Annotated in this window: 18 protein-coding genes and 1 pseudogene (1 of these 19 running past the window's edge); 15 read left to right on the top strand and 4 right to left on the bottom strand. The window is 38.8% G+C overall.

Annotated features, from left to right (window positions below; translation table 11 throughout):
- The 11 genes from AC559H_RS16795 to AC559H_RS16745 form a co-directional block, all read left to right on the top strand.
- On the top strand, positions 1–2,606 hold the 3' end of the coding sequence (locus AC559H_RS16795; protein ID WP_026795533.1) for a type I polyketide synthase. Its footprint begins 9,124 nt before the window's first position; the window shows 2,606 of its 11,730 coding nt (coding positions 9,125–11,730); its start codon lies beyond the left edge, outside the window; its stop codon occupies positions 2,604–2,606.
- 57 nt (positions 2,607–2,663) lie between these two features.
- Positions 2,664–13,127 (top strand): hybrid non-ribosomal peptide synthetase/type I polyketide synthase, encoded by a 10,464-nt coding sequence (locus AC559H_RS16790; protein WP_026795534.1) that lies wholly within the window; start codon positions 2,664–2,666, stop codon positions 13,125–13,127.
- 127 nt (positions 13,128–13,254) lie between these two features.
- Positions 13,255–21,180: a type I polyketide synthase gene (locus tag AC559H_RS16785; protein WP_026795535.1), complete on the top strand. Its 7,926-nt coding sequence runs from the start codon at positions 13,255–13,257 to the stop codon at positions 21,178–21,180.
- Between the two features lie 100 nt (positions 21,181–21,280).
- Positions 21,281–23,035: an ABC transporter ATP-binding protein/permease gene (locus tag AC559H_RS16780; protein WP_026787624.1), complete on the top strand. Its 1,755-nt coding sequence runs from the start codon at positions 21,281–21,283 to the stop codon at positions 23,033–23,035.
- A 52-nt stretch (positions 23,036–23,087) separates the two neighbouring features.
- A complete protein-coding gene (locus AC559H_RS16775; RefSeq protein ID WP_036832336.1) occupies positions 23,088–31,538 on the top strand; it encodes a non-ribosomal peptide synthetase in 8,451 nt (2,816 codons plus the stop codon).
- Positions 31,539–31,551: 13 nt separating this feature from the next.
- Positions 31,552–37,986, top strand: coding sequence for a non-ribosomal peptide synthetase (locus AC559H_RS16770; protein ID WP_026795537.1), 6,435 nt, complete (start codon positions 31,552–31,554; stop codon positions 37,984–37,986).
- Between the two features lie 74 nt (positions 37,987–38,060).
- Positions 38,061–41,957: a non-ribosomal peptide synthetase gene (locus AC559H_RS16765; RefSeq protein WP_026795538.1), complete on the top strand. Its 3,897-nt coding sequence runs from the start codon at positions 38,061–38,063 to the stop codon at positions 41,955–41,957.
- Between the two features lie 95 nt (positions 41,958–42,052).
- A complete protein-coding gene (locus AC559H_RS16760) occupies positions 42,053–42,982 on the top strand; it encodes a class I SAM-dependent methyltransferase (protein ID WP_026795539.1) in 930 nt (309 codons plus the stop codon).
- A 278-nt stretch (positions 42,983–43,260) separates the two neighbouring features.
- The gene (locus AC559H_RS16755) at positions 43,261–45,681 is read left to right on the top strand and encodes an ATP-binding protein (protein ID WP_071782599.1); all 2,421 of its coding nucleotides are present in this window, start codon (positions 43,261–43,263) and stop codon (positions 45,679–45,681) included.
- Complete coding sequence (locus AC559H_RS16750) at positions 45,671–47,089, top strand: diguanylate cyclase domain-containing protein (protein WP_051319589.1); 1,419 nt, start codon at positions 45,671–45,673, stop codon at positions 47,087–47,089. Before AC559H_RS16755 ends, AC559H_RS16750 begins: the two co-directional genes overlap by 11 nt.
- Before the next feature lie 72 nt (positions 47,090–47,161).
- Positions 47,162–47,392 carry an AbrB/MazE/SpoVT family DNA-binding domain-containing protein gene (locus AC559H_RS16745; protein WP_026795541.1) on the top strand — a complete coding sequence of 77 codons (231 nt, stop codon included), beginning with the start codon at positions 47,162–47,164 and terminating at the stop codon, positions 47,390–47,392.
- A gap of 18 nt (positions 47,393–47,410) precedes the next feature.
- On the opposite strand, the gene AC559H_RS16740 is transcribed toward AC559H_RS16745, so the two are convergent.
- A complete protein-coding gene (locus AC559H_RS16740) occupies positions 47,411–50,704 on the bottom strand; it encodes a tetratricopeptide repeat protein (RefSeq protein WP_026798551.1) in 3,294 nt (1,097 codons plus the stop codon).
- A gap of 153 nt (positions 50,705–50,857) precedes the next feature.
- Between AC559H_RS16740 and rpiA the strand changes: the two genes are divergently transcribed.
- The 4 genes and pseudogenes from rpiA (at position 50,858) to AC559H_RS16720 (ending at position 53,783) form a co-directional block, all read left to right on the top strand.
- Positions 50,858–51,568, top strand: coding sequence for a ribose-5-phosphate isomerase RpiA (gene rpiA, locus AC559H_RS16735; RefSeq protein ID WP_026787616.1), 711 nt, complete (start codon positions 50,858–50,860; stop codon positions 51,566–51,568).
- Positions 51,569–51,928: 360 nt separating this feature from the next.
- Entirely contained in the window at positions 51,929–52,423 is a 495-nt protein-coding gene (locus AC559H_RS16730) for a hypothetical protein (RefSeq protein ID WP_026798550.1), read from the top strand.
- Positions 52,424–52,461: 38 nt separating this feature from the next.
- Positions 52,462–52,722 carry a hypothetical protein gene (locus tag AC559H_RS16725; RefSeq protein ID WP_026795543.1) on the top strand — a complete coding sequence of 87 codons (261 nt, stop codon included), beginning with the start codon at positions 52,462–52,464 and terminating at the stop codon, positions 52,720–52,722.
- Positions 52,723–53,062: 340 nt separating this feature from the next.
- Positions 53,063–53,783, top strand: a pseudogene (locus AC559H_RS16720) (ISAs1 family transposase).
- 262 nt (positions 53,784–54,045) lie between these two features.
- On the opposite strand, the gene lptC reads toward AC559H_RS16720, so the two are convergent.
- From lptC to metG, 3 genes are all read right to left on the bottom strand, one after another.
- Positions 54,046–55,173 (bottom strand): LPS export ABC transporter periplasmic protein LptC, encoded by a 1,128-nt coding sequence (lptC, locus tag AC559H_RS16715; protein WP_052331112.1) that lies wholly within the window; start codon positions 55,171–55,173, stop codon positions 54,046–54,048.
- Positions 55,174–55,259: 86 nt separating this feature from the next.
- Positions 55,260–55,877, bottom strand: coding sequence for a LabA-like NYN domain-containing protein (locus tag AC559H_RS16710; RefSeq protein WP_026795546.1), 618 nt, complete (start codon positions 55,875–55,877; stop codon positions 55,260–55,262).
- A gap of 108 nt (positions 55,878–55,985) precedes the next feature.
- Entirely contained in the window at positions 55,986–57,593 is a 1,608-nt protein-coding gene (metG, locus tag AC559H_RS16705) for a methionine--tRNA ligase (RefSeq protein ID WP_026798549.1), read from the bottom strand.
- Positions 57,594–57,671: the final 78 nt, after the last annotated feature.

Raw genomic sequence — 57,671 nt, 5'->3', positions numbered from 1 at the left:
TAGAAGCAATTTTAGCAGCTAGTCAGAAAATATTTCCTGATAATTTCATCATCCTTCAAAATGTCTCAATTCATCAAGGATTATTATTATCGGAAACTCCAATAATATTACAAATGATTTTTAAACCCCAAAAATTATCTAAACAAAGCTATAGTTTTGAAATATTTAGTCATAATTCTACAGTAGATCAATGGATTCTTCATGTTACTGGTGAGGTTGAATCTAATAATTTAAAAGGAGTTGTTGAATCAGAATTTCAAAAGGATGCAACAGAAGAAGGGGAAGCGGTTTCTATTTCTCGATTCTATGAACTTTATCAGCAAATGGGAATCAGCTATGGAAAAGGATTTCAAGGGATTCAAGAATTATTTTCTTTAAAAAATGGTTCTCAGGCTAAGATTAGTATTGACCACAGTTTAGCAGACCAGCGTTATTGTTTTCATCCTGTCCTTTTAGATGCTTGCTTGCAAAGTATTGGTGCCGCTTTTTCGGAAATTCATGGTCAAGAATTGCATTTACCCTATGGGTTTTCTTCATTAGAATTATTCCGAGATCCTGGTGATCAAGTTTGGACACAGGTTGATGTTAAATCTGATTCTCAGGGTGAAATGTGCGTAGATGTAGATATTTATAATCAGCAAAAACAGCTTTGCGCTCGCTTTACAAACTTAAAAGCACGGCGGACTAAACCAGAAATTTTACAGCGTTTATGGCAAGAAACTGAGAAAAATTGTTTTTATCAAATTCAATGGAAAAAACTGGATTTACTACCAACTGTTACTAACAATTTTAACAATTCTTGGTTAATATTTGTGCATCCTAAAACAGCATTAAATCCCTTAATCAATTTATTAAAAAAAGCGGGAGAAAAAGTTATAATAGTAGAAATTGGTAACAACTATCAATGCTACTCTCAAGATTATTTTGTGATCAATTCTGCTGAAAATACTGATTTTCAGCGTCTATATCAACAAGCATATCCGTCGGGAGAATTGCCCACAGGCATAATTTTTTCTTGGGAAACAGTATCATTTGCAGAAGATACAGAGAGCTTTTATACAAGTTGTCAGGCGGCATTGAACTTAATTCAAACTCTAACTAATAACTGGCAAAAATTACCTGATTTATGGTTAATTACTCGTGGTGCTAATCAAGTATTAGAAGATCCTTCCTTAGAACCTCAACAATCTTATTTATGGGGATTAGGAGCAGTTATTAATCAAGAATATCCCCAAATGCGTTGTGTATGTTTAGATTTATCGACGACTGAGGAAGCAGAGGAAGCTGAGTTATTATTTAATCAATTGCATACTTCAAATAATGAATTACGTCTGGCTTTACGTCAGGGAAACTGTTATGGAGCTAGGTTAGTTTCTGCCCCCCCCAAGCCTGCCGTACACGGGGAGTTTGGGGGGGCTATTCCCGCAGCGCAAAAACAGCAATTTGTCAGCAAAGAAGGAGCTTATTTAATCACTGGAGGTTTGGGAAAACTGGGATTATTAGTCGCTGAATGGTTATCGAAAATGGGGGCGAGTCACTTAGTTTTATGCAGTCGGAATATTAAATCTAAATCCGAATTAATTGCCTCATTTGCCGAAAAAGGAACAGAGATTACAATTATCAGTATTGATATTAGTTCTCCCGTAGAGATGGAACAATTATTCTCTCGTTTTGGCACCGATTTGCCATGTTTACGAGGGGTTATTCATGCTGCTGCTGTCTTAGATGATGGACTTTTAGTTAATCAAAATTGGCAAAAATATCAAAACGTTATGCGTCCTAAAGTAGAAGGAACTTTATTATTAGATCACTATACTCGCCCCCTATCTTTAGACTTTTTTATTAGCTTTTCTTCTGCTGCTGTGATTCTGGGTTCACCTGGTCAAAGTAATTATGCTGCTGCTAATGCTTTTATGGATGCTTTAATGCAGCAACGACAAAGTTTAGGATTACCAGGAATTAGTATTAATTGGGGAGCTTGGAATACAGGGAATGAAATTGAACAACAACGTTTTGCTAATTGGGGGATTCAAAGTCTGTCTACTGATACTGCTTTTAAATATCTCAATTCGTTAATTCTAGGTAACGTTTTCCAAGGAGTAATTATTGATATTGATTGGTCTATTTTTAACCAATCTTTTAATATTAAGCAACCCTTCTTTGCCGAAGTATTAACCCCAAAAGCACAAAAACCAGAGAATTTGGCAAAATTATTACAGAGGTTAAAATCTATCTCCATAGATGAGCGAACTACCAGTTTATCTCAAGGAATTGAACAGATATTACGCGAAGTTACTGGGTTAAAAGCTAATCAAGTCATTCCTCAACAAACATCATTTTTAGACTTAGGCTTAAACTCTCTAATGGTAATAGAATTTAAAAATCGCCTAGAAAATGATTTAGGTTGCACCTTGTCCGCCTCAATTATTTTTGATTATCCTAATATCCTAAGTTTAAGTGCCTACCTGCGAGCAGAAATATTAGCGGGTGATCTCGATTTTGAGATCAAAACGGATGCACCAACCGAGTCTCTAAATCCCTATGATAGTCTTAGTGAGGAGGAACTTGCTATATTACTTAATCAAAAGTTAATCGAGCTTGACTAATCAAGCAAAATCTGATATATTGACAAAATTAGAGATAAACAAACACCAGAAGCCTGCATGGTTCAAAATACAGATTATAAAAAATTAATCGCAACAACTTTAACAAAAATGGAGGTAATGCAGGCTCGTATTACCGAATTAGAAACTGGACAAAGGGAGCCCATTGCTGTTGTTGGGATGGGATGTCGTTTTCCTGGTGGGATTACATCTCCCGAAGAATATTGGAATTATTGTCAAGCTGGACTTGACGCGATCACAGAAGTTCCTAAAAGTCGTTGGGATAGCTCAAAATTTTATGCAAAAGAACCTACACCGGGAAAAATAAACACTGCTTATTGTGGATTTCTTCAACAGGATATTACAGAATTTGATGCCCGTTTCTTTTCTATTTCTTCCCGCGAAGCCACCTCAATGGACCCTCAACAAAGGTTACTATTAGAAGTAACTTGGGAAGCATTAGAAAATGCCAATTTACCACCGAATAATTTAGCAAATAACACCGTCGGAGTATTTGTTGGAATCACCAGTGTTGATAATGCCATTACGGTTTATAATAGTAGTTATGATCAAATTGACTCTTTTTTTGGCACAGGAAATGCCCTGAGTGCAGCCGCAGGCAGACTATCTTATTTCTTCAATTTAAGGGGGCCTTGTCTGTCTATTGATGCGGCATGTGCGTCTTCTTTGGTAGCAGTTCATCAAGCAATTCGTAGCCTCAGAAATCGTGAATGTGAACTGGCTTTAGTTGCAGGGGTCAACCTAATTTTAAATCCCGCAATTACGATTAATCTTTCCCAGTCGGGAATGTTGTCCCCCGATGGTCGCTGCAAAACTTTTGATGCTTCTGCTAATGGCTATGGGCGTGGAGAAGGGTGTGGGGTTTTAGTCTTAAAAACTTTATCAGAGGCACAGAAAAAAGGCGATCGCATTCTTGCCATTCTGCGGGGGTCGGCGGTCAATCATAACGGGGCCGCCGCCGGGTTGACCGTTCCCAGTGGCCCGGCTCAACAAGAACTGCTCCGTCAAGCCATTGCTGATGCTAGAATTACCCCCGAAGACGTTGGATATATAGAAGCTCATGGCACGGGAACTTCTTTAGGAGACCCGATAGAAATGAATGCGATCGCTTCTGTTTATGGAAAACGATCACAACCTCTTTATGTGGGTTCCGTGAAAACCAATATTGGACACCTCGAAGCCGCTGCCGGGATGGCGGGAATTATCAAGACAATTCTGGTACTTCAAAAGGGTGAAATACCTGCCCATCTTCACTTTCAAACCCCTAATCCTCTGATTAATTGGCAGGACAATTCTATCAAGATTCCGACCCAAACTATTCCTTGGCCTAATAGCAACAAAATTCCTATGGCTGGGGTGAGTTCCTTCGGTTTTTCGGGAACAAATGCCCATGTAATTGTTGAAAAAGCACCCGATATAAAAATAACAGAAATTAAGCAACCCCTTCCTAGTCATCTATTAACAATTTCTGCTCATAACAAAACCGCTTTACAAGAATTAGCCCGACGTTTTTCTACCCGCTTAGAATCCGATCCAGAAATAGGAGATATTTGTTATAGTGCTGCGGTGGGGAGAGCAAAGTTATCTGAACGTTTAGCAATTGTTGCTAATACTTTGCCCGAATTACAACAAAGATTAGTCGCTTTTGCTGATCAAACTACCCTTGATAATTTGACTTTTTATCAACGCTTTACCGAAGAAAAACAGCCTAAAGTTGTCTTTATGTTTACGGGTCAAGGTGCTTGTTATCCGGGGATGGGTGATCAACTATACCAAACTGAACCCACATTTCGTCAATATATTGATCAATGTGCAGAAATTTTAGCGAGTTATTTAGAGTATCCGTTACCGGAAATATTATTTGGTAAACACACCGATTTACTGAATCAAACCGCCTACGCTCAACCCGCCATATTTGCCCTAGAATATGCCGTTGCCATGCTTTGGAAATCTTGGGGAATTACACCCAGTTTACTGATTGGACATAGCGTTGGGGAATATGTAGCCGCTTGTATCGCCGGAGTATTTAGCTTAGAAGCAGGACTAGCATTAATTGTGAAACGGGGTCAATTAATGCAAACCACAAAAACAGGAAAAATGGCTTCGATTTTCGCCGATGAAGCTACGGTAATTTCTCTAATTCAAAACTATAGTAATACCGTTGCCATTGCTGCTATTAATCATCCTCAACAAATTGTTATTTCTGGAGAAAGTGCTAGTATTGAGGAAATTATTATTAACTGTAAACAGCAAAAAATTTCGGCTCAATATCTCTCCGTTACTCAAGCTTTTCATTCTCCATTAATGGAGTCAATTTTAAATGAATTTGAACAGGAAGCTGGTCAAATTTCTTACCATCGCCCCCAAATTCTGTTACTTTCAGGAATTGACGGAAAAATTTTAGAAAATGCCCCGGATGCGAGTTATTGGAGACAGCAATGCCGTCAACCTGTACAATTTTTAGCAAGTTTAAACACGGCATTAAATAAAGGGTATAATCTGTTTTTAGAAGTTGGTTCAAGACCAATACTCGCAGAACAGGGGCGTCGTTATCAGGATGAAGCTATCTGGCTGAGTTCACTGAATCGAGGTTTAGATAACTGGCAGACAATGCTCTCGGCACTGGGTCAACTGTACCTCAATGGAGTCTATTTTAACCCGGAAAAATTTAATCAAAATTATGGATATAAACAAGTAAGATTACCTAATTATCCCTTTCAAAGAAAACGGTTTCAATTTCAACCTAATATTGTGGAGGAAACTACCCAAATTACAGAAATATATCCCGAACCAGAAACGAATAAAATCACTGAACTAAAGGTACAAAATATGCAAAAACATCAACTCGAAATCCGCCAGCAATTAAAGTCTATTCTTGCCCTCCTGCTCAAAGAAAATCAAAATGATATTCGGGATGATGAAACCCTATTAAATCTAGGGGCAGACTCTATTATTTTAACAGATTTTTCTCGCAAAGTTGAAGAAAAGTTTAAAGTAAAAGTCAAAATAGATCAGTTATTCACTGACTTACAAACTATTGCCGATATCGCTGAATATATCTATAATTCTATTGAACAAAAAAACTTAGAAACTTCTTCAGAAAAGACCAAATTAAATCAAGCTGAAATTATCAATTTTGATCCAGAAATAAATAATTATATAGAAGTCATTTCTCAATTACAACCTATTGCAACTGCTTATATTATTAAAGCATTAGAAACTTTAGGAAAAAAACTAAATCCTGGAGAAACCTGGACAACAGAAAGCATCAAGCAAACCTTACCCATTGCCCCAAAATATCAGGTTTTAGTTACTCGTTATTTACAGGATTTAGAGCAAGCTAATATTATTCAAAATCAAGGTAATATCTGGACAGTTAAAAACTTACCTGCATCTTTTTCCTTACCAGAAGCTATAGAAAATCTGCAAAAAACTTGTCCATCGGCAAAACCGGAATTAGAAATGCTGCAACGCTGCGGAGAAAATTTAGCAGAAGTTCTCAAAGGAAATATAGACCCTTTAACGTTAATTTTCCCAGAAGGTTCAGTTACTCATGCCGAAAGTATCTACGGAAATTCTCCTGTCTCTCGTTTGATGAATCAACGGGTAGCTGAGGCAATTAACCTAACTTTAAATAATTTTTCTCCCAGTATTAACCCTTATAAAATTATTGAAATCGGAGGGGGAACTGGAGCCACTTCTGAAACAATTCTTAATAACTTAAATCTCAATCGGGTCAGCTATTCTTTTAGCGAATTATCTCCATTTTTACTTAATCAAGCGCGTCAAAAATTTCAGAGCAAATATAACCTCAACTTTCATCAATTAGACATTGAAAAATCACCAGTTTCTCAAGGAATATCCTCCCATTCTTATCACATAGTCGTTGCAGCTAATGTTCTTCATGCTACCCAAAATATTACAGAAACCCTGACTAATATTAGAGAGCTACTGCTCCCCGGTGGTTACTTAATTCTACTCGAAACCGTCGAAAATAATTCCTGGCTTAATTTAACCTTTGGATTGACCCCTGGATGGTGGCGTTTCCAAGACAAAGAATTACGTTCAGATACGCCTTTATTGAGTGGAGAAAGTTGGTGTTCTGTTTTAAAACGCTGCGGTTTTGCCACTGCCAATAGTTTTTCTAAACAAAATAATATTAGTATTTATAATGGCCAAGAATTAATTATTGCTTGTGCTGCTGCTGAAATATTACCGATTCCCCAAACGCCTAAAGCAAGCCAATTCCAAGCCGTAACCTCTGGTAAAGAAGCCTTGATGATGGCTCAATTGCAATCTTTAAAAGACCTAAAAGATCTCCATGAAAAAACCATTATCAAGCAATTAGAAATCCTTCAATCCGTAGAGATTACACCCAATATTATCACCGAAAAACCAATAATTCAAACAGAAATTATTCTATCTCAAAATTATCAAATAGAAACAGTATCTCTTCCTCAACGAGAGCAAACTAAATTACCTCAAAAACCAAGTTCTTCCAGTTTAAATCCCCTAGCATTAAAGCTAAATGAGAGTAAATCTTTAACCGAAAAACAGCAGGATTTTATTAACAATCTCCAGACTATTTATAACCAAAAAACTGCAAAATCAAAAGCCTATTCCCAAAATAGCCGTCAAACAATGGTTGATGTCAAACCCACCATTGACTTTCGGATGACATTAAAAGAATTTCAGTATCCCATTGTCTCAGAATCAGCCCAAGGAGCCTGTTTTCGTGACATTGATGGCAATGATTATATTGACTTAGCTATGGGATTTGGGGTTAACTTTTTTGGGCATAGTCCTGATTTTGTCATAGCAGCAGTTCAGGAACAAATGCAGCAAGGAATCGGATTAGGAATGCAGTCTAATCTGGCCGCAGAAACGGCAGCTTTAATTAGTGAAATGGCCGGGGTAGAAAGGGTGGCTTTTAGTAATACTGGAACCGAAGCAATTATGGCGGCCGTTCGGATTGCTCGTTCTCGCACAAAACGCCCAAAAATTGTTATATTTTCCGGCTCCTATCATGGCACTTTTGACGGCATTCTAGCGCGAGTGGGAGAGGATTCAACCAGCATTCCCGTAAGTCTGGGTACACCATCAGGAATGGTTGAAGATGTAATTGTTTTGAGTTATGGAGTCGAAGAAAGTTTAGAAATTATTGCGGCTCATAGTGATGATTTAGCAGCAGTATTAGTAGAACCTGTTCAAAGTCGTAAACCCGATTTACAACCTCAAGAATTTCTGCAAAAGTTAAGAAAATTAACTCAGGAAAAAGGGATTGCACTGATTTTTGATGAAATTATTACGGGATTTCGGATTGCCCCTGGAGGGGCGCAACAATGGTTTAATATTGAGGCAGATATCGTTATTTACGGTAAAGCAATTGGTGGGGGTTTACCTATCAGTATGATTTGCGGAAAAGCAGATTTCTTAGATACCGTTGATGGTGGTTTCTGGAAATACGGTGATGACTCCCATCCTCAAACAGAATTAACCGCTTTTGGAGGAACTTTCTGTCGTCATCCTTTGGCACTGGCAGCTTGTCGCGCTGTGCTTTTATATCTTAAAGAACAAAGTCCAACCATTCAGGAACAGGTAAATCAATTAACCCAACGATTAGCGACTGAGGTAAATCAGTTCTTTCAAGAAATAGGAATTCCCATTCGCATTGTTAATTTTGGTTCTTTGTTTCGCTTTGAACCTTTTGGAGCCTATAGTCTTTTCCTACAACCTATTGAATTACCTTTGTTTTATTACTTGTTAAATCTTAAAGGTATTTATACATGGGAAAAACGAGTTTGTTTCCTTTCTACCTGCCATACAAATGAAGATATAGATAAAGTTATAGCTGCGGTAAAATCAGCAATTATTGAATTACAGCAAGGGGGTTTTTTTGAAAATGCCAAACTTCCAAAAGTAAAGAAGCAAGATAAAAATGTTGAGCGCGAAGATGAAGATGGGAGGGAAAATTTAAACCCAATAAATCAGCAATTTCCTACCAGTGAAGCCCAGCGTCAGCTTTGGTTATTAGCAGAATTAGATAGAAATGCTTCCGCCTCCTATAATGTCACGGCTTCTTTAGAGTTAAGGGGTTCTTTAGATATTTCAGCTTTACAAGAAGCGATTAATCAAGTTATTAATCGTCACGAAGCTTTGCGAACCCAAATATTAGAACAAGGGGAAGTACAAGAAGTTATTAATAGCGTCAAAATTCAGTTAACCTTAATTAATTTGAACGATGAACAGAATCCTCAAGCAATGGCTTTAGGATTAAGATCTCAGTTTTCTAAAAAGCCTTTTGACTTGTCTATAGCTCCCTTATTTGCTGTTATCTTAATCCGCTTAAACTCTGACCATTACCTGTTATCTTTAAAAACCCATCATATCGTTGTAGATGGTTGGTCACTAGGGTTAATTTTGAATGAAATTGGTCAACTTTATTCCACCCAAATTGGTGCTACTACAGACCCTTTAGAACTCCCAATGCAGTTTCGCCAGTATTTAGCTTTACGAGAGCAAGAAGCGCAAAGTCCACAGATGTTAGAGCATCGTGATTTTTGGTTAAAAACCTATCAGGGAGAAATTCCCGCCTTTGAGCTTCCTACCGACTTTCCCCGTCCAGCAGTTAAAACTTACACTGGAGGTCAAGAAAGTAAAATTGTTACACCTGAACTTTGGCAAAATTTACAAACTGTAGGACGCCAAAATCAAGCAACATTATTTATGACAATGTTCGCCGCCTACACAGCTTTTTTAAGCCGAATTTCTGGCCATAATGATTTAGTAATTGGGATTCCCATTTCGGGACGACAAATAGAAGGTAGTGACCAATTAGTTGGTTTTTGTTCACAATTTTTACCGATTCGGATTAAAGTAGATATCACCCATTCTTTTGTTGAACATTTGCAACGGACTAAACAGACACTCATCGCTGCTTTTAGACATCAAAGTTACACTTTAGAAGATTTGTTAGCCGCCTTACAATTACAACGGGATTTTTCCCGTTCTCCTCTAATTTCAGTATCTTTTAATATAGACCCTAGTTTAACTCTACCTGAGTTTGAGGGATTAAAAGTATCCCTGCCACCAGAACCAATTGGTTACACTCCTTTCGACGTCGGATTTAACTTTATTGAAGTCAATAATAACCTGATTATTTACTGCAATTACAATACAGAACTGTTTAAACAAGAGACAATTAAACAGTTTCTCGAAAGTTTTGAAATTTTGTTAGATGGGGTAATTCATAATGCCAATAGTTGGCTCCATCAGTTACCTTTATTAACCAAATTACAACGGGAAAATTTACTAGCTGAGTTAATCGGAGAAACCAGAGAATTACCTGAAAATGCTACCATCATTGATGATTTTGTTTCTCAAGTTAACTCGACTCCCAATGCCCCCGCCTTAGTTTGTGGAGAAACCACTCTTACCTATCAAGAATTGAATCAAAAAGTTAATCGTTTAACCCATTATCTACAACATCAATATCAGCTAGGTGCAGGCAAAATAATGGGGCTAATGATGGGACGGAATCAAAACCTAATTATTAGTATCCTGGCAATTTTTAAAACCGGGGCAACCTATGTTCCCATAGATGCCGAATATCCGAATAATCGCATAGATTTTATTATCAAAGATAGTGGTTGTCATGTTTGTCTAACTGAGAGTAATTTGATCTCCAAATTACCTCAAGAAATAGAGACAATTTGCTTAGATAAAATTGATAATATTTTAGCAAAATATGGCAATCAAGAGCCTAATATTCCACCGGATTCTAGCCAAATTGCTTATATTTTCTATACTTCTGGTTCCACAGGAAATCCTAAAGGAGTCATGGGTCGTCATCTCTCTATTTTGAATGTAATTCAGAGTTTACGACTCACCTTTAATTTAGATAAATATCCTGAATGGCGCTATATTTTTACGGCTGCTGTGACTCACGACCCATCTATTCGTAATATTTTTCTACCTTTAACAATAGGCGCTCCTTTATATATTTACGAAGTCAAATATATCGGACATTTAGTTTCTTTTTTACAGGAAAATCAAATTAACGCGCTCCACACAACACCATCTATTTATCGAGAAATTTTAGCTTTACTCGAACCAGGAGAAACTATCTCTAGCTTAAAATATATTTCCGTAGGGGGAGAGAAATTAGATCGAGAAACAGCACTAGCTTTACGCCAACTTTTTCCAGGAGAAATTGTTAGTAATGTTTATGGCTCAACAGAAACTTGTGTCGGAGTATCTCAATACAAAATCAACGAAAATTTAGATATAGACGTACCCCTAGGTCAAGTTTTCCATAATAATCGGCTATTTCTCCTTGATGAATTTAATAATCCAGTTCCTCTGCATATAGTTGGGGAAATTTGTGTCGAAGGTGCAGCCTTAGCATCGGGTTATCACAATCTTCCTCAAATCACAAAAGAAAAATTTAAACCTGGCTTTTTTAATCAGAAAACAACGATGTTTAGAACCGGGGATTTAGGGAAACAAACTGCTCCCGGTGTGATTGAATTTATGGGCAGAAAAGACAATCAAGTTAAGGTAAATGGCTATCGTATCGACCCCGAAGAAATTGAATATCAACTTAATCGTTATCCTCAGATTGAGAGAGCTATTATTCTACCGATATCAGTCAATAATCAAACTCAATTATCAGCCTATTGTCAAACCGATAAACAGATAGAAATTTCTGAAATCAGAGAATTTCTAGCTAATTTTCTGCCAGTTTACATGATTCCTAGTTACTTTATTTTCTTAAAGCAATTCCCCCTAACTAAACACGGCAAACTTGACTTAAACTCACTGATTGCACTCAATGAAACCGGGAAATCTACCCAGGTAAATTATGTTGCACCGCGTAATAATTTAGAGTCAAACCTAGTTAGAATCTGGGAAAAGATTCTGACCAAACATCCCATCGGTATTTTTGATAACTTCTTTGAAATTGGCGGACATTCTCTGATGCTTTCGAGAATCGTAACCCACGTTCATAAAGAATTAAATGTATCGGTAAAATTGGCTGACTTCTTTAAAGTTCCTACCATTGCCGGATTAGCCGTTTTAGTCTCTAAAACTGAATATGATTATCAAGAACCCATTCCCACAATTCCTCTGCAAAAATCCTATCCGATGTCCCATGGGCAACGTCGTCTTTGGGCATTAGAATTTCTTGATCAAAATCATAATGCCTATGGAATGCCCAGTGTTTATCAATTTAACGGCAATCTGAATATTGCGGCTTTTGAAAATGCTTTTCAACAGTTAATTCAACGCCACGAAATTTTGCGAACTACCTTTAGCTTAATAGATAATCAACCGCGCCAAGTTGTACACAATCAAATGAATTTTGGTATTAAACAAATAGACTTAACAAATTATTTAGAAACAGAACAAGCTAAACTGATTGCTGAAGCGATTTCCCATAATGCCAAAACTACTTTTGATTTAGAAGTAGGGCCGTTACTCCGAGTTAACTTACTCAAACTAAGTCAAGAGAATTATATCGTTTTATTTAATATGCACCATATCATTTCTGATGGTTGGTCAGCCGGGGTTTTAATTAAAGATTTCCTAGGGCATTATCATACATATCAACAACAAAATTCAGAGTTACTGCCCCTTCTAAAAATTCACTATAAAGATTATACTGACTGGCAAGAAAATCAGCTAAAAACGTCGAAACTTCAAGCTCAACGTGATTACTGGTTAACTAAGTTAACTCCGGCTCCTCAACATCTTAACTTGCCTTTTGATTATCCTCGACCCGCCGTTCAAAGTTTTCAAGGAAAGACGGTGATCTGGAAACCAAATTCAGAACTAATCGAGCATTTTCAGATATTAATTAAAGATAAAGAAGCTAGTTTATTTATGGGGTTGCTGACTTTAGTTAAGAGTTTTTTGTTTCGTTATACCGAACAAAATGAGATTACAGTAGGTTCTCCCATTGCGGGCAGAAATCATCCCGATTTAGAATCACAAATTGGTTTTTATGTCAATACTTTAGTCCTGCGGGATCAAATTAGAGCAGATGACAGTTTTTTGAATGTTTTAACCACAGTAAAAACCACCACATTAGAGGCTTATGAAAATCAAGAATATCCTTTTGATAAAATAGTTTCAGATCTAAATTTACCGCGTGATCCTAGTAGAAATACCCTCTTTGATGTGGCGGTTGCCCTCCAAAATAATCAAAATGTAGACCTCGCACTAGAAGGAATTACAGTTAATTCCATTGACCCAGAGATGACTACAGCTAAATTTGATTTAGAATTCATTTTTGTTGAGGAAGGAGAATTATACTTGAAGCTAATCTACAATATGGATATATTTATTAATGAGCGAATTTTATTGATGATCAACTTATTAGAAAATTTGATGGAGCAAGTGATAAAATACCCTGATAAATCATTGATCAAGCTATCTTTAGAATCAAGCAATTTTAGCCAAGAATATAGCGACTTATTCGCTGAAGATTTTAATTTCTAGGCAAGGGATGGAATATTACCGTCGAATTTATCAAATAAATTTATGAATTAAAATCAAGTCCGTTCCTCTGTACGGCAGGGTGATACTATGGTAAACTCAATTTTATGGAAAAACATAGGAAGGAAAAATGTTTAAGCATTCAATCAGTTCTGGAGGGCAATTAAAAGATAATTGGCGGACACTTTCAGCAGTCTTAGCCAATGCTGCTAAATATGAAAATCAGGGAATTACCTATATTGGAAATGATGTAACCGAATATTTTCAGACTTATCAAGATTTATATAATGATGCTCTCAATATTTTAGATGGGCTTGATCAGCGTGGGATCAAGTTGGGAGATAAAGTTATCTTACAAATTGCTAAAAATAAAGATTTTATTCCCGCACTCTGGGCTTGTTTTTTAGGAGGAATTATTCCGGTACCTCTGACCGTTGCCCCTCATTATGAGCTAGAAAACTCGGCAGTTAAAAAACTGGAAAATGTCTGGAAAATTTTAGAACAACCATTAATTTTATCCGATAATGAATTAATTACTGAAATCCAAAAATTAGAAACTCAATCTCATCTGAAAGGATTGCAAGTAGTCTCAATTGATTATCTAAGATCTATAGAATCTCAATCAAATTCCCAACCCGATAAAACACCTAAAAAATGTTATTTATTACCTGATCTTACCCCAGAAAATCAAGCCTTATTACTATTTACTTCTGGCAGTACAGGGATGCCAAAAGGGGTGATGTTAACTCATAATAATCTGTTATCCATGTCTGCTGGAACAGTGGCAATGAATAACTTTAGCCAACAAGAAGTTACCCTGAATTGGATGCCCTTAGACCATGCAGGAGCCATCGTCTTTTTAGGAATTATGGCGGTGGATTTAGCTTGTGATCAAATCCATGTTCCGATGGAATTAATTTTACGTCAACCCCTGAAATGGTTAGAGCTAATTCAAAACCATCAAGCGACTATTTCTTGGGCTCCTAACTTTGCATTTTCCTTAATTAATCAACAGTCTGAACAACTTAATCAATCTTCTTATAATCTCTCCTCCATGAAATTTTTAGTCAATGCTGGAGAGCAAGTTTCTATTAAAACTATCCGCCTATTTTTAGAAATTCTCGAAAAACATCAATTACCAGATAGAGCCATTAAACCAGCATTTGGGATGACAGAATCCTGTTCTGGAATTACTTGGTCTGTTGGTTTAAGCCAAGATAAACTAACAGAAGAAAACATTATTATTTCTCTGGGAAAGCCAATTCCAGGGGCTACTATTCGCATTGTCGATCAAGAGAATAATGTTTTACCAGAAGCCAAGATTGGACGACTTCAAATTAAAGGAAAATCTGTCACTAAAGAATATTATCACAATCCCGAACTGAATCAAGAAGTTTTTCAGGATGAAGGTTGGTTTACCACAGGAGATTTAGCCTATTTATTGGATGGAGAACTCTTTATCACAGGGAGAGAAAAACAAGAAATTATTATTAATGGAATTAATTACTTTGCCCATGAAATTGAAACATTAATAGAAGAATTAGAGGGAGTAAATGTTTCCTATACGGCAGTATTCGCCCTCTTTGATCAAATCCAAGAGACTGACTTATTAATTATTATTTTTAGTCCAGAATCAGAACATTTTGAGCAATGGGTAAAAGTCGTTAGAAAAATTCGCAGTCATTTAACTCAAAAAGTCGGAATTGCTCCAGCTTATGTGATTCCTTTAGAGACTAATTTAGTTCCCAAAACCTCTATTGGTAAAGTCCAAAAATCAAAATTAAAAAAAGATTTTGAACAGGGATTATTTGCTAGTCGGATTCAAGAAATTAATCAATATTTAGAGAGCGATCGCCAGAAAAACCGCAGCTTACCCCAATCGGAAAATGAACGCCAAATAGCAACAGTTTGGTGTGAAGTTTTACAATTAACTTCCGTGGGTTTAAACGATAACTTTTTTGAACTAGGGGGACATTCTCTACACTTAATTCGAGTACATAACCAACTAGAAAAACTTTTTAATCGTCAGTTACCTATAGCTGAAATGTTTAAAAATTCCACCGTTGCCACCTTAGCCCGTTTCTTAAGTAAAGAATCAAATTCCACCCCAGCAACGCAACAAAAAAGCCGTCAACGGGCCGAAGATCGCTCCCGTAGTCAACAGGAAACCCATGATATTGCAATTATTGGCATGGCTGGACGATTTCCTGGCGCCAACAATCTCACAACTTTCTGGGAAAATCTGCAAAATGGAGTCGAAACCATCTCTTTCTTTACTGAGGAGGAGCTATTAGAATCGGGGGTTTCTCCTGAACTATTTAATCAGCCTAATTATATTAGAGCCAGACCAATTATCGACCAAGTTGAATATTTTGATAGCGAATTTTTTGGCTATACAAACCGAGAAGCAGAATTGCTTGATCCTCAACAACGTTTACTCCTACAATCGAGTTGGGAATGTTTAGAAAACGCGGGTTATAATCCTAACTCCTATCAAGGAGCAATTGGCATATTTGCCGGGGCAAGTATGAACACATATTTAATTAATAATTGCTATCCAAATCGCGGCCAATTAGATAGTAATGATGAATTACAACCCTTCACATTAGATTCAATGGGAGGGTTTCAAACAATGGTAGCTAATGACAAAGATTATTTAACCACAAGAATTTCTTATAAACTAAACTTACGCGGGCCAAGTATTAATATTCAAACAGCTTGTTCTACAGGATTAGTCGTAGTCCATCTGGCTTGTCAGAGTCTAATTAATGGAGAAAGTGACATGGCTTTAGCGGGAGCCGCTTCAATTAACTCGCCACAAAAAATTGGTTATTTATATCAAGAAGGTTTAATTCTTTCCAACGATGGGCATTGTCGTGCCTTTGATTCTCAAGCCCAAGGAACTATTTTTGGAAGTGGAGTCGGGGTGGTTTTACTAAAAAGATTACCAGATGCTTTAGCCGATAATGATCAAATTTATGCCGTTATTAAAGGCTCTGCTATTAATAATGATGGGGGGACAAAATTGGGATTCACTGCCCCCGGAGGAGAAGGTCAAATTTCAGTGGCAGCCGAAGCCTTAGCCTTTGCTGGTGTTGATGCAAATACGATTAGTTTTATCGAAGCTCATGGTACAGGAACAACCCTGGGAGACCCCATCGAAGTTGATGCTTTAGCTAAAGCTTATGGTGCGGCAAATCAGGGAGAATGTGCTTTAGGTTCGGTCAAAACAAATATCGGACATATGCAAATTGCCTCCGGTATTGTGGGTTTAATTAAAGCAACTTTAGCCCTCAAACATCAAATTATTCCCCCGACATTACATTTCCAAAATCCCAATCCTCAAATTGATTTTTCTAAGACTCCTTTTTATATTAATACTGAAGCCATACCTTGGAAAACTAAACAACAAAATGGACAAGAATTGCCTCGACGGGCGGGGGTTAATTCCCTAGGAATTGGAGGGGTTAATGCTCATATTATCCTAGAAGAAGCTCCTACGATTATTCCCCAACAAAATCAAACTAAACAGCCGATTCATTTACTCACAATTTCTGCTAGAACCCCACAGGCTTTAAAAGATTTAGCCAATAGCTATGTAGAATTTTGGGAAAATCACCCCGAAACTGATATTTCTGATGTCGTTTTTACCGCTAATACGGGTCGAGTTCACTTCTCAAATCGTTTAGCAGTAATAGGCTCCGAAAACAGCGATTTTATCACGAAATTACGTCAGTTTGGACAACTAGATCAAGGGTTAATTATTCAGGGTCAAGTTGATGAAAAGCAACCGCCAAAAATTGCCTTTTTGTTCACAGGACAAGGTTCTCAATATGCGGGAATGGCGCATCAACTTTATCAAACTCAACCTACTTTTCGGCAAACCTTAGAGCAAGGGGAAAGCATCTATCAAAAACTAACAGGTAAATCCTTACTAGAAATTATATTTGCTAATTCCGATGAAATCTTAACTCAAACCTCCTATACCCAGCCCGCTTTATTTATAATTGAAGTTGCTTTAGCTCAATTATGGCAGTCTTGGGGAATTGAACCGATCGCTATTTTAGGACACAGTTTAGGAGAATATGCTGCTGCTTGTTTTGCTGGGGTTTTTGATCTTGAAAGTGGCTTAAAACTGGTGATCAATCGAGGTCGTCTTATCGGTCAATTTCCTGATAATCAAGGAGCAATGGCCGCTATTTTCCTAGATCAAAAATCAGTTCTTGAACAGTGCCAAAATCAGGGAATAAAAATTGCGATCGCTGCCATTAATACCGATCAACATACCGTTATTTCAGGGGATAAAAAATCAATTCAACAACTTTGTGAACACTTTAATAATATAGGAATTAAAGTTCGCCAACTCAAAGTTTCCCATGCCTTTCACTCCCCCTTAATAGAGCCAATTTGTGAACAATTCAAAACTATTCTACAGGAAATTACTTTTGCTCAACCCCAAATTCCCCTAATCTCTAACCTAACGGGAGAAATTGCCGATGATAGTATTATTACTTCCGAATATTGGCTGCAACACCTATTAGATACCGTACAATTTCATCAAGGAGTTTTGTCTCTCCAATCCCTAGGATGTGATACTTTTATTGAAATCGGCCCCCAACCCATTCTTTTAGGTATTATTCAATCATCAATATCTTCATCTAACCCCCTAATATTACCAAGTTTGCGCTCAGGATTTTCTGATTGGGAAGTCCTATTAGAAAGTCTGGGTAAACTTTATGTTCGTGGTTCAAATATTGATTGGTTTGGCTTTCACAAAGATTATCATTGTAGCCGATGTTCTTTACCAACTTATCCTTTTCAACAAAGCCGCCATTGGATTCCCTTAAAAACTCAATTACCAACGGTTACTCAAGAATCTAGTTTGGTCAAGATGTTATCTAATAAAAATACTAAGAGCTTGATGCAAACCCTTTTAGAAACAGGGAATTATTCCGAAACAGAAAAACAAACGGTATCGGCTATTGTTCAACAATTAATTCAACTTCATCACCAACAGACAAATAATTTTGATTTTGAAAACCTACTCTATCAGGTAAAATGGTTCCCCGATAATTTAGTAACTCAAAAATTAGAAAATCTCGCAACAATTCAAGCGGATTTAGATGTTTATGTAGAAAAACAAATACAATTCGCATCATTAACAGGAGTTTCTTTAGCTTTTGCTGAAATGGAAAAACTCAGTGTAGATTTTATTATTAAAGCCTTAAAAGATTTAGAACTCTTTCAACCTAATACACTTCTTTCCCCCGACGAAAGTTTTAGTCAAGCTGGGATTAAAGCAGAATATAAATTACTCTGGAGTCATTGTTTCAAAATCTTAGCAGAAACAGGCATTTTAGAGGAACATGATTCTGGCTGGAAAATCATCAATAAACCGCAACAATCCCATCCAGATTTAACAGTAGAAAACTTAATTAATCAATATCCAAATGCTCTAATAGAACTCACCCTATTTCAGCGAGTTGCTTCTAATTTAGCCGCCATCCTGACAGGAAAAATTGCGCCTTTATCTATCTTATTTTCTCAAAATGAAAAAATCGGAGCCGCCGAATTTTATAAAAACACATCCTGGGCAAAAGTTCTCAACCTGAGTATCTCTAAAGCTGTTGAACTTTTATTATCCAACTATTCACCCTCCGAACCCCTCCGTATTCTCGAAATTGGCGCCGGAACCGGAGCAACTACCCATCAAGTTCTTAACGCTTGTAAGTCCGATCAAATTAACTATACATTTACCGATGTTTCACCATTCTTTCTGGAGACTGCTAGAGAGAATTTTACTCAATTTCCTAACATCAACTACCAAGTTCTCGACATAGAAAAAGACCCGAAATCCCAAGGATTTTCCCTCAATTCCTATGATTTAATTATTGCGGCTAATGTCTTGCATTCTACGCGAGATTTACAAGCAGAAACCTTACCTCATATTCAAAGTTTACTGCGTCCCGGCGGTCAATTACTATTACTAGAACTGACTCATCAGTCTAAATGGATTGATTTGATTTTCGGTATTACCCAAGGTTGGTGGCGTTTTAGCGATGATCATTTACGCTCCCATCATCCCATTATTAGCGCATCTACTTGGCAATCTATTCTGCTTAAATCTGGATTTGCTCAAGCGGAATTTGTATCTCCCGATCAAAAAATTGGCAGTGCTTTATTCCAGCAAAGTATTATTATTGCTCAAAATCCTAGACAAGCCAGTAATATTTCAGAAAATTGGTTAATTTTTACCGATAGTCACCCCGAAAAAGATCATCTTCCCCGTTTCATTCAAGCGCAACTAAGCAAAAATTATGGCTCCTGTACGATAATTTATCAAGGACAAAACAAGATTAAATTATCACAATTCGAGTATAGTTTAAATGCCCATCAACCAGAACAAATAAAGGCATGGTTTGCGGAAAATCCATCGCCCCATAGAATTATTTATCTTTTGAATGATAATCATCAAGATCAACCTGAATCTATTTTATTAAATCGCTGTCACTATTTGTTAAATCTTCTCCAAGCTATTCAAAAAATCCCTAATTCTCCCAAATTATTTGTTGTTACCCAAGGAGGTCAACCCTTTGAACTCAAACAGCCCACTTTTATTACCCAGTCTCCACTTTGGGCCTTGGGGCGGGTTATTTCCTTAGAAAACCCAGAATTATGGGGAGGAATGATCGATCTTGACCCCAGCGCCGATATTACTCAAAATATTGCTGATTTACTATTAGGATTGACCCATTCCATCAGCGAAGATCATCTGCTATTCCGCAATGGCCAAGCCTATCTGGGGCGTCTAGTCCCATCGACATCTCCACCGACAAAACCATTGACTATTCAAGCTGAAGCGACCTATTTGATTACCGGAGGTATTGGTCATCTCGGTTTGGCCCTGGCTGGTCATTTGGTTGATTTAGGGGCAAAACATCTGATTTTGACCACCCGCCGCCCCTTTCCCCCGGGTTCGGAAATATCCACAGAATTTGCCGAAATCATGGAAAATCTCAGGATTTTAGAGCAAAAAGGAGTATCTGTCGAAGTTTGTCAAGCTGACGTCGGGGATTTTGAGCAGATGCAAGCAATATGGGCCAAAATCGAAAAAACAGCCTATCCCCTACGCGGGGTTTTTCATCTGGCTGGAGTTTCAGGACGCCAAGCGCAATTAAGCGAATGTACATTTGCTGATCTCGAAATAGTTTTTCAAGCAAAAGTTCGAGGTTCTTGGAATTTACATCGGTTATCTTTAGCAACTAAATTAGACTATTTTGTGCTATTTTCTTCGGCGGGTGCAATTTGGGGAGCCAAAGCACAAGGTTTATATGATGCAGTTAGTAATTCAATGGATTCTTTAGCTCTTATGCGTCATCTTCAAGGATTACCTGCTACTACTTTAAATTGGGCATTATTAGCAGGAAATGGGATTGTTTCCCCAGACTATGAAGATTGGCTTAAACAGATTGGTATGAAGGAAATTGACCTAGATAGGGCGTTTTCTGTAATGGATGCTATTATTGAGTCTAATCAAACACAAATTTTAGTTGCTGATGTAGATTGGGTTCGCTTCAAAAATATCTATGAATTTCAAGGCGATAAACCCCTTCTGAAAAAATTAGGACAATCTCAAAATATAATTAAATCTGTTCAAGATTCAAGTTCTACACGCCGTCTTTTAGAAGATATAGCACCAGGAGAACGTCGAGAACATTTATTTCAATATATTGGCAAACAAGTGGGGATGATTTTAGGAATTAAACAAATGCCTGACCCGGAACAAGGATTCTCAGAAATGGGGATTGATTCTTTGTTGTCTATCGAATTAAAAAATCGTTTAGAAAAAGGATTAGAAGTGACTTTACCTGCTTCTTTAGTTTTTGATTTTCCCAATATTAGACGATTAGTTGATTATCTGATTCAGCAGGTTTTAGGTTGGCAAGTTCAGACAATAGTGCAGACCACTGTTGATTCTACAGAAGTTCAGCAGGATGTCGATGCAGATTTAATTTTGCGAGAACTTTCTGAATTGGAGGACTTTTTAAGTGATTAAATCAGCCAAATTGTAATATGCTGGAAATTGTCAACCACTTTCAAGATATTGAATTAAAACTACTCCGCTCCCACCGAGACAACTACTCTATCTGTAAAATATGCAAACTCAAGTTTCGAGCCAACAACCCTTAGCTAATTTTAATAAATTTTGGGATGCTTTAAAAGTTATTTCTGGATCTTATTGGTATCCAACAGACCCCAAAGGACGAAGTTTTTCAGAAGTAATCCGTTCCTGGGGAATGCTGATTCTTCTGGTATTATTAATTATTGGACTTGTGGCTGCCAATGCAGCTAATAGCTTTGTTAATCGCTATTTAGTCGATGTTATTATTCAGGATAAAGATACTTCTAAATTTTTTACGCTTGTATCACTTTACGGTTTGGGGCTGTTGTTAATTACCTTATTTATAGCATTTTCTAAATTTGTCAAAAAAAGAATTGCTCTTAATTGGTATGAATGGCTTAATCAGCAGATTTTAGAAAAATATCTGAGTAATCGCGCCTATTATAAAATCAATTTTAGATCGGATGTTGATAACCCGGATCAACGTCTGGCTCAAGAAATCGAACCCATTGCCAGAAATGCTCTCAATTTTGCCACTACCTTGTTAGAAAAAGTCCTAGAAATGACGACTTTTTTAATTATTCTTTTGTCGATTTCTAAACTAGCCGCAGCTATTTTGCTGGCCTATACAATCATCGGTAATTTAATTGCCCTAAATTTAAGTAAAGAATTAGATAGGATTACTCAAGAGGAACTTGAATCTAAAGCTAACTATGCTTACGGCTTAACTCATGTTCGGAATCATGCTGAATCTATTGCTTTTTTTCAAGGTGAAAATCAAGAATTAAACATTATTTATCGCCGATTTAATAATTTGTTAAAAAGTTCTCTAAGCAAAACTGATTGGGAGAGAAATCAAGACCTTTTTAGCAGAGGCTATCGGTCTATTATCCAAATATTTCCATTTATCGTCTTCGCTCCCGCCTATATTCGCGGGGAAATTGATTTCGGACAAGTTAACCAAGCTATTATCGCTTGCAGTATGTTTGCTAATGGTTTTAGTGAATTAATCAATGAATTTGGGTCTTCTGGACGGTTTTCTAGTTATGTTGACCGTTTATCTGAATTTTCGCAAGCCTTAGAAGTTGTTACTCAACAACCAACCGATGTTAGTACCATAAAAACTATCGAAAAAAACCATATTACTTTTGAGGATGTTACCCTACAAACACCCGATTATGAAAAGGTAATTGTCAAAAATTTATCATTATCTATTGCACCAGGAGAAGGTTTATTAATTGTTGGCCCCAGTGGTCGGGGTAAAAGTTCTTTATTAAGGGCAATTGCTGGTTTGTGGAATGCTGGAACTGGTCGATTAATTCGGCCTTCCTTAGAACAATTTCTGTTTTTACCACAACGTCCTTATATAATTTTAGGAACCTTACGAGAACAGTTACTTTATCCTAAAAATAATCGTCAAATGAGTGATTCCGAACTGGAAGGGATTTTACAACAAGTTAATCTTCAAAATGTGGTGACAAAAGTTGATAGCTTTGATGCGGAAGTGCCTTGGGAAAATATATTATCATTAGGAGAACAACAACGCCTAGCTTTTGCCCGATTGTTAGTTACCCATCCCAGCTATGTTATTTTAGATGAAGCCACCAGTGCTTTGGACTTGAAAAATGAAGAACTTTTGTATCAACAGTTGCAACAAACCCAAACAACGTTTATCAGTGTAGGACATCGAGAAAGTTTGTTTAACTATCATCAATGGGTTTTAGAACTTTCAGAAGATTCTAGTTGGCGACTTGCTTCTATCTCTGATTATCAAACTCTCAAACATTAAGGTTTGATCTCGCCTTTTTGAATTTCACCCTCTTAAACCAAAAATACTATTTATGGAAAAGTTTAGAGAAGTTACGGAAACCCATCTTGTTGCCACAGATTACCAAATTCGGCAACTTCGAGAAATCCAGCCAGTCACACCTTTATTTAATAGTATAAGTCAAAATAAAACCGAACATAAAGACAAAATAATTGCTCCTATATCTATCAATTTACGCGACCAGATATACAATTTAACTGCCAAAAATTTGGTTAACAAGTTAGCTTTATACCTAGCAGCTATTCAATTTTTAATCTTAAAATACACGGCCCAAGAAGAATTTGTTTTAGCAACGGGAGCCTTAAATATAGAAACATCTGATAGCTTAATTTTTTGCCGATTCAATCAACAAAACTTGAAATCATTTAAGGATTTACTTAAAATCACTCGCAGTCATCTTCAAGAGGGATACCGCCATCAAAATTATGATCTAAATAGTCTAATAGAAACGTTTTTGGCCAGAGGCGGAAATCTCGAAACCATTTTTGATATTGTAGTGATTCAAGGGGGATTTTCTAGCCACAGTTCTTTATTGAACAAATTTCAATTAGTTTTTGAAATTGAGGCAACCGATAGTTCCGTTTCTGTTACTTTTTCCCCAGATACTTTTCAGGAAGATTTTGTTCAAAGGATGCTAGGACATTTTCTACAAATTCTGGAAATTGTAACGATTAATCCCGATGTGGAGTTGAGAGAAATAGATATCCTTACCCCTGGTGAACGGGAGCAATTATTGATAAAATGGAATAATACCCAAACTGAATATCCAGCCGATAAATGTATTCATCAGTTATTTGAAGAACAAGCAAAACGCACTCCCAATGCCATCGCAGTAGTCTATGAAAATGAATCCCTAACTTACCAGGAATTGAATAATCGTGGCAACCAATTAGCCCATAATCTCCAAAAATTAGGAGTTAAACCAGATACTTTAGTGGGTATTTGCTTGGAGCGTTCCCTAGAATTAGTCGTAGGGTTATTAGCCATTTTAAAAGCGGGGGGAGCCTACGTCCCGATTGATCCCCATTATCCCCAGGAACGCCTCACCTATCTATTAGCAGATACCCAAGTCAAAATATTACTCACAAGTCAATCTCTTACATCCTTGTTACCGGCTAATCTAGCTAAAATTATCTGCTTAGATAGTGATTGGGATCTCATTGCAAAGGAAAATCCAGACAATTTTGAGAGTGGGGTTACGGTAGAGAATTTAGCCTATGTTATCTATACATCGGGTTCAACGGGACAACCCAAAGGCGCGATGAATTGCCATCGAGGCGTTGTCAATCGTTTGCTGTGGATGCAGGATACCTATCCATTAACCCAGGGCGATCGCATTCTTCAAAAAACCCCCTTTAGTTTTGATGTTTCGGTCTGGGAATTCTTTTGGCCGTTATTAACAGGGGCGAGACTGGTGGTAGCCAAACCCGAAGGTCATAAGGACAGTGTTTATTTAATTAAACTCATTCAAGATCAACAAATTACAACCCTACATTTTGTCCCCTCAATGCTGCGGGTACTGTTACAAGAAGCGGATCTAGAAAAGTGTCAGAGTTTAAAACGGGTGATTTGTAGTGGCGAGGCTTTACCTAATGATCTAAGCCAACGTTTTTTTGAACGTTTCAACTGTGAACTTCATAATCTTTATGGCCCAACGGAAGCGGCTATTGATGTCACCTATTGGGCTTGCTCACCGAATTGGAAAAGAGAGGTCGTTCCCATTGGTCGCCCTGTCGCCAATACCCAAATTTATCTTCTTAATGCCGATCTCCAGCCCGTTCCCATCGGCGTGGTGGGGGAGTTACACATTGGCGGTGTGCAATTGGCCCGGGGTTATTTCAATCGTCCTGAATTGACGGCGGAAAAGTTTATTGCCAATCCATTTTATCCTTCCCTTCAAAAAGAGCAAGGTTCGACCATCTCGCCCCGACTTTATAAAACGGGAGATTTAGCCCGGTATCTCCCCGATGGCAATATTGAATTTTTGGGACGGTTGGATCATCAGGTTAAAATTCGGGGTTTTCGGATTGAATTGGGCGAAATTGAAACTATTCTTGGTCAACATCCCGATGTCTGCCAATCCGTTGTGTTGGCCCATCAGACGGAAACGGGTAGCCAAACCCTGATTGCCTATGTGGTTAGTCAATCTCAAACTAGGCAACACCTGTCCCCAGAACAGGAACCCCATTTCTTTGATGAACAAATCGGGCAGTGGCAAACCCTTTATAACCAGACCTATCGCCAAAGTGTTGAGGACTCAAATCCCCTATTTAATACCGTCGGTTGGAACAGTAGTTATACAGGAGAACCCATTCCCGCTGCCGAAATGGATGAATGGCTTAAGGATAAAACAGCAACGATTCTGGCCCACCGACCGCAACGGGTTTTGGAAATTGGTTGTGGAACGGGACTGATCCTATTTCAAGTGGCTCCCCACTGCGATCGCTATTGGGGAACCGATATTTCTGTGGTGGGACTCGATTTGATTCGGCATCACTTAGGGGAATCGAAGTTAGATTTAGCCGAGCAGGTTAACTTATTGCAACGCCCTGCGGACGATTTTGAAGGCTTAGAAGCCGAAGCCTTTGACACAATTATTCTTAATTCCGTCGTCCAGTATTTTCCCCATATTGACTATCTTGTTAAAGTTCTCGAAAAGGCGATCGCGGCGATCGCACCTGGGGGTCGTATTTTTCTCGGAGATGTCCGCAACCTAAAACTCTTAGCAGCCTTCCATGCTTCAGTGGAACTGACCAAAGCTGACCCAGATATCTCCGTCGATCAATGGCAAAAACGAGTAGAGCGACAGATTGCTCAGGAACAGGAACTGCTCATTGATCCCGCCTTCTTTACAGCACTGCAACAGCGTTTTCCCCAAATTACCCAGGTGGACATTCAATTACCCCGCAGTCAGTACGAGAATGAGTTAACCCAATTCCGCTATAACGTCGTTCTTCAGATCAACACCAAAGCAGAAGTCGAGCAATCAGAAACATGGTTAGCCCAAGAAGCTTTCACCATCCCTGAATTGTCCCATTTACTAGAGAAAACTCAACCCCCAGTCGTTGGCATTAAAGGGCTGACTAATCTTAAATTGGTGGCTCCTTTAACCATCCTAGAATTTTTCAAACATCCCCAGGACGTTCAAACCGTCGAAACTTTGCAGTCAAGTTTGCAAAAGCTTGTCCTTCCTAACCCAGAAACCGAGCTTGACCAACTGGCCGAAACCTTTGGCTACTCTCTGCTCCTGACCTATGCTGATAGTCAAACGTTAAACCACTACGACGCGATTTTTGTGAAGGAGCAAAGACGAAAGCCTCATCGGGCAAAGCTTACTAACTTATCAAAGACTCACCAAGACTGGCAACAATACGCCAACCATCCGCTCCAACCTCAATTAAACCGTCAACTCATCCCCCAACTTCGTAGTTACCTGGAAACTCGCCTACCAGAGTACATGATACCCAATGCCTTTGTGCTGTTAGCAGAAATTCCCCTAACGCCTAATGGCAAACTGGATCGTCGAGCCTTACCGTCTCCTGAACAAATTCGCCTGGAACTAACCGATACTTTTGTTGCTCCCTGTACTCCAATTGAAGAAATGTTGGCTTTAATTTGGGCTGAAATTTTGGGGTTAGAACAGATCGGCATTCACGATAACTTCTTTGAATTAGGCGGTGATTCCATTCGAGGCATTCAGGTCATTGCTAAGGCTCGAACAATGGGTTTTGAGTTTTCTTTACCTGAATTATTACAACATCAAACGATTCAGGAATTAGCCCATTTAGTCAGTCGTGAATTAAATCCCGTAACGTCCCAAAAAACAGAAGTTTTTAGTCTAATTTCTGCGGCCCAACGTCTCAGTTTACCTCCAGATATTGAAGATGCTTATCCCCTAACGGCCCTACAATTAGGCATGATCTTCCACAGTGAATATCAAGGAAATGTGCCTGTTTACCACGACGTTTTTACCTACCATATTCGCACTGTTTTTAATTATACAGTTTTACACCAGACTATCCAAGAAATTGCTGCTCGTCATGGCATTTTACGAACAAGTTTTGCCCTCACCGACTATGCCGAACCTCTCCAGCTAGTCCACCAACAAGTAGAGATTCCCTTAGCCTTAGCGGATCTGAGTTCCCTCACTAGCCTAGAACAAGAAGCCGCCCTAGATGACTGGATTGAAAGGGAAAAAAGCCATCCCTTTGATTGGCAAGTTCCGCCTTTACTACGTTTTCATATCCATCTTCGCAGTACAGAAACCTTTAATTTAACGTTGAGTTTTCACCACTCTATTTTAGATGGTTGGAGTGTGGCTTCTTTGCTGACAGAATTGTTGCAACAATATTTGTATCGGTTGGGTCAAAATATTTTACCGTTAGCGGCTCCGCCAACGATTAATTTTCGGGATTTTGTGGCTCTAGAGCAAACCATTTTAAAATCCCAACCCTGTCAAGACTATTGGCAAAAGCAATTAGAAGACCTCACTATTACTCCCTTACCTGAATGGCCAGATGCTAGTCAAAAAAACAAAAATTGGGATTGGTTAGTGCCGATTCCAACGGAGGTTTCCCAGGGCTTAAAACGGTTAGGAAAAAAAGCGGGGGTTCCCCTCAAAAGTGTTTTATTGGCGGCTCATTTGCGGGTCTTAAGCTTACTCAATAATCAAACAGATGTACTGACAGGTTTAGTGTCTAATGGCCGATTGGAAGAAACTGATGGGGAAAGGGTTTTAGGGCTTTTTCTCAATACTTTGCCTCTGCGGTTACAGCTAACGGGTGGAACCTGGTTAGACTTAGTACGACAAGTTTTTGCAACGGAACGGGATAGTCTGGCCTGGCGACGTTATCCCTTAGCGGAGTTACAAAAAAGATTGGGTGGTCAACCGTTATTTGATACGGCTTTTAATTTTGTTCATTTTCACATTTACCAAGCCATTATCGGGGTGCAGGACTTGGAAGTGTTAGATGGTAAGTTTTTTAATCAAACCAATTTCACTCTACTGACGAATTTTAGTCTGCATCCGCTATCGGGGGAGGTGGAGTTAACGCTCAAGTATGACGGCGATCGCCTGGGACAAGCACAAATGGAGCGAATGGCGGGGTACTACCAAAAAGTGCTAACCGCGATCGCCCAAAACCCTTCCCAATCCTTTCAAGACCTTTGTTTATTGTCCGACGAAGAACAAGCACAAATTTTGTGGGACTGGAATCGTACTCAAACCGACTTACCGCCCCAACAATGCGTTCATCAATTATTTGAAATCCAAGTTGAACGCAGTCCCGATGCTGTCGCTATTGTTTGGAATCAGGAACGCTTAACCTATCGCCAGTTAAATGAACAGGCCAATCAAGTCGCCCACTATCTGCAAAACCAGGGAGTGGAATCGGAAAGTTTAGTGGGAATTTGTCTGGAGCGGTCTTTATCTCTGGTGGTGGGACTTCTAGGCATTTTAAAAGCAGGAGGAGCCTATGTTCCCCTCGATCCCCACTATCCGACGGAACGACTAGAACTGATTTTGACAGACTCCCAAGTTCCTGTGTTGCTGACCCAACAGACTTTACTGAGCCACCTATCCCACTACTCAGGCGATCGGGTGGTGTTGGACAGAGACGCGGCGATTATTGCCCAACAGCCTAAAACCAATCCTAAGAGTCCAGTCAGTTCCTCTAACTCGGTATATGTAATTTATACTTCTGGTTCAACTGGTAAACCCAAGGGAGTCGTCATTGAACATCGCAGTACCGTCACCCTACTGGATTGGGCGCGAACCGTGTTTAGCTTTGAGGAATTGGCAGGGGTTTTAGCCTCCACTTCGGTTTGTTTTGACCTCTCGGTATTTGAGTTATTTTTACCCTTGACCGTCGGGGGTGCAGTGATTTTGGCCGACAATGCCCTTGCTTTACCCAACCTCGCGGCGGCGACCGAAGTGACCTTAATTAATACTGTACCCACAGCGATCGCCCAACTTTTAGCCCTAGAAGCGATTCCCCAGAGTGTGCGAACAGTCAATTTAGCAGGGGAACCCCTATCCAACTTACTTGTACAAAAACTTTATCAACTCCCCCAGATTGAACGGGTTTATAACCTCTACGGCCCCTCAGAAGACACAACCTATTCCACCTTCAGTTGCATAGAAAAAGGCGCGACGACCCAACCCAGTATCGGTCGTCCCATTGCCCATAGTCAGGTCTATCTGCTGAACGAGGCGCATCAGCCCGTTCCCCTGGGAACTATCGGTGAACTCTATCTGGGGGGTGCGGGTCTAGCGCGGGGCTACCTCCATCGTCCCGAATTAACAGCCGAAAAATTCATTGCCAATCCGTTTCATTCTCCCCTTCAAAAGCATCAAGGTCTAAGTCCTTCGCCCAAGCTTTATAAAACAGGAGATTTGGCCCGTTACCGTCCCGATGGCAATTTAGAATTTCTCGGTCGCAGTGATTATCAAATCAAACTGCGCGGTTTCCGTATCGAGTTGGGAGAAATTGAGGTGGTTTTAGAAAATTGCCCTGGGGTAAAACAGGCGGTGGTATTGCGACGGGAAGATCTAGTGGGGGGGGCAAAATTAGTGGCTTACGTTGTCAGCGAAAACTCCACTCTCACGACCCAAGATTTACGCCGTTTCCTAGAACAGCAATTGCCTGATTATATGATTCCTGGGTTTTTTGTGCCTTTAGAAAGTTTCCCCTTAACCCCCAATGGCAAAGTTAATCGCCCTGCATTACCCCGACCTGAAATGGAGTTAATTCCTAATGGGGATTTTGCGGCTCCCCAAACGGCCCAGGAGCAGATTTTGGCGACCATTTGGCAGAACGTTCTAGGCATTCAACAAGTAGGTCGCGGCGATCGCTTTTTTGAATTGGGAGGGGATTCGATTCTCAGTCTGCAAGTCGTGGCCCAAGCCCGTCAAGCTGGCCTCAAAATCACACCGCGACAGATTTTTCGATATCCCAGCCTGGCGGAACTAGCAGCCTGTTGTGACATAGATTCTATCGGGGATACACCTAACTTCTCTAGGACTTTAACCCACCAGGGTTTAGTCACGGGTGAAGTACCTTTAACACCGATTCAAAAGTGGTTTTTTGAGCAAAATCGATCTGATTCTCACCACTTTAATCAATCGGTTTTGTTAAACGTTCCTGCCCAGACTCAACCCACTTTACTCTCCCAAGCCCTCAGTCACCTACTCCAACACCATGACGCGCTTCGGTTACGGTTTAACTTAAAGCAAGGACAATGGCAACAAGATCACGGAGAAATTACCGAGACCGTTCCTTTGGCTGTGATTGATCTCTCAAGCATTGCTCCTGACCAACAGTTCCAACGCCTAGAGGCGATCGCGACGGAGCAGCAGGCCAGTTTCAATCTGGCAGAGGGAAAGCTAATGAGGGTTGTTCTCTTTCAATTAGGCGGCCAGCAGGGAAATCGCTTACTGATCATTCATCATCATCTCGTCGTAGATGGGGTTTCCTGGAGAGTTTTACTGGAAGACTTATGGACGGCTTACCAACAATTAGAAAATCAAAAAACAGTTCAACTACCACCCAAAACCCTAGCCTTCCGCGATTGGGCTCTCCTATTAACGACCTCTGCCCAGGAGCAGACTTTGCAAAAGGAATTGTCCTATTGGCTAAACCAGCCCTGGTCAACCGTAATGCCGTTACCTCTCATTCATCCGCCAGAAAAACGCTCCCATCCCGTCGCCGAGGTGGCAGAGATCACGGTAACACTCAATGTAGAAAAAACCCGCGCCCTTTTACAACAAGTCCCCTCGGTCTTTAATACCCAAATTAACGATGTATTGTTAACGGCTCTGGCGCAAACTTTGACAGCCTGGACGGGCAATTCTACCATCCTGCTGGATTTAGAAGGTCATGGACGGGAAGAGGGATTGGCAGAAGTGGATGTTTCTCGCACGGTGGGTTGGTTTACCAGTCTTTTTCCCGTGATTCTCCAACTGCCTGACAGCAATCACCCTGGAGAAAGCCTTAAATCCATCAAAGAACAGTTAAGAATGATTCCTAATCACGGTATTGGCTATGGCATTTTGCGTTATCTCAGCCCCGATGCCAATGTTCGCACTCAGATGGCGGCATTGCCAAAACGCGATATTATTTTCAACTATCTCGGACAGTTTGATGGGGGACAATCCCAGGCAACCCCTTGGCAATTAGCCCCCGAATCCAAAGGAGCCAATCATGGTTCAGCCGACGCTCCCAGTCATTGGTTGGAAATTAATGCCAGGGTGATAGGGGGTCAATTAGAGATAATCTGGAGTTATGCTCGTCACATCCATGACAAAGCAACAGTGGTCGGATTAGCTGATAATTATCTGTCGGCCTTGTTAAAGTTGATTGATTATTGTTTATCGCCTGTAGTGGGCGGTTTTACCCCTTCTGATTTTCCCGTTGCCAACTTAAATCAACAGGAATTAGACGAAATTTTAGCAGAACTTGATTAGGGAAATTTTATAGATGGTAGCCGAACAATCTAAAGCGAGTCATAAAAATGTCGCCGCTATTTACCCCCTTTCTCCCATGCAGGAGGGGATGCTCTTTCATAGTCTCTATGCCCCCGACTCAGGCACTTACTGTAGCCAAACCCTAATCACCCTTAACGGAGAACTTAACCTTGGGGCTTTTAAACAGGCCTGGGAAAAGGTAGTAGAACGACACGCCGTACTCAGAACTCTCTTTCTTTGGGAGAAACGTCAAAAAACGCTACAGATTGTTCGTAAACAGGTAGATTTACCCTGGAATTATTCTGATTGGCAACCTCTATCGCCCAGGGAACAACAGCAGCAACTAGACGCATTGCTCAAAGATGAACGTCAAAGGGGGTTTGCTCTCAACCAAGCTCCTTTGATGCGTTGCCATTTAATACAGCTATCGCAACAAAGCTATCATTTTCTCTGGAATCGTCATCATATTTTGTTGGATGGTTGGAGCGGAGCCATTATTTATGGGGAAGTTTTACAAATTTATCAAGCTCTCTGCCAGGAGCAAAACCCCTATCTTTCCCCTGCTCGTCCCTACGAAGACTATATTGTTTGGCTACAACAACAAGACCAGTCCCTTGCAGAAAACTTTTGGCGGCGATCGCTGAAGAATTTTACTACACCGACAAACTTAGGCATTACTCGTTCTATTTTAGTAGAACCTCAAAGCAAGCCCGTCTATCAATCCGTAGATTTATCCCTATCCCCTGGGTTAACCGAGAAACTTCAAACCCTGGCACAGCAACAAAATCTAACCCTCTCCACCCTAATACAAGCCGCCTGGGCCATCCTTCTCAGTCGCTATAGTGGTGAATCTGAAGTCCTCTTTGGCATTACCGTTTCGGGTCGTCCTGCCAGCTTGTCGGGCATTGAAAAAATGGTGGGGTTATTTATTAATACCCTACCCCTGCGGGTGACTGTTCCAGAATCAGAGACTATTTTGCCTTGGTTAGAAGAATTACAGCAAAAACAAGCAGAAATTCAGGACTACGCCTATAGTTCCCTGGCAGAAATCCAAAGGCTGAGTGATGTTCTCCCAGGGCTACCTTTGTTTGAAAGTTTAGTTATCTTTGAAAATTATCCCAGGGAGGAGCGGCTGACCGACTCCCCGCAACAGCTATCGGTGAGCGGGGTCATAGATTTTGAAGAAACGAATTATCCCCTAACCGTCGCGGTTATTCCCAAACAAGCCTTACAATTCCAATTTAGTTACGATGTCAGCCATTTTACCCATGAAAGTATAATCCGCCTAACTGGTCATTTAGAAACCCTATTAACCGCGATCGCCCAGAATCCTCAGCAATCTTTAGGACAACTTCCCCTATTAACAGCAGCCGAACGCCATCAATTATTAGTTGAATGGAATGATACGGCGGTTGATTATCCCCAACATCAGTGTTTACATCACCTCGTTGAAGAACAAGTTCTTAAAACTCCAGAGGCGATCGCTGTCATTTTTGAAGGGCAAGAATTAACCTACCAAGCCTTAAACGAACGAGCCAATCAATTAGCTCATTATTTGCAAGAAAAAGGGGTTAAACCTGAAGTCTTAGTCGGAATTTATTTTGAGCGTTCCCTTGAGGCAATTATTGGGATTCTCGCCATCTTAAAAGCTGGGGGAGCCTATGTTCCTTTAGACCCTACTTATCCCCGCGATCGCCTTGATTATATGCTGACAGATTCAGCAGTTTCGATTTTGCTGACCCAGCAATCTTTAGTTACCAATTTGAGGGAAGATTTAGACACCTTGAAGATAGAATCATTCTGTTTAGATAGCGATTGGTTGATCTTAGAAAATTACAGCAGAGAAAATCCAAGCAGTTCTGTCCAATCAGAAAATTTAGCCTATCTGATCTATACATCAGGTTCCACTGGCAAACCCAAAGGGGTGATGAATCTTCATCAGGGTATTTGCAATAATATCCTACGCGCTAAAGACAGCTATCCTACGACAAACCGCGATCGGCTTTTACAAATTTCTTCTCTAGCTTTTGACGCTTCAGTGTTGGATATATTCTGGTCATTAAGCAGTGGCATGGCTCTGATCATTCCTAAACCAGAAGGGACTAAAGACCTCGCTTACTTAATCCAGTTAATGATAGAAAAAAAAGTCAGTCAAGTCTTTTTTGTTCCTTCTCTGCTGCGACTTTTACTACAACAACCCAATCTAGAAAATTGCCGTTATCTCAAGCGAGTTTTTTGTGGAGGTGAAGCTCTTTCCTCTGAATTAATGCAGCAGTTTTTTCAGCATTTTAACTGTGAACTACATAACCTTTATGGGCCCACAGAAACCTCCGTTGATGCGACCTGCTGGCAATGTCCACCGCGAACCGATGATCCCGCTATTGCGATTGGTCGTCCCATTGCTAATACCCAAATATACATTCTTGATCGTCATTTACAACCTGTTCCTGTTGGCATTGTGGGCGAATTACATATTGGCGGCATACCGTTAGCGAGGGGTTATCTTAATCAGCTTGAGTTAACGGCTGAAAAATTTATTCCTAATCCTTTTGGTCAAGGTAAATTGTATAAAACAGGTGACTTAGTCCGCTATCTTGCCGATGGCAATATTGAGTATCTGGGACGGATTGATAATCAAGTTAAGCTACGAGGATTACGCATTGAATTAGGAGAAATTCAGACAATTCTAGACAGCCATCCCCAAATTAATCAAAGTGTGGTAATTATACAAACAGATAGCGAAGACAATCAGCGTTTAGTGGCTTATGTTGATAGTCAAAATCAAGCATTAACACCTAAAGAATTGCGACAGTTTCTCCAGCCAAAATTACCCGCCTATATGATTCCGTCGGCTTTCGTAATTTTGCCAGAGTTTCCTTTAAATGCCAATGGCAAAGTTGATCTGAAAAAATTACCCCAGCCCAATGAAACAGCTTTGGTAGAATCTGTCTATGTTGCTCCTCGTAATCCAACTGAAACAATTTTAGTCAATATCTGGCAAGAAGTTTTATCCTTAGCCAAAATAGGCATTAATGATAACTTTTTTGAATTGGGGGGTCACAGTCTGAAAGCCATTACCTTAGTGAGTAAAATTCAGGAAAAAATGGGCATTGCCTTTGCTATTAAACAAGTCTTTTCCCACCCCACGATCGCAGAACAAGCCAGTTTATTAACGGAAACAAAAAACGAGGAAAATTTGGCAATATTGCCCATTCCTCACATTCCTGACCAGGTAAAAGTTGCCACATCCCACGCCCAAAAACGGTTCTTTGTTTTACAACAAATGGACTTAAATAATGTAGCCTATCATATTACCTCTATCCTAAAATTAACAGGAGAATTTGCCCCAGATAAGTTTAAACAAGCGATGCAATTATTGATAGATCGCCATGAATCCCTACGAACCGCTTTTGTCTTGACTGATGGGGAACCTCAGCAAAAAGTTTTGCTCCATCGTCCTTTTTCTTTGGTATTTGAAGATTGGACAGAGGAATTTAATGCCGAAAGTCGTATCTTAGAGATTCTTCAAGAGCAAAGAAAACCCTTTGACTTAGAAAAAGACCCTTTATTACGATCTTCTCTTTATCAATTATCACCTCAGAGCTATATTTTATTTCTGGAAATTCATCATATTATTTGTGATGGCTGGTCAATGAATTTATTGGCTAAGGAATGTTTAGGATATTACCAAGCTCTTAGACAGGAATTAGAGCCAACCGTAGAGCCATTACCCATTCAATATAGGGACTATGCGGCTTGGCAAAATAACCAGTTAAAACAAAAAGATCAAAACAAAAATTTAGATTATTGGCGACAAAAATTAGATAACGGACAAATTCCCCGCGTTCATTTACCGACGGATTTTTTGCGATCGCCCCTTAAAAGTTATAACGGTTCCCATCTGAGTTGGATATTGCCAACAGAGATTAATCTGCAACTACGCAAAGTTTGTCAAGACAGTAAAAGCACTTTGTTTATGGCTCTAGTTGCCGCCGTCAAAGTCCTGCTTTATCGCTATAGTGGTCAGCAAGATATTAGTATTGGTACAGAAATTGCTACTCGCAATCATCCTCAGTTACAAGAATTAATTGGTTTATTTTTGAATACTTTAATCCTCCGCGATCGCCTTGATCCAGACCAAGGTTATCAGGATTGTCTGAGTAAGATACGTCAAACTGTCAGCGAGGCTCTAGCCCACAGTGACTATCCCTTTGATCGGTTATTAGAAGACCTGAATATCTCGCGTGAAATCAACCGAACTCCCCTCTTTGATGTTCTAGTTTTATTACAAAACTTTGATCAAACTCCAACCATAGAAACTCTCAATATTCAATCTTTAGATTCCCTCACTCCCACCAGCAAATTTGATTTATCCTTTGTTTTTAGTGAAAATCAAGAAAATATCAGATTAGATTTAATTTATAATACCGACCTTTTCCAAAAAGAACGAATGGAAAAATGTCTGCTTCATTTTGATAAATTGTTGACAGCAATGTTAGCCAATCCAGAGCAACCCATCGGCAAAATTTCTCTTCTTTCGGATTCAGAAACCGCTTTCATAGAAGACTTTATTCGTCCTATCCCTCGCCTTGAAATTCGTACTGTTCTTGATGATTTTGCCGATCAAGTCCGAATCCAGAGTCATCTCCCTGCTCTTGTTTATACAGAAGACGGATTAACTAAACAATTAAGCTATCAAGAATTGGATCAATTAACAGATATTTGGGCAAATAACTTAAACAATTTAGGCATTGAGAAAGAGAGCATTTGTGGCGTTAGTTTAGAAGGAGATTACCGTCAGGTAATAGCAATGCTGGCGGTATTTAAAGCGGGAGGAATTTATTTACCTCTGCGTTTAGATGAACCAGAAGAACGTTGGCAACGCATGATTATTAAAACTTCCCCCGCCATAATCCTGATAGCCGCAGAAAATTTAGAGATAATTAAACCTCGATTATTAGTATTAGCAAAACCGCCTAATTTATTGGTTGTTAATCATCAAGAAATCCAGCAGTATTATGAATGGGATGGAACAAAATATCAAGAGTTTCCTATCGTAGAAAATAACCATAGAAAAGCTTTATTAATGCCCGATGCTGATGATGCTAACTATATTATATTTACTTCCGGTTCAACGGGTGAACCTAAAGCCATCTTAGGAAGTCATGGTAGCTTACGTCACTTCATAAATTGGGAAAAAATTGAATTTGGAATTAATCATAACTGGCGTTGTTTGCAGATAGCTCAAATTAACTTTGATCCTTATCTGAGGGAAACTCTGGTTACTTTATGTTCAGGAGGAACTCTTTATATTCCTGATAGTATAGACAGGGAAGATTTGGAGCGTTTGCTACTACGGTTGGGAGAATGGCAGATTAACTTACTGCATACCGTACCATCGGTAATGCGTCTATTTTTAAATATTGGTCGTAATTTACCTAATGCTAATCAATTACTCAAAAATTTACAGGTATTAGTGTTAGGAGGAGAACCATTATTTGTCAAAGAATTGTGTGCATGGCATGAAGTTTTTGGCAATCAGACAGAATTTGTCAATATTTATGGAGCCAGTGAAACAACTTTTATTAAACATTTTTATCGAATACCAAAACCTAATAATATTTCCTATGCGCGAGTACCTGGGGGAAAAACATTGCCCGATGCTGCATTCGCAGTTATTGACGAAAATCGTCCCTGTGCCATAGGAGAAGTTGGAGAAATTTTTGTTAAATCGCCTTATTTAACCAAAGGTTATTATCAAGATGAAATCTTAACAAATTCAGTTTTTGTTCCCAATCCTTTGAATAATGGGAATGATTTAGTTTATCGTACCGGAGACTTGGGACGATTGCTCCCCGACCTAACTTTAGAGGTAATAGGACGACGTAGTGATAACCAAATAAAATTGAATGGGGTAAGGATTGAGTTAGGAGAAATTGAAGATGCCGTTGCCGCCATTGATGGTGTCCAAAAAGCACTGGTAATCGCGGATAAAAAAGAAGAATTAGTAACAGTAATTGCCTATTATCAAGGCAATAATACTGTAAATCGTGAACAAATCAGCCAAAAACTAAAACAAGTGTTACCGACTTATATGCAGCCAACTTTTTTAATTCAATTAGAATCTTTTCCGTTGTTACCTAATGGCAAAATTCATCGCCTAGCCTTACCAAAACCCGAAGGAAATATTACCCAATCAATTAGTCAACCAACTGGGTTTAATCAACAAGAGGCTTTATTAGCCTTGGTTTGGGGTGAATTATTAGAAATAGAAGTAAGTGACAATAATCAGTCATTTTTTGAACTCGGAGGAAATAGTTTAAAAGCCATGCGATTAGTGTCCCAAATCCGTAATCAATTTGGAGTTTCACTACGATTACGCGAAATTTTCACTCATAATATATTAAAAGAACAAGCGATTTTAATTCAATCACGACAAACAAAATGAGCAATTTATCAGACACTATTAACTAATTTTTTTAATAAAAAGCAAATTTTAACAATTCAATCAGAACAAACAAAATGAGCAACTTACAACAATCTAACTCGATTAACCCCCTAGCAAAGCAACAATATTATGACGTATCCCACGGCCAGCGACGGCTGTGGATTTTGCACCATATCAATGAATATTCCAGTGCCTATAATATTAGACTAGCTATCAGAATACAGGGCAACTTAAATGTTGCGATATTGACAAAATCTTTTCAAGAAATTGTTAATCGCCACGAAATTTTGCGGACTACTTTTGCCAGTATAGCTGGAAATATTCAGCAAATTGTCCATGAAAATATTACTAAGGAACAATTAGTCATTTTTAGGGATTTAAGAGGACAAAAAGATGCTGAAATCCTAGCTGATACTTTGATTCAGGAATCAGCTAATTCACGGTTTGATTTAGATAAATTACCGCTAATGCGAGTTTTATTAGTCCAGATTAAATCGGAGGAATTTCTGTTTGGTTTAACAATACATCATATTATTGGTGATGCGACATCACTTGATATTATATTTAAAGAGTTCGTGACTTTATACTTTGCTGATATTCAACAAAAAAATGCCTTATTACCTCCGCTAGAATTACAGTATAAAGATTACACCGCATGGCAAAATCAGTGGTTAGAAAGTGAAGAAGTTAGAGAACAACATAATTATTGGTGCGATGTTTTTGCGGAACATCCCCCCATCCTGAACTTACCCACCGACTTCCCTAGACCTCAATTAAAATCTTCTCAAGCAGCTTCATATACTTATAATTTTAGTCAGAGTTTGAGTGAACAATTACGCAGTTTTGCAGCCAAAAATCAGACAACTCTATTTATTACCTTGCTAACCTTATTTAAAATATTACTCTACCGTTACACAGGACAGCGTGATTTAGTTATTGGTATCCCTATTTCTGGAAGAAATCATCCAGATTTAGAAAACCAAATAGGATTTTATGTTAATACCTTAGCTTTAAGAACTTTACTCCCAGAATCGGGAACTTTTAAACAAGTATTGACGGAAGTAACTAATACCTGCATTGATGCTTATGAATATAGTGATTATCCTTTTGATAAATTAGTATCCGCTCTCAATTTAGAACGGGATTTATTACGAAATCCGTTGTTTGATGTCATGTTTTCACTGCTGAGTAAAGAAAGCAAAACAGTGATGGAAATTCCTGGAATTGAACATCAAGAATATCCCCTAAAACCACGAACTGCCCAATTTGATTTGACTTGGAGTTTCTTTGAAGATGGCAATAATCTCAGATTAGCCATAGAATACGAACCCGATTTATTTCGACCTGAAACAATCGCTAGAATGGGCGGTCACTTTTTACAAATCATTCAAACAGTAATTGAAAATCCTAATATTCAATTATCACAAATTAATTTACTAACTCCTGAAGAACGTGATCAATTACTAATAGATTGGAATAATACTCAGGCTGAATATCCTCAAGATAAATGTTTGCATCAACTATTTGAAGAACAAGTAAAACTTAACCCCGACGCCATAGCAGTAATCTTTGAAGACCAAAAATTGACCTACCAACAGTTAAATAAGCAGGCGAACCAATTAGCCCATTATCTACAAGAAAAAGGGGTAAATAAAGAAGTATTGGTGGGAATTTTTATTGAACGTTCTCTGGAAATGATCATCGGAATATTGGGAATTTTAAAAGCTGGGGGAGCTTATATACCTTTAGATCCTAATTATCCAGCAGAACGTTTAACTTATATGATATCTGATTCGCGCTGTTCCATCTTATTAACCCAGCAGTCTTTAGTACAATTTTTACCACCAAATCAAGCCGAGTTACTATGTTTAGATAGGGATTGGCAAAGCATAGCAAACTATAGCCAAGAAAATCCAATCAATGCAGTAACCTCGGACAATTTAGCTTATGTTATTTATACTTCTGGTTCGACCGGAAAACCCAAGGGTGTGATGAATCTTCATCGGAGTATTTGTAATAATTTATGGCGAATGATTGATGCTTACCCACTCACACGAGAAGATCGAATCCTACAATTAACTCCTTTTAGTTTTGATCCTTCAATCTGGGAAATATTCTGGTCTTTAATATCTGGTACTACCCTAGTGGTGGCTAAACCTGAAGGTCATAAAGATATAGCTTACTTAATTAATTTGATTGTCAGCGAACAAGTCACCCACATCTGTTTTGTCCCTTCAATGTTGCGAGTTTTTTTACAACAACCAAACTTAGAAAGTTGTCGTTGTTTAAAGCGAATATTTTGTGGTGGAGAAGCCCTATCTTATGAACTAAATCAACTATTTTTTGAAAGATTAAACTGTGAATTACATAATCTTTATGGGCCAACGGAAACAGCAGTTGATGCTACTTACTTTCAGTGTAAACCTCAGTCTAATTATCAAATAATTCCCATTGGTCGCCCCATTGCCAATACCCAAATTTATATCCTCGATAAATATTTACAACCAGTTCCCATTGGCGTTGCTGGAGAACTACATATTGGGGGTGTGCCTTTAGCTAGAGGTTATCTTAACCAACCAGAATTAACTGCCAAAAATTTCATTTCTAACCCTTTTGGTAATGGTAAATTGTATAAAACTGGAGATTTAGCACGTTATCTACCTGATGGGAATATTGAATTTCTGGGTCGGATTGATAATCAAGTCAAACTGCGAGGTTTACGGATTGAATTAGGAGAAATTGAATCACTTTTAGCAACCCATCCCCAAGTCGAACAAACAGTTGTTATTCTGCAAACAGATCCGGCTGAAAACCAACGTTTAGTCGCTTATGTAGTCGGAAAAAACCTATCAGTAAATCCTAGGGAACTGCGGAGTTTTTTACAGGCTAAATTGCCAGTTTATATGATCCCTTCAGCCTTTGTAATTCTATCGGAATTTCCCTTAAATCCCAGTGGTAAAATAGATATTAAAAAATTACCAAAACCCGATCAAAGATCAATAGTTGAATCCCCGTATTTAGCCCCAGGTAATCAAACCGAAGTCATATTAGTAAATATTTGGCAACAACTTCTACGGATATCTAAGATAGGAGTAAATGATAACTTCTTTGATTTGGGTGGTCATTCCTTACAAGCGATGAATCTTATGGCACTCATTTATCAAGAGACAGAGATAGAAATTCCTTTATCAATCATTTATGAAAAACCAACGGTGACGGAATTGAGCGAATATATTATCTATGCCAAAGAAATGAATATTCAACCAAAAGAACGTCCTTATGTTGTGTTTAATAAACAGCAAAAAAAGGCAGTATTTTTATTTCCTCCTGCCCTTGGTTTTGCCACAGCTTATACAAATTTGGCTGATTATTTAACGGATTATACTATCTATACTTTTAGATATATCGCCGATGAATTAATGTTAGAACAATATGCAGAATTAATCGATCATTTATCTCCTGATCAAGACCTAAAATTAATGGGGCATTCCGCCGGAGGTTTTTTAGCAATGTTAATTGCCAAAAAGTTAGAAAGCCGTGACCGAGTAGTTTCTGATATTATTTTACTAGATACTTACCGAGGCGGTAGTGAGGCAAAAAAAGCTGATATGTCAGAAATAAAAGCCGGGGTTGATGGTTTCTTATTAAATCCCAAACGTCAGGAATTAAGACGTTACTTTTTAGAAAATCAAAAATTACGCGATCGCACTTATAACCAAGTTTGGGAATACTTTAATTTTCTCTGGAATTCCGACCTAAAAAATCTGCAAATTAATGGGACTATTCATCTGATTCGGGCTGAGGGTAACTATGATGTTGAAGATGATTGGATACAAGCGACAAAAGGGCAACGAATTAATTATTACGCCTCTGGTGTTCATCGTGAGATGATCGATCCTCCCTATCTCCAAAAAAATGCCACTATTATTAATCGTATTCTTAATATGGGTTTGGAGGGACTAAAAAATTAACTTTCCAGACACCTGTATATCTAATATATCATTGTGTTGATTACGGATTCTATTGCTGTTAAAATAAAAGAACTAAAGTAAAGGAGAATATTGATTTGGAAAATATCGGCAAAATTCCCTTAAAAGATGAATGGCGTAATCGCTGGATCATCATCAAAGAATTTATTCAGCATCCAATTAAGGAAATCTCTTTTTTACAAGACAAATTTTTGGTATCTGAACTTTATACTAATATAGCCAAACGAGATCCTGATCTTCATGATCCCAATATTCCCCAATGGCTAAATTTTGGCTATTGGAAAGAAGAAACTACTTATAATGGTGCTTGCACCGCTTTAGCTCGTAAATTAGGAGAAATAGCAGAACTTCAAGCTGGAGATCAAGTTTTAGACGTCGGGTTTGGTTTTGCTGAACAAGATTTACTTTGGGTGCGGGAAAATCAGGTTGATTCAATTATTGGACTAAATACAACGGAGCTACAAGTAGAAATTGCTCAAGAAAGAGTCGCTAAAATGGGATTAGCTGATCGCATAAATCTTCAGGTAGGCTCGGCTACAAAAATCCCTTTTCCAGAGAATTCTTTTGATAAAGTTACGGCTTTAGAATGTGCTTTTCATTTTGATACTCGTGAGGATTTTTTTGCCGAAGCATTTCGAGTTTTGCGCCCTGGTGGAAAGCTGGCTTTAGCAGATTGTTTGCCTAGAGAGGGACGAGAAATTAACTTTTGGCTGAAGGTTAATAGTAAGAAAATGTGTATTCCTTTCGTTAATCAATATGATCGGCATACTTATGTAGAGAAACTGAAAAGCCATGGATTTATTAATATCCAAGCTATCCCGATTAGCGAATATGTTTGGCCAGCAATGGTTCATTATTTTGCCCAAGTTAGCCAGGGAATCAGCAAACATGATTTAGTTATTGATCTGCAAAAAGATAACCCAGGAATTGAGGTTTGGTCGAGAAATAGGGGGTGGTTTATGGCATTTGACGATTATCTTTTATTTTCTGGAGAAAAACCCCATTAATTAGATTAAATCAGCTATGACTAATCACTATCCCAGCAAACCAAAAAAACAGACAAATTCCCCTGAGATTACTAAGTACCTAAACAAAATTAATTACACATCCTCCACCCTGTTCCCTCCCCCCCAAGCCCCCCGTGCACGGGGGGTTTGGGGGCTGTTCCCTCTCTCAACTAGGTAATTTATTTTGTGTAACTACTTATTGATTACCCCCTTTGTATGACAAATTGTGGGCGCACTAGGATTAGTCGATTATCTTTCCTAAATAGAACTCTATTTATATGAAACTATTTAATCAGCAAGTTTTTCGTTATCAAAAATCAGAGTTATTCAAGCTGATTGTGATTAATATTTGTTTGGGAATTGCTTACCTTCTGGCGGTAAGATTTAGCATCAATATTACATCTGTAAATGGTTCTTCTGCGATTTGGTTGCCAGCAGGTATGGTTTTAGCTGCTGTTATGTTATTCGGTTCAAAAGTATTTCCAGCAATTGCTTTTGGTTCAATAGTAGGATTAATTAATAACCATAGTTCCATAAAATCATTTACGGGTTTGATTTTGATTAATGCTGCTTGTATTTTAGCTAATTATTTACAGCCTTTATTGATTACGTTACTACTTAGAAAATATACTGACATTAAAAATTTATTTAATAGTATTGATGGAGTAATTATTTTTTTTATTTTATCCTGCTTATTGGTTCCCATATTGTCCCCCATTCTGATCGTTAATACTGCTGTTTATATCGGGCTATATTCACCTGAAACTTACTGGAGTTCTTTCTTGACAATGTGGGCAGCTAGTGCCTTGGGTCATGTAATTTTTACTCCCCTATTTTTAATTCATACTATTCGTCCTGTCCCGGGAGTAAAGAAACTGCCCCCGAAAATCAAATTATCAATAATCGGCTTTGTGATCATTGGTACAATTGTAGTTTTATGGATAACTTTTATCAAAAATATTTCTGTTGAATATATTTTCTTGCTATTACTTATTTTAACTGTATTTACTTTAGGTAAAAAGTTTTCGATTGTGATGGTAGCCATCGTTTCCTGCGTGAGTATTATTTACACTGCCCTAGGATTGGGCCCGTTTGTCAAAGCATCACCGAATCAATCTTTATTTTTAGTTCAATTATTTATTGGGGTTTTTGCGGTCACTTCTCTGATTTTATCCGCCATAATTGATGAAAAGCAAAAAGCAACCAACAAATTAGAGTTAACTCTGGGTAATTTAGAAGATACAGTCAAAGAACGAACCTTACAACTAGAAAAAGCCAAGGAAAAAGCTGAAGTTGCCAATCAATCCAAAAGTATCTTTATTGCGAATATGAGTCATGAATTGCGATCTCCTTTGAATGCAATTTTAGGCTTTTCTCAAATCATTCTCAGGACGCCCAATCTTCCCCTAGAACATTTAGAAAATGCCGGAATTATCTATCGAAGTGGGGAGTATCTCTTAACCCTGATTAATAATATTCTGGATTTATCAAAAATAGAAGCCGGAAAAACCACCTTAAATCCCACTAATTTTGATTTATATCAGTTATTAGATGATTTAGAAGATATGTTGCACCTCAGAGCGGTGAATGCGGGATTAAATTTAATTTTTGAGCGAGATCCTTCGGTTGCTCAATATATTTATAGCGATCAAATCAAACTTCGTCAAATTTTAATTAATTTACTCAGTAATGGGATTAAATTTACCCCCAATGGTGGGGTGACTTTAACGGTGCTTCAACGAGAAATCCAAGACAAAAATAGCATGATATTGGAGTTTCAAGTTTGGGACACCGGGATCGGAATTTCTCCCGAAGAATTGCCAAAACTCTTTCAGATATTTACCCAAGCTCAAGCGGGAAAGGAATCCCAAGAAGGGACGGGTTTAGGATTGGCTATTAGTCAAAAATTTGTCCAATTAATGGGGGGAGAAATTCAAGTCGAAAGCCAATTTCATCAAGGCACAACCTTTAGATTCCAAATTCAAGTCCAACCTGGTCAAAATTTCCAGAATAAGCCAATCGAAACCAATCGGATTGTCTTGAGTTTAGCCAAGGGTCAACCGACTTACAAATTATTAACGGTCGATGACAAAGAAGTGAATCGAAAGTTATTACTTAAACTTTTGGAACCCCTAGGATTTGAGGTAAAAGAAGCCAGCAATGGACTAGAAGCGATCGCAATTTGGAACGAATGGGAACCCCATTTAATTTGGATGGATATGCGAATGCCAGTGATGGATGGCTATGAAGCGATAAAATATATTAAATCCACAACAAAAGGCAGTGCCACCGCCATAATTGCCTTAACTGCCAGTGTTTTAGAGGAGGAAAAAGCGATTGTGCTATCGGCTGGATGTGATGATTTTATTAGAAAACCCTTTACAGAATATAATATTTTTGATGCCCTAGCCCAACATTTAGGTGTAAGATATATTTATTCAGAAACAAAACCCTCTGTGTCAGATGCTACCATAGATACTACCTTGATGTCTCAAGAATTAACCTGTATGCCTAAAGAGTGGATAATCGAGCTATATCAAGGTACTCTGGAAGCGAATACAGTTCTGGTTATGCAATTAATTGCACAAATTCCTAATATAGAGACTCATTTGATACAATCCCTCACACAACTTGTGCGTAAGTTTGAATTTGAACAAATTATTAACCTAGTTGAACCCCTAGTTAATCATGAATCCTGATTTAGCCGCAGATAATAAAGCGAATATTCTTCTGGTTGATGATCTGCCAGAGAATTTACAATTGCTCAGTGATTTGTTACTTAAATTGGGCTATACAGTTCGCAGTGTCACCAGTGGCAGAATGGCACTGAAAACTATTAAAATCAAGCAACCTGATGTTATTTTTTTAGATGTTAAAATGCCAGAAATGGATGGTTATGAAGTCTGTAAAGCCCTGAAAAACGATGAACATTTACGCCAGATTCCGGTTATTTTTATTAGTGCTTTAAACGACGTTTTTGATAAAATTAAGGCGTTTCAGTCTGGTGGGATCGATTATATTACTAAACCCTTTCAGGTGGAAGAAGTTGTCGCCCGTCTGGAAAGTCAGTTAACTATTCAAAGACAACAAAGACTTCTGGAACAGGAAATTATTAAACGCCGAGATACCGAGGAAGTTTTATACCAATCCCGGGCGCTGTTATCGAGTATATTGAATAGTTCCCTGAATGGGATTGCAGCTTTACAAGCCCTACGGGAACCGGAAACCGGAGAAATTAAGGATTTTAGGTGTTTAGTGGTTAACCCGATCTTAGCGAGGGTTTTTGACCGCACTCGGGAAGATATAATGGGTAAAATCATCCTGAAAAGACTCCTAAATCGCATTCAACCAGAACTATTTTATCGTTTTGTTAAAGTTGTTGAAAATGGGGAATCCTTAGAACAGGATATTTACTATCCCGTTGGTGAATCCTACTGGTATCATTTTGTGGCGGTCAAGTTAGGGGATGGTTTTGCTATTACTATTCGTGATATTACCTCCCGCAAAAAAGTTGAACTAGCCCTACAAGAAGCCAATCAAAAATTAAAAGAACTCGCTAATCTCGATAGTTTAACTCAAATCGCCAATCGTCGCTGTTTTGATTCTCGTCTGCAAAAGGAATGGGATGTCTTAACCCAACAACAACGACCCTTGACCCTGATTATTTTTGATATCGACGGGTTTAAGCTCTATAACGACAACTACGGTCATCTAGCCGGGGATGATTGCCTCGTCCAGATTGCTCAAGCGGTGTATCAATGTACTCGCCACCAGGATTTGCGGCGTCCTATTGACCTGGTAGCCCGTTATGGCGGAGAGGAATTTGTCGTCCTGCTATCGGGGAAAAATTTAGCCGTAGGAATTCAGGTTGCAGAACGAATTCAGCAGATGATTTACCGTTTAGCAATTACCCATGAATACTCTAATGTTAGGGAAATTGTGACCGTCAGTTTGGGTATTGCTTCAATTATACCGAGTTTAGAAGTTAAGCCCAGTTACTTAATTGAACTAGCTGATCAGGCGTTATATAATGCTAAAGAACAGGGACGCGATCGCTATTGTATTAGTAGTAGTAGTTATCAGGAACAGGTAATAGGTAATAGGTAATTATGAATTACGAATATTGACAATTGAGCATGAATAACAGATAATAAATAGTAAATAATTAAGAATATTACTATGCTTGCTAAGTTGACTACTGAAAATCAGCTTACTCTACCTAAAAGTATAACTCAAGCCATCGGGGAGGCTGAATATTTTGAAGTTAAGGTAGAAGGTGGACAAATTATTTTGACTCCGGTAAAAATTCAGGGGGCTGATGCTGTACGGGCTAAATTAGCAACTTTGAATCTGAATCAACAGGATATTAATGATGCTGTCGAGTGGGCGCGTTGTTTTGCTATTCCATAAGTTTCTAAAAACTATTGTCTATTCCCGATAAAGTTTCTCAAAAATATCATACATTTCCCTTGCCAACTTTTTAGGATTCCATAATGGAGCTAAGGAATTTGGGTTTTGAGATTGAATTAAATGGGATTTAATTTGATCGCGTAAATTAGCATCTAAACCTAATTTAATCCCTAATTGTGTATATTCTTCCCAAGTCCAAGCCGCACCAATATCGAGATTAACGGCCTTTAAAAACGAGTAACCCATGCGAGATAAATATTGTTCCCCAGCCCGAGTAATAATGGGTAAATTAGCCGATAGAGCCTCTAAATTATGGGTTCCTCCATTATAGGGATAGGAGTCTAATAGGGCATCCGCCACATAATAAATCGCTCGATGTTCTTCTTCGGTTTTGGTTAACCCAATAAAAATTACTCGACCTTGATCAACATTCTGTTCAACACAAACTTGGTGATAAAGTTCTCGAATTAAGTTATTATCCCCTTGACCTTTCCTGAGTAATACACTATTGGGAACTCCTTGAAGAATTTTAACCTGAGCTTGAATCATTTCTAGGTTAGTTTTTCGTCCGGGTGCTACACATAAATAAACTATTTGATCAGGCTGAATATTTAAACCCTTTCTCACAGCATTTCTATCCACTGGACGGCTTTTAAAAGGTTCTAAAGCCACGGAAGTATGGGGTAAACGGATTAACTTTTCTAGGTAATGTTTTTCAATTCCTTGGGGATGGCTATATTGATCACAGAAGAAATAGTTATCACCGGAAACATAAGGCGCATCAAACCCTAACCAAGATACACAAACCGGGGCAGGTCTACGATATAATATCTGAACATTTGTAGGCACGGTCATAGAGTCCAAATCAACTAAAATATCTAATCGATCTTTGAGGATTTCTGTAGTTAATTCCTCCGGCGAACCAAACCCATTCGGAAAGGATTTTGGCCAGTAAAATTTCGCCGCTATTTGTTCAAATCTTTGGGTAACTTCATCCGTTGGTAACTGTCCGGTGACATAAATATAAATATGGGGGGAAATTAGGGACAATTCTTTAATTAAGTTCTCACTACACCAGCCCACAGAATGCCGTCGAAAGTGTTTAGAAATCAAGCCAATTCTTAGGGGTTTCAAACTCGTTTTTTCAGGTATCAAGGCATACTGAGGCGAGGGGACACCACTGAAGCGATGTTTAGCATATTGTTGGGCAATTAAGCGATATAATTTGGCGTTGGCTTCCAAATCATCCCGCAGGTGGGAAACCGTAAATAGGAGAATTTCATAGAGAATAATTACTTCTGAAACCTCTAATTTATCGGGATCTTGATAACAGATTTTTTCTAATTCTATAAGTTTTTCTAGCGCCTGTTGACAAGCCCCCGATTGACTATAGGCAAAAATATAGGCAATTGCTGATAAAACCGGAACTTTATCCCCACATTTTTGACAATATAAATCCGACATTTCTCGAGCTTTGGCTAAATTTGTGGAATGGCTGAGTAAATCACACAATTGTTGATAGGCTTCGACAAAATCCGGTTTAAGCTCAATTGCTTTTTCTAAATTAATTAGGGCTTCTGAGGGTTGATCATGTTTGCGAATATGGGCTAATCGACAATGAAGTTCAGCCCAATCCGGTTGTAAAGCTAAGGCTTGTTCAAAGTTTTGAATTGCGGCTTCTACCTTACCAATTTTAGCATAAATATTCGCAATATTGGCATAACTATCAATAGAATCTGGTTTAAGTTTAATTGATTGTTGATAATGATAAATAGCCTGTTCCGATTCCCCTTTATTTGAGAAAATATGACCGAGATAGAGATAGGGTTGAGGTAAATCGGGTTTAAGTTCAATCGCTTTTTGATAATATTGAATAGCCTCTTGTTCTTGTCCTTGTTGCGATCGCACACTCCCTAGATTAGCATAAACTTCTGCCCACTGAGGTTTTAAAGCGATCGCCCGTTGATAATTTTTAGCAGCTTCATCCCAAAGACTGCGACGGGCTAAACTATTACCAAATTCAAAGTTAAATTCCGCTTCAACTAAATTCGGTTGTAATTCTAAGGCTTTTTGCCAAGCTGTAATAGATTCATCAACCCGACCCACGGTTTGAAAAACCTTGCCTAAATTCCAGTAAACTGCCGCTAAATTAGGATTAAGTTCTAATGCTTTTTCATAACTCGAAATTGCCTGTTCCCACTGTTGCATTTTAAACAACATAGTGCCAATATTAGCATGAATTTCTGCGAAATTTGGTCGCAGTTCTAAGGCTTGAAAATAAGCCCGTAATGCCGCTTCTATTTTGCCTTGGAATTGCAGAATATTGCCCAGGGTTAAATAGGCAGGTAAATAATCCGGTTGTAATTTTAAGGCTTGATGACAACTGACAAGGGCTTGTTCATAAAACCCTTGACTCATAAGGATTTCAGCCTGTTGTTTGTATTGTTGAACTTCTAAATTTTCACTCTCTTTTTCTGGGGGAGTGTTCACTAAAAACTGTTGATTTCCAGACGCAACTAAGGCTGTTTCAATATTGGATTCAGATCGAGATTGAAATTGAGTTTCTAGTCCAGCATTTGCTAATTCAACTCCCCCTTCATAAAACCCTGGATTCTCGCGTTCAACCTCGCCAGACTCTTGAAACTTTAATTGCAGTAGTCGGTTTAGTTCCTGATGGGTAAAGGCTTGTTTGGGATTAAGTTGAATCGCTTTTTTATAACAATCAATTGCCTGATTAACTTGATTTACTTTAACTAAATTTTCAGCTAGTTTTAAATAAAATATTTCTTTATTCGGTTGTAAGTCTACGGCTTTTTGATAATAATTAATTGCTAGTTCTATTTTCTCCTGTTTTGTGAGTAAATTTCCCGTCATCCAATAAATTAACCCTTGATTTGGATTAATTTTTAGTGCTATTTGATAACAGGAAAGTGCTTCATCTAAACGTTCTTTGATAAAATAAATACTGCCCAAATTAGCATGAGCTTCTGTAAAATTAGGTTGTATTTCCAGAGCTTGGGTATAGGCTAAAATCGCTAAATCTAACCGAGATTGAACATAAAGAGCATTTCCCACAACCAAATACGCAGAAGCCAAATCCGGTTGTAAATTTAGGGCTTGATGTAAATAGTTAATTCCGTCTTCTTCCTTACCGATTAAAATATAAACTTCCGCCAGTCTTTTATAAACTTCTGCGTCTTGGGAATCCATGGCTAAAGCCTGCTGAAATATATGAATTGCAGCTTCTAAATTCCCCAATTCTTTAAGCTGAATCCCTTGTTTTAATAGGGAAGAAACCGAATCTAAACTCACAATTTACTCTCCAATTACGAATCAAATGCCCACGTTAATCAGTATATCAATCAGTCGGTTAGTGTTTATAACTTCTTTGTGTTGGTTGTGTCTTTGTGGTTAAATTAGACTTGACTCCCATCTAAAACAACCCTTTATTGAGGATAAATTAAAATGAGCCAACCAGATCCCGTAACATTAATGAAACAGTATGTGGGCAAAGCCGCCGCTGATCGAGTACAATCGGGAACGATTGTTGGACTCGGAACTGGTTCCACCACAGCCTACGCGATTCAGTATATTGGAGAACGGCTCCAAAGTGGAGAACTCAAAGATATTAAAGGCATTCCTACCTCCTTTCAAGCCACAGTATTAGCCAAACAATATGGCATTCCATTAACCACATTAGACGAAGTGGATCACATTGATATTGCCATTGATGGTGCCGATGAAGTTGATCCCAACAAAAACTTAATTAAAGGAGGTGGGGCTGCCCATACCCGTGAGAAAATTGTTGATAGTTTGGCAGAAGTTTTTATTGTGGTTGTCGATAATTCTAAACTGGTTGATCGACTCGGATCAACCTTTTTATTACCCGTTGAAGTGATTCCCATGGCGATGACTCCAGTAATGAAAGCCCTGGAAAAATTAGGGGGAAAACCGACCCTAAGAATGGGAGTCAAAAAAGCGGGGCCAGTGGTTACAGATGAAGGAAATTTGGTGATTGATGTTAAGTTTGATCTGCTGGAAAATCCCGCCGAATTAGAAAAAGAAATCAACAATATTCCTGGGGTTTTAGATAATGGTTTATTTGTGGGGGTTGCTGATATCATTCTTGTCGGTGAAGTTATCAACGGAGAAGCGAAAGTTCGAGAAATTTCCTAACCTTAAATAACCTTAAATACCCTCACACTCTCGTTCCCTGGTTCTACCAGGGGACACACTTGCGGAGGCTCCGCCTCCATTTTAAAGCAGGCGGAGCCTGCAAAAAGTATTGCCAGGTATAACCTAGCAACAAGAGAACCTAGCAACAAGAGAACAAGAGAAATAACCATATTTATTAAACATTCAGTTTTTAATAGCTATCTCATCCTTATTATATAGTCCTAATGGCTAAATATTTTTTATTTCTATCTCCATAGTTAGATGTTTAGTTAAATCAATTAATTTAAAATAAGAGGGTAAGAATAGATCAAAAACTGTTTTGATTATATATCCTGTTTCGCCTAGAAAATAGGAGGCACAATGCAAATATCATTCCCTCAAAAACGTCATAAATTTGCACAACCGATGGCGTTATTAATGTCAGGGTTGTTAATGATTCCGGTTTTAAGTAGTTGTGGCGGTTCTAAAAGCTATAGTAATCCCCCGCCTCCGGTGGATGATACCAGGGGGGGAGCCGTTGCGCCTCCACCTCCTCAACAACCCCAAGCAAAACAAGGATTCTCTAATGGTCAGAAAGTTGCGGTTTTAGTAGGAGCAGCGGCTCTTTATTACATCTATAACCAACACAAAGATCGAACGGAACAGGGGTCACAGGGTCAATATTATTTATCTAAAAATGGTCGTGTTTATTATCGAGATGCGGAAGGTCGAGCCCATTGGGTAACTCCTCCAGCCGAAGGTATTCAAGTTCCAGAAGAAGAAGCTAAACCCTATCAAGATTTTGAGGGATATAACGGCAGACCTACGGGTTTGAATATCAATGATGTCGTTCAAAATCCTGTCCAGAACCGTTAAAAATCACAAATTAAAGTCATATAAAAAGGAAAAAAATCATGGTTGACAATTTTTTAAGAAAAATAGCTGATTCTATTTTAAACCCTGATCAACAGCAGCATGATAATAATGAAAATCAACAAGTTTCTCCCGCCAGTGAAGATCGCTACGGTGATCCGGCGGATGAAGAACGGTTTCGGAATGTCCGCCCCGCCAGCGAAGACCCCTACGGTGATCCGGCGGATGAAGAACGGTTTCGGAATGTTCGCCCCGCCAGCGAAGATCCCTACGGTGATCCGGCGGATCAGGAAAATCGTTAAGTTTAACTGATATTCAAACCCGGAGGGTGAACGCTTTTCTTCCGGGGTGTTGTCTATTTTCTAGTATAGCAACCGCCAAGGCAGTTAGGACACCTGACGTATCTTGTAACCCAGACAGTGAAGTATTTTCCCCCTGTTCCCTCCCCCCTAGCCCCTCGTGCACCGAACCCCCCCTAGCCCCTCGTGCACCGAACCCCCCCCTAGCCCCCCGTGCACCGAACCCCCCCTAGCCCCCCGTGCACGGCAGGGCTGTTTCAAAGTCGGGTGGAAAAGAGTAAAGAAAGAGCGATCGCTACCTGATAAAATCAAGAGCGACCGCTAGTTTTTTACAAAAATAAAGATGCTAACAACTCTAATAGAAAAACTGAAAAAAGTCAAGGATTACCGGAAAGCCCAAGGAATAAGGCATCCGATTTGGGTAGTATTATTAATAGTCATTTTGGGGCTAATGTCGAGAAATTTAGGGTACAGAGAAATCGAAAATTTTGCTAAAATCAATCAAAAAGAACTCAGTCAAGTTTTAAAAATTCAGCTAGAAAAACCGCCATCATACTCAACAATAAGAAGAGTAATAGAAGGAGTAGATTGGTCAAATTTAATCGAGATATTTAATGAGATGTGTATTAAACCTGAAAAAGTTGGAGAACAAAAAAGTTTCGGTTTATCAAGTGAATAGCAACTTTCACAAAGGCTGGAAACATCTGAAAATTGTGATTCAGATAGAAAGAAGTGGCAACAGAGGGAAAAAACCCTACAAAGAAAAAGTATATTATATCAGTAGTGCAGTCAACGAGGCGAAAACCTTAGCTCAAATTATTAAAGGACATTGGGGGATTGAGAATCAATGCCATTGGGTAAAAGATGTAATTTTTCAAGAAGATAAAAGCCGAATCCGTAACTTTCAAGCGGCTACCAACTTCTCAACTCTAAAAACTCTGGTGATCAATCTTTTCAGAAGTTGGGGTTTTGTATCAATAACAGAAGGACAACGGTGGTTAACTGATCACTGGCACAAAATTTTTATTATCTCGGAACTGTTTCCCCTGAAATCCTCAAGATAATCGAGTAAATCAGCGGCAAAAATCCAAATAAAATAGATATAAATCCTCTATGGTAAAGATATAGAGAAGTTTTTTTTGCTTAAAAATCAGAAAGATGATACCTTGAGCAATATTCCTGATAATTCAGTTAGAATTACTCGGTTTTTTCGCCGAATGAGGCAAAAATTGGGGAGTTAAATTGAGTCCCCAATTTTGGAAAATGAAACAGCCCTGCCAACAGCCCCCCCAAACCCCCCGTGCACCCCTGTTTCCTGCTATATCACTATTCCGGGATAATTTCCGTCACCACAGGGATTCCCGTATTCCCTCCACTAACCACAATTGTATCATTTTCAAACCTACCAACGGCTTTTTCTCCCATCAAACTAAACGGGGGATCAATTTGACGGTAGACGACGTTTCCTTCGGCGGAAAAAGACTGTTGAATAATATCCCAATTCACTGCATTAGCATTTAATTGGACTTGACGTTTTTGACCAATTCCGACTACATTCCCAGTTAAATAAAAGATATTATTTTTTAAATCTCCCCATCCTTGATTCGCGGTTAAAGTTACTTGCTGCTCTCGTTCAATAATGGTAATAAACTGGGGAGAACTAATCGTTTGTTTCTCATAATTCCATTGTAATTCCTGACTAGAAATTTGTAAAGGTGGTTGAGATAAAGCGATTTGAGCATTCTTTTTTAGAATACCAATTTTAGTTTTTAAATTCATTTCTGCTGTTTCCGCCACACCTCGGTCTGTAATAGTTTGATTTTGATAACGTTCAATCTGGGTTTTCATATTACTGGTTAAAAGTTGCGGTTCCATTTGCCAAATAATATGATCACTTTGTAACTTAACAACCGGATCTTTTGCGCTCACAGTGGCTTTATCCCAAAATTCTACTCGTTTTTGGCGATAAAATACCTGAACTTCCCGAGCCACCGCTTGCAATTGAGCATGATCTCCGGTGACTCCATTTCGCACTACAATAATATACTGTTGGACAATCCATTCTAGTTCTTTTCCCTTCAAAACTAGACCCGTATTTGGATCGGTAGCCACAATATTATTGCGTAAAAAAATACGTCTGCTATTCTGTTCAAATTCTCCTTGATCGGCTCTAATTTTATACAGTAATTTTCCTTCATCATATAACTCACCCACGGGATTTTTCACCGTTGCCATTTTTTTGTCTTTACTATAACTGACCTGCTTGGCTTTAATTTTCCATAATAATTTTCCCTGCTCATCCGCCTGTTCTAAGGTGACATCATCTAAAGTTAATGTCCGTTCAAATTCTTCAGAAGGCTTAGATTTAGAATCCTTTGAGGTCGGTTCAATATTTTTGGGAGCGCAAGCAGAAATTCCGACTAAAATAATTACCCAAACCAGTAACAACCGCATCTAATTTTAATAATTTAGGAATTCAGAACTTCAGAAATAAATGGAGTAAAAACCAGCCTAAGCCAGCTTTTACTCTGTTTGTTTTTCTAGGAATGCTCCTCAATTATTTGTCCATCAATTAAACTAATTCCCGATAGGGGACGATAGCTATAACTGGGACTGCGGGGGGTTTTTTGGATTTCTTCTTTGATCATTTCTAAATCAATATAGCGATCGGCGACATTAATTAAACTATCACTGGTCATCGCTCGCAAACTCACTACTTCTACCCGCACACCGCGATAACTCACGGAGTCCACCGCATAGGCTAAATCTCCATCACCACTGACTAAAACCGCCGTGTCATAGGAACCCACTAAGGCCATCATATCAACGGCTATTTCTACATCCAAATTGGCTTTTTTAGACCCATCAGGAAGTTGAACTAAATCTTTAGAAATGACGCGATAGCCATTCCGTCGCATCCACAATAAAAAGCCCTGTTGCTTCTCATTAGTCCGATCGACTCCCGTATAGAAAAAGGAGCGTAACAACCTAGATCCGGCGGTTAAACGACACAATAATTTGCTGTAATCAATTTCAATTCCCAGTTGCAAAGCTGCATAAAATAGATTAGAACCATCAATAAAGATAGCAACCCGGCCCCTGTTTTCCAGAACTTGTTCAGGAGTAAACAGTTCTCCAGTGGTGAGATGATTGAACATTTTTATACCTCTTTTTTATGAAAAAAAATGATTTGAGTATGGGTAAAGTAAACCAATTGAAATTGATGTTTTATGTTAAACCAGGCTATCATTAAAACGGGGTTGAATTTAGGATGACACCTCCTCTAAATCCTCCAAGCGTCTAAACACGGGTTGTCCTTCCTGTATGGGTTGATTGGCGGGTAAAGCGCCCCAAACCCCATGGATATCAAAGGACAGTGATGTTGTGATCATAGTCTGGTCATTGAAGTCAATAGTATATCCCAGTTGTTGATAAATCCGAGTGCTAATATTCGGAATAATTGGGGACAAAAGATAAGATGATAACCGAACTGATTCTAAAACCGAGTACAGAACTTGAGCAAGCGCTTCTTGTTTTCCTTGTTTATAAAGACTCCAAGGAGCTTTCTCATCAATGTATTTGTTCCCAGCCTGGATTAAGCTGAAAATAGCCTGGCAAACTTCGCTAAAAGCTAGGGAATCATAACCTTGAGTTACTGTATCCGTTAAGGTTAGACCGACGGATTTGAGCCCATCTTCCTGGGGGATATCCTGACTCTTAACATTAGGAACACAACCATTAAAATATTTATGCGCCATTTTCAGCGTCCGGTTGAGTAAGTTTCCTAAGTCATTAGCTAAGTTAGCATTAACGGTATGAATAAACCGAGTCTGACTATAATCACCATCCTGTCCAAATTCTATCTCTTTCAAAAAATAAAAGCGAATAGCATCGGAACCATATTGATTGACTAAAGCCACGGGATCAAGAGTATTCCCTAAGCTTTTGCCCATCTTCTTCCCATCTTTGGTTAAAAAACCGTGTCCAAAGATACGACCGGGTAGAGATAAACCTGCGGACATCAACATTGCTGGCCAATAAATGGCGTGGAACCTTAGAATATCCTTACCAATTAGATGTAAATTAATCGGCCACCATTTCGATAAAGCATTTTCTAAGGTGGGTTCATCTTCGGGGTCAAGCAAAGCAGTTACATATCCCAATAAGGCATCAAACCAAACATAAATCGTATGACTCGGATCGGTAGGAATGGGAAATCCCCAGTCAATATTAACGCGAGAAATCGAAAAATCCTGTAGTCCTTGCTTCACGAAGTTCATGACTTCGTTACGCCGACTTTCTGGCTGAATAAATTCAGGATGCTCTTGATATAAGATTTCTAAATGTTTCTGATAATTAGATAACCGGAAAAAATAGTTCTGCTCATCCCTCCATTCTACCACTTTATTAGTATGAATGGGGCATAATTTTCCTGGTGCTAATTCTCGTTCTTCTTTGTATTCTTCACAGGCGACACAATACCAACCTTGCTGTTGGCTGAGGTAGATATCTCCGTTATCCCAAACCCGTTGAAAAAACTCTTTAACAATGGCTTCGTGACGGGTTGCAGTTGTTCGACTAAAGCGATCATACTGAATATCAAAATGTTCCCACAGGGAGGCAAAACTAGAGGCAATTTGATCACAATGATCCTGGGGAAAACGACCTAATTCCTCTGCTGTGCGTTGAATTTTTTGACCGTGTTCATCGGTTCCCGTAATCAGAAGAACTGATTTTCCTTGGAGTCGTTGAAATCGGGCAATGGCGTCAGCCGCTATGGTTGTATAAGCGCTGCCAATGTGAGGAACATCATTGACATAATAAAGAGGTGTTGTAATAGAAAAGGTATTTAAAGGGGTTTGTGTCAATTTCATTTAGATTTATTGATTTAAAGAAGTTTTAATCAGAGCTAGGGGGATAATACAGGTAATAGTTATAAAAACCATAGCATG

It is taken from the genome of Planktothrix prolifica NIVA-CYA 540, from assembly GCF_963864145.1.
Classification (GTDB): domain Bacteria; phylum Cyanobacteriota; class Cyanobacteriia; order Cyanobacteriales; family Microcoleaceae; genus Planktothrix; species Planktothrix agardhii.
Note: the sequence above shows the minus strand (reverse complement) of the source record. Positions and strands in the feature narration are given on the sequence as shown.

Bases quoted from the DNA above. Each gene is read 5' to 3' on its own strand.
- rpiA (WP_026787616.1), top strand. From the start codon at position 50,858: ATGAGCCAACCAGATCCCGTAACATTAATGAAACAGTATGTGGGCAAA.
- AC559H_RS16780 (WP_026787624.1), top strand. From the start codon at position 21,281: ATGCAAACTCAAGTTTCGAGCCAACAACCCTTAGCTAATTTTAATAAA.
- lptC (WP_052331112.1), bottom strand. From the start codon at position 55,173: ATGCGGTTGTTACTGGTTTGGGTAATTATTTTAGTCGGAATTTCTGCT.
- AC559H_RS16725 (WP_026795543.1), top strand. From the start codon at position 52,462: ATGGTTGACAATTTTTTAAGAAAAATAGCTGATTCTATTTTAAACCCT.
- AC559H_RS16730 (WP_026798550.1), top strand. From the start codon at position 51,929: ATGCAAATATCATTCCCTCAAAAACGTCATAAATTTGCACAACCGATG.
- AC559H_RS16790 (WP_026795534.1), top strand. From the start codon at position 2,664: ATGGTTCAAAATACAGATTATAAAAAATTAATCGCAACAACTTTAACA.
- AC559H_RS16710 (WP_026795546.1), bottom strand. From the start codon at position 55,877: ATGTTCAATCATCTCACCACTGGAGAACTGTTTACTCCTGAACAAGTT.
- AC559H_RS16770 (WP_026795537.1), top strand. From the start codon at position 31,552: ATGGTAGCCGAACAATCTAAAGCGAGTCATAAAAATGTCGCCGCTATT.
- AC559H_RS16775 (WP_036832336.1), top strand. From the start codon at position 23,088: ATGGAAAAGTTTAGAGAAGTTACGGAAACCCATCTTGTTGCCACAGAT.
- AC559H_RS16765 (WP_026795538.1), top strand. From the start codon at position 38,061: ATGAGCAACTTACAACAATCTAACTCGATTAACCCCCTAGCAAAGCAA.
- AC559H_RS16755 (WP_071782599.1), top strand. From the start codon at position 43,261: ATGAAACTATTTAATCAGCAAGTTTTTCGTTATCAAAAATCAGAGTTA.
- AC559H_RS16750 (WP_051319589.1), top strand. From the start codon at position 45,671: ATGAATCCTGATTTAGCCGCAGATAATAAAGCGAATATTCTTCTGGTT.
- AC559H_RS16745 (WP_026795541.1), top strand. From the start codon at position 47,162: ATGCTTGCTAAGTTGACTACTGAAAATCAGCTTACTCTACCTAAAAGT.
- AC559H_RS16785 (WP_026795535.1), top strand. From the start codon at position 13,255: ATGTTTAAGCATTCAATCAGTTCTGGAGGGCAATTAAAAGATAATTGG.
- metG (WP_026798549.1), bottom strand. From the start codon at position 57,593: ATGAAATTGACACAAACCCCTTTAAATACCTTTTCTATTACAACACCT.